Raw genomic sequence first — 57,243 nt, 5'->3', positions numbered from 1 at the left:
TCGCGCCGAACGGCGCGACCTTCCTGGTGTTCACCGATTACGCGCGGCCTGCAATGCGCCTTGCCGCCTTGATGGGCTCCGGCGTCGTTTACGTCATGACCCATGACTCGATCGGCCTCGGCGAAGACGGCCCGACCCATCAGCCGGTCGAGCATCTCGCTGCGCTCAGAGCCATTCCCAACATGCGCGTGTTCCGTCCCTGCGATGCGATGGAAGTCGCCGAGTGCTGGGAGCTCGCGCTCAACCGCGTCGACGGCCCGACCGTGCTGGCGCTCACGCGGCAGAACCTGCCGCAGCTGCGGACCACCGCACCGAACGATAACCCTTGCGCGGCCGGTGCCTATGAACTGGTCGCCGCTCAGGGCGAAGCCAAGGCGACGCTGTTCGCCTCCGGCTCCGAGGTCGAGATCGCGGTCGCGGCCCAGAAGCAGCTGGCGGAACGCGGCGTCGCCTCGCGCGTTGTCTCCGTTCCCTCGCTCGAGCTGTTGTTAGCGCAACCAGAGGCGAAACGCGCCACCATCATCGGCAACGCGCCGGTGAAGATTGCGATCGAGGCTGCGGTGCGCTGGGGCTGGGATGCCGTGATCGGCCAGGATGGCGAATTCATCGGCATGCATTCGTTCGGCGAAAGCGGCCCCGCAAAGGAGCTTTACAAGCATTTCGGCATTACCGCCGAGGCCGCGGTTAACGCTGTGCTGAAGCGCGTTTCCTGAGAGTTGAGCTTGCCGCAAAAAAGGACTACCTAATCTCCCATATGATCAAGCACCGCCCGGCCGAACCGGGCGTCCGCCCCTAAAAAACCCTCGCAGGCGCGGATAGCGCGTTGTGCGGGATGACAACGGTCATTGAAGGAGACGAAACATGGTAGTCCGCGTCGGAATTAACGGTTTTGGCCGCATCGGCCGCAACGTCCTGCGGGCTATCGCCGAGTCAGGCCGCAAGGATATCGAGGTCGTCGGCATCAACGACCTCGGCCCGGTCGAGACCAACGCCCATCTCCTCCGCTTCGACAGCGTCCATGGCCGCTTCCCCGGCACCGTCACCGTCGATGGCGATTCCATCAGCCTCGGCAACGGCAAGATCAAGGTGACCGCCGAGCGCGATCCCTCGAAGCTGCCCTGGAAGGATCTCGGCGTCGACATCGCGCTGGAATGCACCGGCATCTTCACCTCGAAGGACAAGGCTAGCGCGCATCTGACCGCCGGCGCCAAGCGCGTGCTGGTTTCCGCGCCCGCCGACGGCGCCGACGCCACCATCGTCTACGGCGTCAACCACGACACGCTGACCAAGGATCATCTGGTCGTCTCCAACGGAAGCTGCACCACCAACTGCCTCGCGCCGGTCGCCAAGGTGCTGAATGATCTCGTCGGCATCGAGACCGGCTTCATGACCACGATCCACGCCTATACCGGCGACCAGCCGACGCTGGACACGCTGCACAAGGATCTCTACCGCGGCCGCGCCGCTGCGATGTCGATGATCCCGACCTCGACCGGTGCGGCGAAAGCGATCGGCCTCGTGCTGCCCGAGCTGAAGGGCAAGCTCGACGGCGTCGCGATCCGCGTGCCGACCCCGAACGTCTCGGTCGTCGACCTCAAGATCGTCGCCAAGCGCGCTACCGACGCCAAGGAAGTCAACGCGGCGATGAAGCGCGCCAGCGAGCAGCAGCTCAAGGGCATCCTCGGCTACACCAGCGCGCCCAACGTCTCGATCGACTTCAACCACGACCCGCACTCCTCGACCTTCCACGAGGACCAGACCAAGGTGCAGAACGGCACGCTGGTGCGCGTGATGTCCTGGTACGACAACGAGTGGGGCTTCTCGAACCGCATGGCGGACACCGCCGTCGCGCTGGCGAAGGTGATCTGATCGGGGTCTCGTGTCCCGGCTGCGGTGCAGCGCGCAAGCGCTGCTCCGCAAAGCCGGGACCCATTCAACCGCGGGACTCGCTGTCATGTGGGTCCCGGTTCTGCAGCGCATCGCTCCGCTGCTATCGCAGCGCCCGGGACAAGAGAGATGACCAACAAATTCCGTACCCTCGACGACGTCGACGTGAAGGGCAAGCGCGTGCTGCTGCGCGTCGACCTCAACGTGCCCATGGAGAACGGGCGCGTCACCGACGCCACCCGGCTGGAGCGCGTTGCGCCGACCATCACCGAGATCGCGGACAAGGGCGGCAAGGTCATCCTGCTCGCGCATTTCGGCCGGCCGAAGGGGCGCGATGCCAAGGACTCGCTGAGGCCCGTCGCCGAGGCGCTGGCGAAGGAGGTGAAGAAGCCCGTTGCGTTTGCCGAGGATTGCATCGGCGAGCCCGCGGCCAAGGCGGTTGCCGACCTGAAGGACGGCGACATCCTGTGTCTGGAAAACACCCGCTTCCACAAAGAGGAAGAAAAGAACGATCCCGGCTTCGTCGCGGAGCTCGCTAAGCTCGGCGACATCTGGGTCAATGACGCGTTCTCGGCCGCGCACCGCGCCCACGCCTCGACCGAAGGCCTCGGCCACAAGCTGCCGGCCTATGCCGGCCGCACCATGCAGGCCGAGCTGGACGCGCTGGAGAAGGCGCTGGGCTCGCCGACCAAGCCTGTCATCGCCATCATCGGCGGCGCCAAGGTCTCGACCAAGATCGACCTCTTGGAAAACCTCGTGACCAAGGTCGACGCGCTCGTGATCGGCGGCGGCATGGCCAACACCTTCCTGCACGCGCAGGGCGTTGCGGTCGGCAAGTCGCTGGCCGAGAAGGATCTCGCACCGACCGCGCTGCGCATCATGGAGAAGGCTGAAGCCGCCAATTGCGCCATCATCCTCCCTGTCGACGCCACCGTCGCCTACCACTTCGCCGCCAACGCGCCGTCGCATGCCTATGGGCTCGACGCGATCCCGACCGACGGCATGATCCTCGACGTCGGCCCGCAATCGATTGCGCGCGTCCACGCCGCGATCGACGATGCGGCGACGCTGGTCTGGAACGGACCGCTGGGCGCGTTCGAGATGCAGCCGTTCGACCGCGGCACGGTCGCGGCCGCCAAGCACGCCGCCGAGCGCACCAAGGCCAAGAAGCTGATCTCGATCGCGGGCGGCGGCGACACCGTCGCCGCGCTCAACCAGGCCCATGTGGCCGGTGACTTCACCTATGTGTCGACCGCCGGTGGCGCGTTCCTTGAATGGATGGAAGGCAAGCCCCTGCCCGGCGTTGAAGTTCTGCGTAGCAAGTAATCAAGCGGCCCTTGCAGGCCCCAACGGGAGACAAAGACAGATGGCTCGGATCACGTTACGTCAATTGCTCGACCACGCGGCGGAGAACGATTACGGCGTACCGGCCTTCAACATCAACAATATGGAGCAGGCGCTGGCGATCATGGACGCGGCCAACCAGGTCGATGCGCCCGTCATCATCCAGGCCTCGCGCGGTGCGCGCTCCTACGCCAACGACGTCATGCTCAAGCACATGATGGACGCGGTGACCGAAATCTATCCGCACATTCCGGTCTGCGTGCATCTCGACCACGGCAACGAGCCCGCGACCTGCATGACCGCGATCCAGGCCGGCTTCACCTCCGTCATGATGGACGGCTCGCTCAAGGCCGACGGCAAGACCCCCGGCGACTGGGGCTACAATGTCGGCGTCACCAAGACCGTGACCGACATGGCCCATCTCGGCGGCATCTCGGTCGAGGGTGAGCTCGGGGTGCTCGGCTCGCTCGAAACCGGAATGGGCGACAAGGAAGACGGTCACGGCGCCGAAGGCAAGCTCAGCCACGACCAGCTGCTGACCAATCCGGACGAGGCCGTGAAGTTCGTGCAGGAGACCAAGGTCGACGCGCTCGCGATCGCGATGGGCACCTCGCACGGTGCTTACAAATTCACCCGCAAGCCCGACGGCGACATTCTCGCCATGAACGTGATCGAGGAGATCCACCGCAAGCTGCCGAACACGCATCTCGTCATGCACGGCTCCTCTTCGGTGCCGCAGGACCTGCAGGACATCATCAACGCCTATGGCGGCAAGATGAAGCCGACCTGGGGCGTGCCGGTGGCCGAGATCCAGCGCGGCATCAAGAACGGCGTGCGCAAGATCAACATCGACACCGACAACCGCATGGCCATGACCGGCCAGATCCGCAAAGTGCTGAAGGACAACCCGGAAGAGTTCGATCCGCGCAAGTACCTGAAGCCGGCGATGGAGGCGATGACCAAGCTGTGCAAGCAGCGCCTGCAGGAGTTCAACACCGCAGGCCAGGCCTCCAAGATCAAGAAGGTGCTGACCACCGCCGAGATGGCCAAGCGCTACGCCAAGGGCGAGCTGGACCCCCGCGTCGCGTAAGCGATCGCGAGGTGGCGTAAACCAGTGCACCTCTCTCCGTCATTCCGGGGCGCCGCAGAGCGGCGAGCCCGGAATCCATAACCACAGCCTGGGGTTATGGATTCCGGGCCTGCGCCTTCCGGCGCATCCCGGAATGACAGTCTTTTTGTGGCACGACATTCCCTCCCCCCTTTACCCTGCGACGAACGATAACTCGGCAATTGCCCGAGAACGGTCTATTTTCACGGGCAAGGGCAGAATCGTTTTGGGAGGACCTCTCGATGAATCTGACTGAGCTCAACAGAATCGCGACCGCCATGGTCGCGCCGGGCAAGGGCATCCTTGCCGCCGACGAATCCTCCGGCACCATCAAGAAGCGCTTTGACGCCATCGGCGTGGAATCGACGGAAGAGAACCGCCGCGACTATCGCGAGATGCTGTTTCGCTCCAAGGACGCCATGAGCCAATACATCTCCGGCGTGATCCTCTATGACGAGACGATCTGGCAGAATGCCAAGGACGGCACGCCGCTGGTCAAGCTGATCGAGCAGGCTGGCGCCATCCCCGGCATCAAGGTCGACGAAGGCACGCAAGGCTTACCGATGTGCCCGGGAGAGCTTGTCACCGTAGGCCTCGACAAGCTCGCCGATCGCCTGAAGAAATATTACGAGCGCGGCGCGCGCTTCGCCAAATGGCGCGCGGTGATCGACATCGGCAGCGGCATCCCCTCGATGACCGCGATCAGCGTCAACGCCCACGCGCTGGGGCGCTATGCCGCGCTGTGCCAGGCGGCGCAGATCGTGCCGATCGTCGAGCCTGAGGTGCTGATGGACGGCGACCACGACATCGAGCGCTGCTATGAGGTGACGCAACGCGTGCTCAACAAGACGTTTCAGGAATTGCGCGTCCAGCGCGTCGCGCTCGAAGGCATGGTGCTGAAGCCGAACATGGCGATCTCTGGCAAGAAATGCGCAAAGCAGGCCTCCGTCGAGGAGGTCGCGGAGAAGACGATCCGGCTGCTGAAGGCCTGCGTGCCGGCGGCGGTGCCCGGCATCGCCTTCCTCTCCGGCGGCCAGTCGGACGAGGAGGCAACCGCGCATCTCAACGCCATGCACAAGCTCGGTCCGCTGCCCTGGGGCCTGACCTTCTCCTATGGCCGCGCGCTGCAGGCCGCGCCGCAGAAGGCCTGGGCCGGGAGGCCTGAGAACGTCGCGGCCGGCCAGCGCGCCTTCAGCCATCGCGCGCGCATGAACGGCCTCGCCTCCAAGGGCGAATGGCAAAGCAGCCTGGAACAGAAGGCAGCCTAGACCTTGTCGAACAAACCGCTTCCGCCGCGCCCGGCGCCGCGTCTCTATCTCGCGACGCCCGTCGTCGATGATCCCGCGGCGCTGATCGCCGCGCTGCCCGAGCTGATCGCGTCCGCCGACGTCGCCGCCGTGCTGCTGCGGCTGAAGGAGACAGATCAGCGCAGCATGACCTCGCGCGTCAAGGCATTGGCGCCGCCGGTGCAGAAGGCGGGCGCGGCACTCCTCGTCGACGGCCACCCTGATATCGTCGCGCGCGGCGGCGCCGACGGCGCACACCTGCCCGGCATCGCCGCGCTGAAGGAGGCGCTGCCGTCGCTCAAGCCAGATCGCATCGCCGGTGTCGGCGGGCTGACGACGCGACACCATTCCATGGATGCGGGCGAGATGGGCGCGGATTATTTGCTGTTCGGCGAGCCCGATGCGAAAGGCCAGCGTCCCTCGGCGCAGGCGATCGCCGAGCGGCTGGACTGGTGGGCCGAGCTGTTCGAGCCGCCCTGCGTCGGCTTCGCCATTTCGCTGGACGAGGCCCACGATTTCGCCCTTAGCGGCGCCGATTTCGTGCTGGTCGGCGACTTCATCTGGGCCGATCCGCGCGGGCCCAAGGCCGCGCTGATCGAGGTCGACGCCGCGATCAAGAAGGCCCATGCGACGGCGCTGGCCGGCCAAGATCCTGCGAGCCAAGATCCTGCGCGCCAGGAGCACGGCTAGCGCCCGACATGAAGCTCCCGTGCATCACCATGCTGGCCACGCTGCTGCTGACAGTGCCCGCGGCCGCGCAGCTGCAGATCACTCCGCCGGCGACGACGCCGAGCGCACCGGCAGAGAAGCAGAAGCCGAAGCCGCCCGCCCCTGCCAAGAAGAAGGAAGCGGCGCCAAAGCCCTCTTCATCTCCCAAGCCGTCCGCCTCGCCCAAGCCGGCAACCGTGATCCCCGCGCCGCCGTCCGACGATCCCAACGTCGATCTGGTGTTCGGCGCCTATCAGCGCGGCCAATACAAGACCGCGTTCGAGCTCGCCACCGCCCGGGCGCAAGCGGGCGACGCCAAGGCAATGACCATGCTCGGCGAGCTCTATTCCAACGCCATGGGCATCCGGCGCGACTACGCCAAGGCGGCCGAATGGTACAAGCGCGCCGCCGATTCCGGCGATCGCGAGGCGATGTTCGCACTCGCCATGCTGCGCATCTCCGGCCGCGGCGGCCCGGTCGACAAAAACGAGGCGGTCAAGCTGATGGCCTCCGCCGCCAAGCTCGGCGAGCCCAAGGCGGCCTATAACCTCGCTCTGCTCTATCTGGACGGCCAGACGCTGCCGCAGGACGTCAGGCGTTCGGCGGAGCTGCTGCGCCAGGCCGCCGATGCAGGCCTGCCCGAAGCGCAATACGCGCTCGCGACCTTCTACAAGGAAGGCACCGGTGTGCCGAAGGACCCCGAACGCGCGGTGCGGCTGCTCCAGGCCGCCTCGCTCGCGGACAATGTCGATGCCGAGGTCGAATATGCCATCGCGATGTTCAACGGCACCGGCACGCCGAAGAACCAGCCGGCGGCCGTCGCCCTGCTCCGCAAGGCCTCCCGCCAGGGCAGCGCGATCGCGCAGAACCGGTTGGCATGGGTGCTGATCAACGGCGTGGGCACGCCCATGGACAAGATCGAGGGCTTCAAATGGCACCTGGTGGCCAAGACATCAGGCAAGGGCGACCCCGAGCTCGACAAGCAGTTCTCCGATCTGCCGGCCGATGACCGCGCCAAGGCCGAGGCCGCCGCCAGGAAGTGGCTGGGGCCCAAATGACTTGACGCGGGGCCCCTCACGGGGCACCCAGTCCCTCAAACAGGCGCGTTTCCGCGCCCCTCTCCCCGATCAAGACCAGAAGCACATGCTGTATTCCGCCACTATCAACGTCATGGTCAAGGCGGCGCGCCGCGCCGGCCGCAGCCTCAAGCGCGATCTCGGCGAGATCGAGCATCTCCAGGTCTCGCTGAAGGGGCCGGCCAATTTCGTCTCGCTCGCCGACAAGCGCGCCGAGGAGATCCTCTACCAGGACCTCGCCAAGGCCCGGCCCGGCTACGGCTTCATCGGCGAGGAAGGGGGACAGCGCGAGGGCACCGACAAGAGCCACACCTGGATCGTCGATCCCTTGGACGGCACCACCAACTTCCTGCACGGCATCCCGCAATTCGCCATCTCGATCGGCCTCGCCCGCGAAGGCACCGTGATCGCCGGCGTGATCTACAACCCCGCCAATGACGAGCTCTACATCGCCGAGCGCGGCAAGGGCGCCTTCCTCAACGACCAGCGCCTGCGCGTCGCCGGCCGCCGCCAGCTGAGCGAATGCGTGGTCGCCTGCGGCCTGCCCCATATCGGCCGCGGCGATCACGAGGAATTCCGTCGCGAGATGACCGCGATCCAGGACCGCGTCGCCGGCCTGCGCCGCTTCGGCGCCGCCTCGCTCGACCTCGCCTTCGTCGCCGCCGGCCGCCTCGACGGCTATTGGGAGCGCGATTTGCAATCCTGGGATATCGCCGCCGGTATGCTGATGGTGCGTGAAGCGGGGGGAACGGTGAGCGATATCGCCACGCCGGGCGACCCGCTGGTCACGGGGCACGTCGTGTGCGGCAATGAGTACGTGCACGGGGAGCTGGTGAGGATCTTGCGGAGGTAATCTCCGCTCGTCATTCCGGGACGCGCCTCTCGGCGCGGGCCCGGAATCCATTCATCGACTGTGATTGCGGCTTGATGGATTCCGGGCTCGCGCTACGCGCGCCCCGGAATGACAGCTTCAGTGGCCCTGCGACGCTGGCGCCGGCCGGCCGTGCGCGTCAGCTTCCCGCGCCGGCGCTGGCTCGCGATCCCCCGCCAGCACGCGCTGCACGGAGACGAAGAACACCGGCACCATCAACAGCGCCAGGATCACCACCGCGATCATGCCGCCCATCACGACTGAGCCGAGCGCCTGCTGGCTGGCGCCGCCGGCACCGTGGGCGATGGCCATCGGCAGCACGCCGCAGATGAAGGCGAGGCCGGTCATCAGGATCGGGCGGAAGCGCAGGCGGCAGGCTTCGATGGTGGCTTCGACCAATGGCTTGCCTTCCTTCCGCAGGTCTTTCGCGAACTCGATGATCAGGATCGCGTCCTTGGCCGCAAGGCCGATGATGGTGATCAGGCCGACGGTGAAATAGACGTCGTTGGGCAGGCTCCGCAGCGTCGCAGCCGCGACCGCGCCGACGATGCCGAGCGGCACGGTGAGCAGCACCGCGAGCGGAATGGTCCAGCTCTCGTAGAGCGCTGCGAGGCACAGGAACACCACGAACACCGACAGTGCGAGCAGGAACGGCGCCTGCGAGCCCGACAGCTTTTCCTGCAGCGACTGTCCGGTCCATTCATAGCCGAAGCCGCGCGGCAAGCGGCCGGCAAGCCGCTCCATTTCCGAAATGGCGTCGCCCGAGGTGAAGCCGGGCCTGGCTTCACCGGAGATGCGCACCGCCGGATAATAGTTGAAGCCGGCGATCTGCGTCGGGCCGCGCGCCCATTCCACCGTCGCAAAGGACGAGAACGGCACCAGCTGGCCGCGGCTGTTCTTGACGTTGTAATTGAGGATGTCCTCGGTCCGCATGCGATCGCGCGCGTCAGCCTGCACCACGACGCGCTGCATGCGGCCGCGGTTCGGGAAGTCGTTGATGTAGTTCGAGCCGAGATTGGTCGAGATGGTATTGTTGATGTCCTCGAAGGTGACGCCGAACGCGCCGGCCTTCTCGCGGTCGATCATGAGATTGACCACGCCCGCCTCGGGCAGGCCCTCGATATAGACCTTCTGCAGCACCGGGCTGGCATTGGCCTCCGCGATCAGCTGGTCGGCGGCGCGCATCAATTGCTGATAGCCCTTCTGGCCGCGGTCCTGGAGGCGGAACGAGAAGCCGGAGGAATTGCCGAGATTGTCGATCGGCGGCGGCTGCAGCGCCGAGATTTTTGCATCACGGATCGACGAGCCCAGGTCGCGGTTGATGTCGTTGACGATCGCAGCAGCGGAATCTTTAGGCCCGCGCTCCGACCAGTCCTTCAGCGTGATGAAGGCCTGCGCGGTGTTCATGCCCTGGCCGGAGAAGCTGAAGCCGGTGAGGAAGGTGACGTTGTCGACGCCCGGCCGCGCGGCCAGATATTTCTCGACCTTCTCGATCACGGCCTCGGTGCGGGCATAGGACGAATCCGAGGGCGTCTGCACGTCGGTGGTGACGAAGCCCTGGTCGTCGACCGGCAGGAAGCCGCCGGGCAGGTTGACGAAGGCCCAGGACAGGCCGACCAGCAGCGCGGCATAGACCAGCATCAGGCGGCCGGTGCGGTTCAGCGAGAAGCCGACGGTGCGCGAATAGCGCTCCTTGCCGCCTTCGAGCATGCGGTTGAACCAGCCGAACACGCCTCTCTTCGCATGACCGTGGCCGGCCTCGACGGGCTTGAGCAGGGTCGCACACAGCGCCGGCGTCAACGACAGCGCCAGGAAGGCGGAGAAGCCGATCGCGGCGACCATGGTGACCGAGAACTGGCGGTAGATGATGCCGACCGAGCCCGGGAAGAACGCCATCGGCACGAACACCGCCATCAGCACCAGGGTGATGCCGATGATGGCGCCGGTGATCTGCGACATGGCTTTGCGCGTCGCTTCCTTCGGCGGCAGGCCCTCCTCGGCCATGATGCGCTCGACGTTCTCGACCACCACGATGGCGTCGTCGACGAGGATGCCGACCGCGAGCACCATGCCGAACATCGAGAGCATGTTGATGGAGTAGCCGGCGAGCAGCAGCGTGGAGCACGCGCCGAGCAACGCCACCGGCACCACGATGGTCGGAATGATGGTGTAACGGATGTTCTGCAGGAACAGGAACATCACCACGAACACCAGCACCACGGCTTCGACCAGCGTCGACAGCACCTTCTTGATCGAGGCCTCGACCACGGGCGTGATGTTGTAGGGGATCTCGTAGCTGATGTTGGCCGGGAAGAAGCGCGACAGCTCCTTCATCTTCTCTTCAACGGCGCTCGCGGTCGCCAGCGCGTTGCCGGTCGGCGACATCAGCACCGAAAGACCGGCGGTCGGCTTGCCGTCGAGGCGGGTGTTGAACTGGTAGCTGAGGCCGCCGACCTCGACGCGCGCGACGTCGCGCAGGCGCACGGTCGAGCCGTCGGCATTGGCGCGCAGGATGATGGCGCCGAACTCGTCCGGCGACGACAGCTGGCCCTTGACCAGCACCAGCGCCGAGGTGCGCTGGTTCGACGTCGACGGTTCGGCGCCGATGCTGCCGGAGGCGACCTGCGCGTTCTGCGCGGTGATGGCCTTGTTGACATCGTCGGCGGTCAGCCCGTAGCCGACGAGTTTTGCGGGATCGACCCAGACACGAAGACTGCGCTCGGTCGAATAGAGCGTGGCGCGGCCGACGCCGGGAATGCGGCGGATCTCGCCGAGCACGTTGCGGATCATGAAGTCGCCGAGGCCGACTTCATCCAGGCTGCCGTCGGTCGAGTTCAGCGTGATGATCTGCAGCACCGCGCTGGAGGCTTCCTCGATCAGGATGCCCTGCTGCATCACCGCGCGCGGCAGGCGCGCCTCGACGCGCTTGATTCGGTTCTGCACCTCGACCGAGGCGGCGCTGGTATCGGTGCCCGGCTGGAAGTTGGCGATGATCTCGACCTGGCCGAGCGAGTCGCTGGTCGATTCGAAATTGAGGATGTTGGCGGCGCCGTTGAGCTCCTCCTCGATCAGCCGCGTGACGCTGTTGTAGAGGTTTTCCGGCGAGGCGCCGGGATAGCTGGTCGAGACCGAGATCGACGGCGGCGCGATGATCGGATATTGCGCGATCGGCAGCAGCGGCACCGCGATCGCACCGATCAAGCAGATGAACAGCGCGACCACCCAGGCGAAGATCGGCCTGTCGATGAAGAAACTCGGCATTGGCCGTTTATCCTCGTTGTTTCGTTAGATCCTCATGGTGAGGAGCGCGGAACGCGCGTCTCGAACCCCGGCTCTCTCCCGGCCATCCTTCGAGACGCCCGCTTCCAGCGGGCTCCTCAGGATGAGGACGACACTTGCAAAGCCGTCCGGTTACCGCGTGAGCTTAAGGGCGTGCCGGTTGTCCGCGGTCGCGTCCGCCTCGGACCAGGATTGCGGCTGGACCTTGTCGCCAGCCGCGAATTTCTGGAAGCCTTCGACCACGACCTTGTCGCCGGCCTTCAGGCCTTCGGTGACGAACCAGAGGCCGTCCTGCACCGATCCGGTGCGCACAGGCTGCACCGCGATGTGGTTGTCGTCCTTGACCACGAACACCTCGCTGCCGCCGCCGCCGTTGCGCTGGATCGCCTGCTGCGGCACCGCGATCGCGTCGGAATCGAGACCCTGGTCGATCCGGACCCGCACATACATGCCCGGCAGCAGCTCGCGCTTGGGATTGCGGAACTCGCCGCGCAACGTCACCTGGCCGGTGTGGGCGTCGACCTTGGCGTCGGAGAACAGCAGCTTGCCGTCGAGCGAATAGATGGTGTTGTCGTCGAGCACGAGGCGCACCTTGGCGGCATCGGCGGCGATGCGCTCGAGGTCGCCGGTCTCGAAGGCACGGCGGAGCTGGTTGAGCTCGGTCACCGACTGGGTGAAGTCGGCATAGATCGGATCGAGCTGCTGGATGGTGGCGAGATTGGTCTCGTTCTGCACGGCGAGCGCGCCCTCGCTGACGAGGGCCGCACCGACCACGCCGTCGATCGGCGCGCGAACGGTGGCATAGTCGAGATTGAGCTTGGCCCGCGCGAGCTCGGCCTTGCGGCCTTCGACCTCGGCATGGGCCTGGCGTTCGGCCGCGATCGCCTTCTCGTTCTCGGCTTCGGGGGCGGCGCGATCCCTGGTCAGGGTGGCGATACGATGCGCCTGTTGCCTGGCCTGCATCAAAGCCGCTTCGGACTTGGCCAGCGCGGCCTCATTCGCCATCACCTCGACCTCGAACGGGCGCGGATCGATGCGGTAGAGCGGATCGCCGGCCTTCACCTCGCTGCCCTGGCGGAACAGGCGCTCGACCACGATGCCGGACACGCGCGGCCGCACGTCGGAGACCCGCGTCGGCGCGATCCGGCCCGGCAGCTCGCGCACCACGGCGCGGGACTGCGGCTTGACGACGACGATGCTGACGTCAGGAGCGGGCGGCTGGGCGGCGGACACCGCGGAGCTGGATTCGTCGCAGCCTGCCAGAAGCGGCGCAAGGGCCGCGAGCATCATTGCAACGCATGCCGATCGCGCGCGAAGTCCGGACATGAAGTGGGGTGCCCCGATATTGTTGAAACTGATCGTGCTCGCGCGCGGCCCGTTCTGGACCTTTTACACGCGACTGATGCCGCCAAAATAGAATGCATCTGCTGCGATGCAACGCATGGCGCGGGCGGCTCATTGTCACACAGCTTATGCTGCTGAGATCAGAAGGCTTTTACGGTGTCACTTGATTGTGAGTCGGGGTCCACCGGCGCGTGCTGCGACGGAACATCGCAATTACTCGGCGGCCTTCATCCGGTAGTGGCTGACGCCCCATTCGGTTCCATCGGCGTAGCCGAACAGGCCCGAGGTCGCGAGCAGGAACCAGCGCCAGCGACGGATCCAGAGAGCGGCCTCCTCGCCATAGACCCTGCGCAAGGCGGCCTCGATGGCCTCGCGATGGGCATCGAAATTGGCGAGCCAGTCGTTGGCGGTGCGCTGGTAATGCGTCCCGCTCCAGCACCATTCCTTCTCGACCGCGAAGATATCGTCGAACTGCCTGACCAGGTGATGGCTCGGCATCAACCCGCTTGTATAGAGATGCTGCGCGATCCAGTCGTCGCGATCGGCGGGGTCAAGCAGATGCGAGCCGGAACGGTGGGTGACGACGTGCATGAAGAAGCGCCCCTCCGGCGTGAGCCATGACCGCGCGCGCGTCATCAGCTTGCGCCAGTTGCGCATCTGCTCGAACATCTCGACCGAGACGATGCGGTCGAACTGCCCCTCGGGCGCGAACACGTTCATGTCGGCCGTGACCACGCGCAGATTGAGCAATCCGCGCAGCCGCGCCTCCTCCTCGACATAGGCGCGTTGCGCCTGTGAGGTCGCGACCGCCGTCACCCTGGCGTGCGGAAACTGCCGCGCCATCCACAGGGACAGCGAGCCCCAGCCGCAGCCGAGCTCGAGGATGGCCTGGCCGTCGGCCAGGCCGGCATGCTCGACGGTCTGGCGCAGCGCCTCCTCCTCCGCCTCCCGCAAGGTGGTCGCGTCGGTCTTGTAGAAGCAGGAGGAGAATTTACGGTTGGGACCGAGCAAATCGACGAAGAAGGCGGCAGGCACCTGGTCATGCCCGGCACCTGTACCCTCGGCGATCGGCCGCAGCATCATCCGGCCGGCAAAGGCGGCATCGTCGCCGGCGCCCAGGGCGGACAGGCGCGTCGCCATGCGGGAGCACAGGCGCTGGATCGCGGCGCGGATCACCACGTCCGGCAGCGGCACACGCTCGGCAGTCCCGATGATCGCGGAAACGACGCTCATGCGCCCCCCGAATGGCGAAATTCTGCAGAGACCTGCTTATCAAAGCGCCGCTTCCGGTCCGGGTTCCCCGAGCTGTCCCCGAAATCGGCGCATCCGGCGCTTTTTTTGGGCCGGCGCTGTGCCATAGTGCGCGCCGCAAGCAAGCTTACGTAACGGATGATACTGGCATGCGGTCTGGCACTTCCCGATCCACGATGGACATCGAGTACACGAAACTGTCCTCGCCCAGCGTCTTCCTGGTGCGGATGCTGGTCTTTCTGGTGCTGTGCACGCTGGTGGGCGTGGTGCTCTACAAGCAGATCATCCAGGCCTTCTTCGCCAATCCCGGCCTCAATGCCCTGATCGGCGGCGTGCTGTTCATCGGCATCATCCTGGCCTTCCGCCAGGTCATCCGGCTCTATCCCGAGGTCTCCTGGGTCAACAATTTCCGCGTCGCCGATCCCGGCCTGGCGCCGTCCCGTCACCCCAAGCTGCTGGCGCCGATGGCGGCGATCCTGGGCGGGGAGCGCTCGGGGCGGATGACCATCACCCAGACCACCATGCGGCACCTGCTCGATTCGATCGCAACCCGCCTGGACGAGGCCCGCGACATCTCCCGCTACATGACCGGCCTGCTGGTGTTCCTCGGCCTGCTCGGCACCTTCTGGGGCCTGATCGAGACGGTCGGCTCGGTCGGCAAGGTGATCGACGGGCTCAAGGTGGGGGGCGATTCCGGGGCGCTGTTCGACACGCTGAAGGAGGGCCTCGCCGCCCCGCTCGGCGGCATGGGCATCTCGTTCTCCAGCTCGCTGTTCGGCCTCGCCGGCTCGCTGATCCTCGGCTTCCTCGATCTGCAATCGAGCCAGGCGCAGAACCGCTTCTACACCGACCTCGAAGACTGGCTCGCCACCACCGTGCGCGAATACGGCAATGGCGAGGTGCCCGCCGCCGCCTCCGGCGGCGGTGTCGCCAGCGGGGAGCTTCAGGCCGCGGTCGAACGCCTGCGTTCCGTGTTCGAGGAAGGCAGCGCCGGCCGCGGCACCACGGCGGCGATGGCGAGCCTTGCCGAAGCGATCCAGGCGCTGGTCTCGCACATGCGCACCGAGCAGCAGATGATCCGCGAATGGGCCGACGGCCAGGGCGAGCAGAACCGCGAGATCCGCCGCCTGTTGGAGCGGATCGCGCGCCAGCCCGAGAAGAGTTGAGACGGTATCGTGCCCCGGACGCGACGCAGCATGAAATGATGCGTCGCTGAGCCGGGGCCCAGCGTCAGGGACAATATGGGTCCCGGCTCTGCGAAGCAGCGTTGCACGCTGCATCGCGTCCGGGACACGAAAGAAACGGAGACGTTAATGGCTCTAGCGCGCGGCCGCCGCAGCGAAGGCGCCTTCAATTACTGGCCCGGCTTCGTCGATGCGCTGTCGACGCTGGTGCTGTCCATCGTCTTCCTGCTGTCGGTGTTCCTCGTCGTGCAGTTCTTCCTGTCGCAGGAGGTCACCGGCAAGGACAAGGCGCTGGAGCAGCTCAACGCCAAGATCGCCCAGCTCAACGAGCTGTTGTCGCTGGAGAAGCTCGGCAAGCTCACGCTCGACGACCAGGTCTCGCAATTGAAGGCCGGGCTCGCCTCGGCCGAGACCGAGCGCGACCGCATCAAGGGGCTCTATGACGGCCTCGCCGCCGCCGGCAACGACGCGCAAGGCAAGACCGCCGAGCTCGGCAAGGCGCTGGATTCCGAGAAGGCGGTCTCGGCGCGGGCGCTAGCGCAGATCGAGGTGTTGAACCAGCAGATCAGCGCGCTGCGCCGGCAATTGGCGGCGCTGGAAGAGGCGCTCGATGCCTCCGAGAAGCGCGACAAGGAATCGCAGAACCGCATCGCCGACCTTGGCTCTCGCCTGAACGTCGCCCTGGCGCAGCGCGTGCAGGAATTGTCGCGCTACCGCTCGGAATTCTTCGGCCGGCTGCGCGCAATCCTCGGCAACCGCCCCGACATCCGCATCGTCGGCGACCGCTTCGTATTCCAGTCCGAAGTGTTCTTCGACACCGGCCAGGCGGTGCTGCTGCCCGAGGGCCGCGCCGAGCTCGACACCTTGGCAGCGGCGCTGATCGAACTCGACAAGAAGATCCCGAGCGACATCCCCTGGGTGCTGCGCGTCGACGGCCATACCGACGTGCGCCCCGTCAACGGTCCGAACTTCAAGTCGAACTGGGACCTGTCCGCGGCGCGCTCGATCTCGGTGGTGCAATATCTGGTCTCGCTCGGCGTGCCCGCCCAGCGCCTCGTCGCCGCCGGCTTCGGCGAATTCCAGCCGCTCGATACCGGCAACACGGAAGAGGCCTACAAGCGCAACCGCCGCATCGAGCTGAAACTGACGGAGCGGTAGTGAGCACGCTCCACCTCCGCCCCTATGCGGCCTCCGACGAGGCCGCCGCGATCGACCTTTGGCATCGCACCTGGCAGCAGGCCTATCCGCAGATCGACTTCGCCGCACGGCTGGACTGGTGGCGCGAGCGCTGGCTGAGGGATCTGGTGCCGAAGGCCCAAATCGTGGTGGCGGAACAGGACGGCGCGCTGACCGGTTTCGTCACCATCGATGGCGAGGGCTATCTCGACCAGCTGGTGGTCGATCCCGCGCATTGGGGCTCGGATGCGGCACGGCTGCTGGTGGACGAGGCCAAGCGCCTGTCACCGTCGGGCGTCACGCTGCTCGTCAACAAGGACAATGCCCGCGCCATCCGCTTCTACGAGCGCAACGGCTTTGCCCATGCCGGTGACGAAGTGAACCCGACCTCGGGCCGGCCGGTGTTGAAGATGGTATGGCGGGCGTGAGGCCTGTCACATCGGGGATCCCAAGGCGCCGGTTATTCGTTGTCTCAAGGCATGGCCATGGAGACGATCGATGAAGCTGAGCGAGCTGGCCAAGGGGTCCTCGGTGATGCTGGGCGTCATCGTCGCCGGCTATGTGTCGACGACCTATGTAGACCAGCGCTTTGCGACATCGAGCGCCCCTGCGCAGACGAACAGCCCTGAGGCATCAGCCTGCGTCGAAGCGGACGGCAGCTGGAAGAACTGGCCCTGGCCGAACGTGCCGGCGCTGTCACCGAAGTGCCGGTAGGCCCGCAGTTGTGGCGCGAAGCTCCCTCCACACGTCATTGCGAGGAGCTCTTGCGACGAAGCAATCCAGAGTCTTTCCGCGGAAACAGTCTGGATTGCTTCGCTGCGCTCGCAATGACGAGAGTGAGGCGGCGCCTCACGCCCCCTCGAACTGCAGCCGCGCCAGCCTGGCGTAGAGCCCGTTCGCCGCCACGAGCTCGGCATGCGTGCCCTGCTCGACGATCTTGCCCTGGTCCATCACCAGGATGCGGTCGCAGGAGAGCACCGTGGCGAGGCGATGGGCGATCACCAGCGTGGTGCGGTGGCGCATCAGCTCTTCCAGCGCGGTCTGCACCAGCGTCTCGCTTTCGGCGTCGAGCGCGGAGGTGGCTTCGTCCAGCAGCAACAGCGGCGCGTCGCGCAGGATGGCGCGCGCGATCGCGATGCGCTGGCGCTGGCCACCGGACAGCGTCACGCCGCGCTCGCCGAGCGCGGTCTCGAAACCTTCGGGCAGGCGGCGGATGAATTCGGCGGCATGGGCGAGCTCGGCGGCGCGCTCGACCTCGGCATCGCTCGCACCGGGCCGGCCGAAGCGGATGTTCTCGCGGGCGCTCGCGGCGAACACCACGGAGTCCTGCGGCACCAGTGCGATGCGCGCGCGGAAATCCCCGGGGTCGGCGGACTTGACCGGCACGCCGTCGAGCGAGATCGTCCCGCTGCGCGGATCGTAGAAGCGCAGCAGCAGATGAAAGATGGTGCTCTTGCCGGCGCCGGAGGGACCGACGATCGCGACCTTCTCGCCGGGGCGCACGGTGAACGACACCGCGTCGAGCACCTTGACGTCGGACCGTGCCGGATAGGCGAAGCTGACCCGGTCGAAGCCGACCTCGCCGCGCGCCGGCACCGGCAGCGCAAGCGGCGCCGCAGGCGCGGCGATCTCGGGCCGGACGTGGAGGATCTCGAACAGGCGCTCGGCTGCGCCCGATGCGGCCGAGACCTCGCCCCAGACCTCGCTGAGCTGGCCGAGCCCGGCTGCGGCAAACACCGCATACAGCACGAACTGGCCGAGCCGGCCCGGCGTGATCGCGCCGGTGAGCACGTCATGCGAGCCGATCCAGAGGATGGCGACCACGCTTGCGAACACGATGAAGATGATGATCGCCGTCAGCACGGCGCGGGCCTGGGTCGAGGTGCGCGCGGCTTCATAGGCCTGCTCGACCTCGCCGCCGAAACGCTTCTCGGCGAAGCCCTCGCTGGTATAGGCCTGCACGGTGCGGATCGCGCCGACCAATTCGCCCGCATAGGCGGAGGCATCGGCGAGCGTGTCCTGCGCGTTGCGCGACAGGCGCCGCACCCAGCGCCCGAACGCCACAAGCGGCAGCACGATCAGGGGAATGGCGAGCAGCACGAAGCCGGAGAGCTTCGGGCTCGTGATCACCATCATCGCCGTCGCGCCCAGGAACATCATAAGGTTGCGCAGCGCGATCGAGACGGAGGCACCGACGGCCGATTTCAGCTGGGTGGTGTCGGCGGTGAGGCGCGAGATCAGTTCGCCGCTGCGCGCGGAATCGAAGAAGGCGGGGGACAGCGACAGCAGATGGGCGAAGACGTCGCGCCGGAGATCGGCGACGATGCGTTCGCCGATCGTCATCACGAGGTAGTAGCGCGCGGCACTGGCGATCGCGAGCACGGCAACGACCGCGAGCATGACCGAGAAGTAGCTGTTGATCAGCTCGATGCCCTCGGGCGTCAGGCCGAAATCGATCATCCTGCGCACCGCGACCGGCACCAGCAGCGTGGTCAGCGCGGCGATCGTGAGCGCGACGAACGCCAGCGCCGCGCGGCCGCGATAGCGGATCACATAGGGCGCGAGCGCCAGCAGCGGCCGCAGCTTGGCGCGGCCCTTGGCCGGCGCTTCGATCAGCTCGGCCTCGATCGAAGGGGTGTCCGCGGCGTTCATTGCGGGCCGATCGACATATTGGTCATCAAGCCGTTCCACTGCGCTCATGAGATCCGACCCATTGCATTCGTTTGCTCCCAATAGGCCGGTGCATCAGTAGTGGCAAATCCGGGAAGTCCCTTAGGGCAAACCCCCGGTTCACCGCGGCAGCATGGCTTGTTTTGCCGGGTTTCGTGAGGTATAGAGCCGCCCAAATCCGTCATTCGCGAGCCACCCAAGAAGGCGCCGGAGCGCCGAGGAATTGCCATGAAAGCCGAAATTCATCCGAATTATCATACGATTAAGATCGTCATGACCGACGGAACCGAGTACCTGACCCGCTCCACCTGGGGCAAGGAAGGCGACACGCTGAACCTCGACATCGACCCGAAGTCGCACCCGGCCTGGACCGGCGGCTCCGCCCAGATCATGGACCGCGGCGGCCGCGTCTCGCGCTTCCAGAAGAAGTTTTCGGGCTTCCTCAAGAAGGATTGAGCCGGCCGCAAGGCTGGACATGGAAACGCCCCCGGGAGACCGGGGGCGTTTTTGTTTTGGGGCCGGTCGTCGGCCAAGGCTGAGGACTCGTAAGGGTGGGCAAAGCGAAGCGTGCCCACGACCTCTATTGTGATCCCAAGAGAGAGAGAGATGGTGGGCACGGCGCTTTGCGCCTTTGCCCACCCTACGGCACCGGTGAGACCTACCGCTCGAACGCGGCCTTCAGCGCGTTGAGATGCGGCACCAACGGATTGCCGATCGCGGCCTGCTCGGCCGGCGGGGTGTGGATCGTGCTGTCGAGCCGGCGGACGCGGGTCTGCAGGCTCATCGAGCGATGGATCAGGTCCTGAAGCTGCGCCGGCAGCTTCTCGATGGTGTCGGCCGGGCCGGGATCGGCGGCGGTGAGCTTGACCTTGGTCTTCTCACGGTTGGCCTGGCTCAGCGTCATCTCGCCTTCCTTCACCGCGCGGTGCAGCAGCAGCCAGGAGGCGAGCTGCATCAGGCGCGTGGTGAGGCGCATGCTCTCGGTCGCGTAGGTGAGGCTGACGGCGCGGTCGAGCGCCTTGGCCTCGACGCGGCCAGCGCCGTCGAGATAGGCGGCGGTTTCCTCGACGAGGTCCATGCCCTCCCGGAACAGGCTGCCGAACGCCGCAGAATTGGTGAATCGCTCGCTGAGCTGAACGAGAGCGCCTTCGGCCTGCAAACGTTCCATGGTTAACGCCTCTTACGCAACTGTTTGACTGCCCGGCTTTGGCGCCGGCTTATGATGAACAAATCATTGCGCGGGCGAGAGGCGGAGTCCAGTGACAAGCGCGGATATGGTTTCCGCGGGTCAATCCTTCGGAATGCAACCGGACGGGGATGCTAGACAGCGGGAGCGGAAGCAAAAAAAGAGCCGCCGGAGACCGGCGGCTTTGAAAGTTGATAACAGGGAGGCGTCAAACAGAGTGGACAGGAGCCACTCGGTGTCCAAACGAGGACAGTTCCAGTCATAAACCCGAAAGCTTAATCCGAAGTAAACGAGCTAATTTTTTGGGATTTCGTTAGCCATGTCGGCCAGTGGCCGAATGAAGTGCGGAACAATCTTCAGCCGTCATTCCGGGGCGCGACGACGTCGCGAGGTACGATGCGCAATTGCGCACCTGAGAATCCATAACCACAGGCGGATGGAGTAGCCGGCCACGATCAGCGTGCCCGTATCAACGGCCTGTGGCTATGGATTCCGGGCTCGGCGCTGACGCGCCGCCCCGGAATGACGAGGCGGAGAAAGTTCGGCCCACGCGTCCGGGACGACAGTCGTTGTGGGGCGACTGCTACGACTTGAAAATGCTGTTCGCCGCATCGCGCGAGGCGCGCTTCTTGGTGGCGGCTTCTTCCAGTCTTGCGATCTCGGTCTTGAGCAGCGCGACACGCTCGGTCAGTTCCTCCACTGACAAGAGTGAGAGGTCCTGTCCAATCTCATGGCTGATCTTCTTGCGCGGGCGGTCGTCGTCTTCCATCGGCATCGTCGTTCCTCCTCTCGTCCGCGGACCGGACCACATGGCCTAAGGCGGTTGCCAGCCTGCACCGCGCTGGCTAAGCAAGGGCCTCGTTTCCTCCCGCACCTTTGCTCAAGGACACATCATGGACAAGCTGCCCGCGCAAATGACCGTGGTCGCCATCTCCAAGCCCGGTGGGCCGGAAGTGCTGGTGCCGGAGCAACGCAGCGTTCCGCAGCCCGGTCCCGACGAGATCCTGGTCAAGGTGATGGCTGCCGGCGTCAACCGGCCCGACGTGGCGCAGCGCTCGGGCGCCTATCCGCCGCCGCCCGGCGCCAGCGACCTGCCCGGCCTCGAGATCGCGGGCGAAGTCGTCGCGGTCGGCAGCAATGCCAAGCGGCACCAGGTCGGCGACAAGGTGATGTCACTCGTCGCCGGCGGCGGATATGCGCAGTACTGCATCGCGCAGGATGCCCAGGCGATGAGCGTGCCGCCGGCGCTGTCGATCAAGGAAGCCGGCGCGCTGCCGGAAACCCTGATGACGGTCTGGCACAACGTGTTCGAGCGCGGCGGCCTCAAGGCCGGCGAGACGCTGCTGATCCATGGCGGCTCCTCCGGCATCGGCACCATGGCCATTCAGCTCGCCAAAGCCTTCGGTGCGAAGGTGTTCGTCACCGTGGGATCGCAGGACAAGATCGATGCCTGCCTCAAGCTGGGGGCCGACCGCGCCATCAACTACAAGAGCGAAGACTTCGTCGCCGTGATCAAGGCTGAGACCAACAACGTCGGCGTCAACCTGATCCTCGACATGGTCGCCGGTGACTATGTCGACCGCAACTATGATGCCGCCGCGGTCGACGGGCGCATCGTCCAGATCGCGACCCTCAACGGCCCCAAGGTCAGCGTCAACATCGCCAAGGTCATGGTCAAGCGCCTGACCCATTCCGGCTCGACCTTGCGCCCCCGTAGTAATGCGGACAAGGCCGCGATGGTGGCCGCGATCGAGCAGAAAGTGATGCCGCTTTTGCGCGAAGGCCGCATCAAGCCGGTGATGGACAGCACTTTCCCGCTGGAAAAGGCCGCAGACGCCCACCGGCGCATGGAAACGAGCGCACATATTGGCAAAATTGTGTTGGAGGCCTAGGTCACCGGCCCACAGGGCAAGCCGGAAACCCTTTGATTTTCCTCGCTTTCGTGGCATCTATCGCGACGCACCGAACCACATCGGTTCGGTCTGAAATCGCCTTTTAGATTCGCCTTGCACTGACGAGTTTGCGTCGAACGCGGAGAACTGACCTTGCGTCTGATCAGGTGCCTCGCGCCCATCGCGCTGGGCCTCATGATTCTCGTCGCCGCGTATCCCGCGCGCGCGCTCGACGCCGTCAGCGTCCGTGGCGACGCGCCCGCGATCGACCTCACCAGCGTGCTCGAGCATCAGCGCAGCGATGCCGATCGCATCCAGGTCTCGACTGCGCCGGGCACCGACGGCATCGTCCGCCGCATCGAGGTGCGCGCCCGCGAGGGCGGCCAGAACTGGGTGGTGTTCGCGCTTGCCAACAACACCGACGACCAGCTCGACCGCCTGATCGTCGCCCCGCATTACCGCATCGTCTCCTCGGGATTGCTGTGGCCCGACCTCGGCCTGTCGCGCATCGCGACCATCACGCCCTCGATCGGCGACCGGCCGGAACGGCAGGAAAGCGCCACCGCGGACGTGTTCCGCATCACGCTCGACCCCGGCGCCGTCGTTACCTTCGTCGCGGAGCTGCGCACCGACAAGCTGCCGCAGCTCTATCTGTGGGAGCCGGAAGCCTACAAGGACAAGGTCAACTCGTTCACGCTGTACCAGGGCATCGTGATCGGCATCTCCGGCTTGCTTGCCCTGGTGCTGACCATCCTGTTCGTGGTGAAGGGCAGCATCATGTTCCCGGCCGCGGCAGCGCTGGCCTGGGCGGTGCTGGTCTATATCGGCGTCGATTTCGGCTTCTGGGGCAAGGTGCTCGACATGTCGAACAACGCCGAGCGCATCTGGCGCGCGGCGGGTGAGGCGATCCTGGCGGCGACGCTCTTGGTGTTCCTGTTCGCCTATCTCAATCTCAGCCGCTGGCACGTGCGCTATTCGCACATCACGGTCGGCTGGCTTGCGTTCCTCGGCTCGCTGGTGGCGCTCGCCCTGTTCGATCCGGCAGTGGCCTCCGGCATCGCGCGCATCTCGCTGGTGCTGATCGCCTTCGCCGGCTTCGCGCTGATCGTCTATCTCTCCACCCACGGCTTCGACCGCGCCGTGCTCTTGATCCCGACCTGGTTCCTCCTGGTGGTCTGGGTGGTGGCGGCCGGTATGACGGTCGCGGGCTCCGTCACCAACGACATCGTCGGCCCTGCCCTGCTCGGCGGCCTCGTGCTGATCGTGATGCTGATCGGCTTCACGGTGATGCAGCACGCCTTTGCCGGCGGCGGCGCCAGCACCGGCGTCGTCTCCGACATCGAGCGGCGCGCCCTGGCGCTGGCCGGCTCCGGCGACCTGATCTGGGACTGGGACGTCTCGGCCGACAAGGTGTTCACCAGCCCCGAGACCGAAGCCCTGCTGGGACTGAAGCGGGGCACGCTGGAAGGGCCCGCCGCCTCCTGGCTCGAGGTGCTGCACCCGCTCGACCAGGACCGTTTCCGCGCCGCGCTCGACAGCGTGCTCGACCAGCGCCGCGGCCGCCTGGTGCAGGATTTCCGCCTGCGCACCCCGGACGGCCACTTCATGTGGTTCGCGCTGAAAGCGCGCCCGGTGGTCGGCTCGGACGGCGAGGTCTCGCGCGTGGTCGGCACGCTCACCGACGTCACCGAGCTGCGCAATGCCGAGGAGCGCCTGCTGCACGATTCCGTGCATGACAATCTCACCGGCCTGCCCAACCGCAAGCTGTTCATGGACCGGCTGAATGCGGTCGCGCATTTCGCCAAGACCATGCCGACGCTGCGGCCGACGCTGATGGTGATCGACCTCGACCGCTTCAAGCAGGTCAACGATTCCGTCGGGATTGCGGTCGGCGATTCCATCCTGCTCACTTTGGCGCGCCGCCTCACCCGCATCCTGAAGCCGCAGGACACGCTGGCCCGGATGGCCGGCGATCAGTTCGGCCTGATCTTGCTCTCGGAGCAGGACCCGGCGCGCATCACCGCTTTTGCCGAGACGATCCGCAAGACCATCCGCGCGCCGATCGCCTTCAACGATCGCGAGATCTTCCTCACGGCGTCGATCGGCCTCGCGCTGTCCGATCCGCAAACCCAGCTCACGGACGAGATCATCAAGGATGCCGAGCTGGCGATGTATCATTCCAAGCGCATCGGCGGCGACCGCATCGACGTCTACAAGCCGGCGATGCGCGCGCGGAAGACCGACCGCCTGACGCTGGAGAGCGAATTGCGCCGCGCCATCGAGCGCCAGGAGATCACGATCCTGTACCAGCCGATCGTGCGACTGGAGGATCGATCCGTCGCCGGCTTCGAGGCGCTGGCGCGCTGGGATCATCCGAAGCTCGGACGCATGGCGCCCTCGGAGTTCATATCGATTGCGGAAGAGACCGGCCTGATCGTCGACCTCGGCATGTTCGTGCTCGACCAGACCGCCAAGCAGCTTTCGGTGTGGCAACGCGCGATGCGCTCGCGCGAGCCGATCTTCGCCTCCGTCAACGTCTCGTCACGGCAGCTGCTGCGCCACGATTTGATCCACGACATCCGCACCGTGCTGTCGCGCTCCTCGGTGGCGCGCGGCACGCTCAAGCTCGAGCTGACGGAATCGCTGGTGATGGAGAATCCGGAGCACGCAGCCCAGATGCTGACCCGGATCCGCGAGCTCGGCACCGGGCTGTCGCTCGACGATTTCGGCACCGGCCATTCCTCGCTGGCCTATCTGCAGCGCTTCCCGTTCGACACCATCAAGATCGACCAGTCCTTCGTGCGCACCACCAGCCGCGGCACCCGCCCCGTGATCCTGAAGTCGATCATCGCGCTCGCGCACGATCTCGGCATGGACGTCGTCGCCGAAGGCGCCGAGACGGATTCGGACGCCGTGGAGCTCTACCAGATGGGCTGCGAATACGCGCAAGGCTTTGCCTTCGGCGAGCCGATGGACGCGGACGCGGCGATGCGGCTGCTTACGGAAGTGCGGCTGGAAGCGGCGAGCTGATTGCTCTCTTACCCTCCCCTGGAGGGGGAGGTCGATCGCGCGCAGCGCGAGCGGGGTGGGGTGATCTCTCCACTCGGGCACCGCATCAGTCGAGAGACTGTCACCCCACCCCGGCTCGCAATCTCGCTTCGCTCGATCGCGAGCCGACCCTCCCCCTCCAGGGGAGGGTGGACGGCGTGCCCTACGATACTATCGCCGCCGCTCGTTCTTCTGCTTCCTGAACCTTACGCTCTGGCCATCCGGCATGCGCGTTGCCACGAAGCCGGCGGCGAGACAGGCTTCGCGTTGCGGCATCTGGATGTCGGGGCTGCGCAGGCTGTCCCACCATGAGGCACGCTGGGCCGCGCGCGGCAGCGCCGCGCCGATGATCTCCTCGATCTGCTCGAAGCTCAGCACGAGCTCCTCCTGCTTCTGCCGCAGCAGATAATCGCGCAACGCATCGTAGTCGTTCACACTCGTCCTCTCGTCCGGGGCCGAAGATCAGGTCTGCTCAAAACCGTCAGCCGCATAAACCGATTCTTAACTCATTGCAGCAGCGCCGTCGCGGCTTAAACACTACGCAAGCTTTCGGGCGCATCCACTATGGACAGGAGCGAACAATGTTCTCTGGATGGCGCGACGTTGCGGCCCGCCGGCCGTGGCGGATTTCGGCGAAGCTGCTGATCATCTCGTCCGTGGTGACGGTGATCGGCTTTTCCGCCATTTGCGTCAACGTCATGCTCGACATGCGCCGCGGCGAGGAGGCGCTCGCCCGCCAGACGCTGGAAAACCTTGCGACCACGATCGAGTCCGACGTCAGCCGCAACGTCGAGATCTACGATTTGTCGCTGAAGGCGGTCGCCAGCAACATGCTGCTGCCCGAGCTGGCGACGGTCTCGAAGCCGATTCGTCACCTGATCCTGTTCGACCACGCAACCACCGCCAGGCATTTCGGCGCCATCCAGGTGTTCGACGCCGAGGGCCGGCTGACCATCGACGCCTCCACGCTCGATCCGCTGCCGGAGGACCGCAGCGAGGAAGACTATTTCAGGGTTCACCGGGACAATCCCGGCGCGGAGCTGTTCATCAGCCGTCCCATGCTGTTTCGCGGCGCCTACTCGATCGTGCTGAGCCGGCGCATCAGCGACGCGGACGGCGGCTTCATGGGCGTCGTCGCCGGCTCGATCCGATTCAGCTATTTCCACGAATTGTTCGATCGGCTCAACCTCGACCCCGACGACACCATCACCGTGCTCAAGCGCGACCGCACCATCATCATGCGGCGGCCATTCGATCTCGACGTCATCGGCACGAACCTGAACGACCGCCAGAACTGGAAGGCCGACAATCTCAGGGTCGGCGCCTCCTATTCGGGACAGGGCCCGGTCGATCCGACGCCGCGACTCTATGTCCGCAGCAAGAACAATGGTCCGCTGTTCGTGGTCGCCGGCAAGCCTTTGGCCGCGGTGTTCGCGCTCTGGCAGAAGGAGGCGATCCGCATCGGCGCCGTGGTGCTGGCGCTCGCGCTGTTCGTGCTGGGATCGACGCTCGTGCTGGCGCGCGAGATCGGCCGGCGCGCCGAGGCCGAGCGCAAGCTCGAGGAGTTGGCGACGACGGACGCCCTCACCGGCCTGAAGAACCGCCGCAAGTTCGATTCCGTCATCGACGTCGAATGGCGGCGCGCCATGCGCCAGAAGGCGCCGATCGCGCTGCTCATGATCGATGCCGATCATTTCAAGGCCTACAACGACACGTTCGGCCATCAGGCCGGCGACCAGGTGCTGGTCGGCATCGCCATCTGCATTTCCGATTCGGTGAGCCGCGCCGGCGACTGCGCGGCGCGCTATGGCGGCGAGGAATTCGCCGTGCTGCTGCCGAGCACCTCGGCCGCCGATGCCTTCAAGGTGGCGGAGACGATCCGCCTCAAGGTGCAGGGCTGGTCCGACGATCAGGCGATGTCGACGGTGTCCTGCGGCATCGCCAGCCTCGTCCCCGCCGCCGGCATGGACTGGGCGCTGCTGGTTGCCGCCGCCGACAAGGCGCTCTACGCCGCCAAGGCCGGCGGGCGCAACCAGTCGGTGGTGGCGAGCCTGCCGCAGCTGTCGCTGGTGGCGTGAGGCGCTGTTCTCTCGCAGTCATTGCGAGCGAAGCGAAGCAATCCAGATCGTCTCCGCGGATACATCACTGGATTGCTTCGTCGCTTCGCTCCTCGCAATGACGAGTTGAGAGATAGCGCATGCTACTGCCCCAGATATTTCTTCATCTCCGCGATCAGGCCGTCGCGCAATTCCGGGCGCTTCAAGCCGTAGGCGATGTTGGCGCGCAGGAAGCCGGGCTTGGAGCCGCAATCATGGCGCTCGCCCTCGAACTCGACGCCGTAGAATTTCTGCGTCTTGGCAAGCCCGATCATGGCGTCGGTGAGCTGGATCTCGCCGCCGGCGCCGCGCTCCTGGGTCTCCAGGATCTTGAAGATCTCCGGCTGCAGGATGTAGCGACCGGTGATCGAGAGGTTGGAGGGCGCCGTGCCCTTGGCCGGCTTCTCGACCATGCCGTCGACCTCGAACATCTTGCCGTTGCGCTTGCCGACGCCGCAGATGCCGTATTGGTGGGTCAGATGATCGGGCACCGCCTCGACCGCGACCAGATTGGATTTTTCGCCGAGCGAGGACGCCATCTCGATCATCTGCTTCAGGCAGCCCGGCGTGTTGAGCACGAGCTCGTCCGGCAGCACCACGGCGAACGGCTCGTTGCCGACGATGTCGCGCGCGCACCAGACCGCGTGGCCGAGGCCGAGCGGCGCCTGCTGCCGGGTGAAGCTGACCGCGCCGGCTTCCGGCTGGTTCTGCGCCAGGATGTCCTGCTCGGCTTTCTTGCCGCGTGCGGCCAGCGTCGCGTCGAGCTCGAACATCCGGTCGAAATGATCCTCGATGACAGCCTTGTTGCGGCCGGTGACGAAGACGAAGTGCTCGATGCCGGCTTCCTTCGCCTCGTCATAGACGTACTGGATCAGGGGCTTGTCGACGATGGTCAGCATTTCCTTCGGCATTGCCTTGGTGGCAGGCAGAACGCGGGTGCCGAGGCCGGCGACGGGGAATACAGCTTTGCGAATCTTCATGGGATCGATCGAATACCTTGGGGCACATGGGACGGGAGCAATGGCATTCTTGCTAGCCTGTTTGCAGCCGCCAACAAAGGCGGATGTGGGGCCTCGCCCCGACAGAGTTAAGAAAAAGGCCGTCACCAAAATTTCACCTTTGTTAAGCTATTGGCAACGCTAACCAGGCCTCCTGTGGCGGGTTTTCAGGCCGACGCGTGGGATATGATGCAATCAATGGCAGGACTGACGAGACGGGCTGGCGGCGCAGTCGTTGCGGCCGCTTTGCTGCTGCCGGCCGGCGCGCAAGCGCAGGCACAGAACGGCCTGTCGAACCTGTTCGGCGGCATCTTCTCGGGATCGAACCCGGCACCGGCGCAACCCACACCTGGCCCGAGCGGCGCGCCGACGGGAGCATTGCCCTGGAGCGGCGAGGACGGCGCCTCCGGCCATCCCTTGATGACGGCCGCCGCGATCCGCGAGGCCGCCGGCAACTTCAACAATTGCGTCGCTGCGATGTGGCCCGATGCTGCACGGCGCGGCGTCACGCAGGAGAATTTTCAGCGCTTCACCGCCGGACTCTCGCCCGACCTGCGCATCATGGACCTCATGGACTCGCAGCCGGAATTCACCAAGTCGATCTGGGACTATCTCGACATCCTGGTGAACGACAACCGCCTCGCCAAGGGCCGCGAGGTCCTCGCCAAATACAAGGCGCAGTTCGACGCGACTGAGAAGGCCACCGGTGTCGACCGCACCATCATCGCCTCGATCTGGGGCATCGAGTCCAATTACTCGACGCAGATGGGCGACCGCAGCGTGCTGCAATCGACCGCGACGCTCGCCTGCATCGGCCGCCGCCAGGCCTATTTCAAGGACGAATTCCTCTCCGCGCTGGAGATCCTCAACCGCGGCGATCTGCGTCCGGAGCAGCTGCGCGGCTCCTGGGCCGGCGCCTTCGGCCCGACCCAGTTCATGCCGACCGCGTTCAAGCGCTTCGCGGTGGACGGAGACGGCGACGGCCGGCGCGACGTCGTCGACAACCCGACCGACCTGATTGCCTCGACCGCCAACAATCTGAAGAAGGACGGCTGGCAGCCCGGCCAGACCTGGGGCTACGAGGTCGTGGTGCCGCAAGGCTTCAACTACATGCTGGCCGACCGCGCCAAGGCGATGCCGATCGCGCAATGGGAGAAGCTCGGGCTCAAGCGTCCGAACAACCAACCCTTCCCGCAGCCGGCGGAGAAAGCTTACCTGCTGGCGCCGGCCGGCGCGCAGGGACCGGGCTTTCTGATGCTGCAGAATTACCGCGTCATCATGAAGTACAATCCGGCCGAGGCCTATGCGCTGGCGATCGGCCATTTCGCCGACCGGCTGCGCGGGGGACAGCCTTTCGTGCAGCCCTGGCCGCGCCAGGAGCGCGAGCTCTCGCGGACCGAGCGGCTGGAGCTGCAGCAACTGCTGGCCCAGCGCGGCTTCTACAAGGGCACCCCGGACGGCCAGTTCGGCGGCATGACCAGGGAGGCCTTGCGCAACTTCCAGGCCTCGATCGGGGCCCCCGCCGACGGTTTTGCCTCGTCCGACGTGCTGGACCGGCTGCGCGGGCGGTAAAATCGCGCCTGAAGTAACCTTGAAGGCGGATTTTGCCTGAAAACCTTGACCGGGACTGGTGTTCCCCGGTCTATGGACAAGAATCTGCGATGGAATTTGCCCGTTTGGCGCCTGATTCCGTTATTATATGAAGCTAACTCCGATCCTCCATTGCGCGCGCCCGAGATCGCATGTCGAAGAAGTCCCTGTTCAAGGCGCTGACCGAGACCGGCCCGTTGATCGCGCTGGGGACGGCGCTTGCGATCCTGGTGTCGGTGGCGGCACCGGCTTCGGCACAGTTCTTCAACTTCCCCGGCTTCGGCGGGCCGCCGCAGCGTTCGGCCCCACCACCGCCACCCCGGGGCGGCGGAGGTGGCGGCTGGTTCGGCGGCGACTTCTTCGCACCATTCCAGCAGCAGCCGCAGCAAGCGCCGCGCCAGGATTTTTCGCGCGCGCCGGCACCGGCCAAGCGCGACACCATTCCTGAGAAGAACGTGCTGGTGATCGGTGATGCCATGGCCGACTGGCTCGCCTATGGCCTCGAAGACGCCTACGCCGAGCAGCCCGACATGGGCGTGATCCGCAAGCACAGGACCACGTCCGGCCTGATCAAGTACCAGCCCAAGGGCGAGCCCGCGGACTGGGCCGCGGCGGCCAAGGGCATTCTCGAGACCGAGAAGCCCGACGTGATCGTCGTCATGCTCGGCCTCAACGACCGCGTCGCGATCCGCGAGCCGGCCGCCGACAAATCCGACAAGGCAGCCGCGGAAAAAGACAAGGACAAGAAGAACGACAAGGGTGCGCGCGCCAAGCCACAAGCAAAGCCCGGCGACGCCAAGCCCGACACCGCCGCCAAGCCGGACGACAAGCCTGCCGATGCCGACCTGCCGCAGGACGACGCCGACAACGCCGACACGCCGGCGGCCGCGCCGGAAAAGACTGCGCGCAACCCGAACGGCCTCTATGAATTCCGCGACGAGCGCTGGGTCGAGCTCTACGGCAAGAAGATCGAGGAGCTCGCGGGTGTGCTCAAGGCCAAGGGCGTGCCCGTGCTCTGGGTCGGCCTGCCCGCAGTTCGCGGACCGAAGGGCACCGCGGACACGCTGTTCCTGGATTCGCTGTATCGTGAGGGCGCGGCCAAGGCCGGCATCACCTATGTCGACGTCTGGGACGGCTTCGTCGACGAAGCCGGCCGCTTCCTGCAGAAGGGCCCGGACTTCGAAGGCCAGATCCGCCAGCTCCGCAGCTCCGACGGCGTCTACTTCACAAAGCCGGGCGCGCGAAAACTCGCGCATTATGTCGAGCGCGAGATCACGCGCCTGCTTGCCGGACGCTCCGGCCCGATCGCGCTGCCGAGCGAGCCTGCGACCCCCGACACCAGCGCCGAGCCGGGCAAGCCCGCGCCGCGGCCGCTGGCCGGGCCGATCGTGCCGCTGGTTGCAGCCTCGATCTCGACCGATCAATTGCTGGGCGGACCAGGCACGCGTCCCGCCGCCGTCGATGCGCTCGCGGCAAAGACCATGGTGAAGGGTGAGCCGCTGGCAGCTCCCGCCGGCCGTGCCGACGATTATGCCTGGCCGCGCCGGGAAGTCGGCCGCGAGCAGGCCAAGGGCGATACGCCGATGGCGGCAACGACGCCGGACGGCGGGGCGGCTCAGGGCGCACCGGGCGCAGCCGCCGCGATCGCGCCGCCAAAGCTCGCGCCGAAGAAGCCGCCGCTCCCGCCACAACAGCCGGCCCAGGCAACGCCCTCGTTCAGGGATTTCTTCGGCTTCGGCTCGCCGCAGCCCCCGCCGGCCCCGCGCCAGCTGGCGCCGGCACCCGGACCGCGCAATCCGAATCCCAATCCTGGGGTCCCGCGGCCGCCGGGCAACGTTGGCCGCTCGGCCGAGATGTTCCGGTAATCGTCTCTGACGATTTCAGATGTCATTCCGGGGCGCGCATAGCGCGAACCCGGAATCCATCGTGCCACCGGCAATGTTGATGAATGGATTCCGGGCTCGCGCCAAGAGGCGCGCCCCGGAATGACGCACGACAATCAGCCGTAATAGCGCCAGCGTGACGGCGGGCGACGGGCGGGACGCGACATCAGAAGCGCCAGCGCGAAGCCGATGCCGCCGGCCACCAGCAGCGCGCCGAGCGGGTTGTCCTGCACCTTCTGCGCGATGGCCTTCGAGCCGTCGCGGAAAGTCTCGCCACTGTTCTCATAGGCATCCTTGGCATAACCCGCGGCAGTGTCCGTGGCCTCGCGAACGGCATCCTTGGCCTGGCCGTAGAGATTCTGCACCGTGCCCGCGGCTTCCCGCGCCTTGCCCGACGCCTGCGTCTTGGCATCGCCTGCCATGTCGCCGATCGCGCCTTCCGCGCGTCCGGCATATTCCTTCGCCGATCCAACAATCCGATCCGTGTCCATGATGATCCTCCTCGGTGGTCAGCCGAAGTAACCGATCAGACGCAGCGCGGTTCCTTGGCTTGGCCTACAGAATCTTGGCCTACAGAATCAGGCCGCCATCGACGACCAGCGTCTGGCCGATGATGTAGGACGACAGTGGCGAGGCCAGGAACAGCGCCGCGCCCGCCATGTCGGCCGGCGTGCCCAATCGCCGCAGCGGGATGCGCGCGAGCGCGCCTTCCAGCCGCTTCGGATTGTCGGTCGTCACCTTCGTCATCTTGGTGTCGACGAGCCCTGGCGCAATGCCGTTGACGCGGATGCCGTCCTCGGCCCAGGCCTCGCCCAGCGTCCGCGTCAATCCGACCGCACCGGTCTTCGAGGCGTTGTAGGCGGGATTGCCCATGGTGGAATGATAGGCCGCAGTCGAGGACACGATGATCAGCGCGCCCTTCGCGTCCCGCAACATGGAATGAAAGCGCGTCGCGCAGGCCATCAGACTCATCAGATTGACCTCGACGACCTTGCGGAAACCCGTCATCTCGAATTCGCCGCGGCGGTAGATCACCGCGCCCTGCGCGAGCACCAGGATGTCGAGACGTTCGAACGATGGCTTGAATGCTTCGATGGCATTGGGATTGCTGACGTCGAGCTGCGCGTAAGCAAGACCTTCGAGATCGGAGCCTTCCTCGGCTGAATATTCCGTTGCGTGAGCACGCGTGCCGCAGACCGCAATTGTTGCGCCCTTGGCGCGAAAGGCCTGCGCGATGCCGTTGCCGATGCCGCTGGAACCGCCGACCACCAGCACCTGCTTGCCTGAGAAATCGAGCTCGTTTGCCATTCGCGGCCTCCCCTGGTGTTTTCTGCTTGTTTGACCTGTCTGCGGATCGATGCCAGCCTTGTCAATCATAACAAGAACCAGCTCGGCGCGAGGAAACAGCATGTCCAACTTCAGGGAGCTCAGCCGGTCCGTGAAGGGCCTCACCGTGCTCGTCACCGGCGCAGCCAGCGGCATGGGGCGCGCCACCGCGTGCGTGTTCGCTAGCGAAGGTGCGAACGTCGCCGTCACGGATTTCGACGAGCAAGGCGCGCAGGACGTCGCCAAGGAGATTGCGGCGAGCGGTGGCGCGGCAAGGGCGTGGAAGCTCGACGTCGCCGATGGCGGCGAAATCAAGCGCGTGGTCGGCGATGTCGCCGCGCATTTCGGCGGTCTCGACATCGTCGTCAACAATGCCGGCATCTCGGTGCGTGTCGCGATCGACGATGAGGCCTACGAGGACGCCTGGGCGAAGGGCATCGCCGTGATGCTGACGGCGCATCCGCGCATCATCCGCGCGGCGCTGCCCCACTTGCGCCAATCGAAGAGCCCGCGCATCGTCAACATCGCCTCGACCGAGGCGCTCGGCGCTACCGCCTTGCACAGCCCGTATTCGGCCGCGAAGGGTGGCGTTGTGAGCCTCACCCGCTCGCTCGCGGTGGAGCTTGGCCGCGAGGGCATCACCGTCAACTGCATCTGTCCCGGACCGATCCGCACGGGAATCACGGACCGCATCCCGGAGGAGCACAAGACCATCTACGCCAAGCGCCGCACCGCACTCGGCCGTTACGGCGACCCTGAAGAGGTCGCGCATATGACGCTGAGCCTGTGCCTGCCCGCGGCGTCCTTCCTCACCGGCGCGGTGATCCCGGTCGACGGCGGGCTGATGGCGCGGAACGCGTGAGAGCCATGCGCGCGGCGCGTTGACATCGCCGGATGCGGGAGTCATTTTTTCCACAAACAGAGCGGGGAAACCGCTCGTCAATGCGGGAGGAACGCCATGACCATCGCCATCCGGCAGCTTCAGAAACATTTCGTCGGCGAGGTATCCGGCCTCGATCTGCGCAAGCCGCTCACGCCGGATCAGGCGCGCGAGATCGAGGCCGCCATGGACAAGTACGCCGTGCTCGTCTTCCACGATCAGGACATCACCGACGAGCAGCAGATGGCGTTCGCGCTGAACTTCGGCCAGCGCGAGGAAGCGCGCGGCGGCAACATCACCAAGGCGGATGAACACCGCCTCACCTCGGGCCTGAACGACGTCTCCAACCTCGGCAAGGACGGCAAGCCGCTGCCGAAGGACAGCCGCGCCAATCTGTTCAACCTCGGCAATTGCCTGTGGCACTCCGACAGCTCCTTCCGCCCCATCCCCGCAAAGTTCTCGCTGCTGTCGGCGCGCGTGGTGAACCCGAAGGGCGGCAACACCGAATTCGCCGACATGCGCGCGGCCTATGACGCGCTCGACGACGAGACCAAGGCGGAGATCGAGGACCTCGTCTGCGAGCATTCGCTGATGTATTCGCGGGGATCGCTCGGCTTCACCGAATACACCGACGAAGAGAAGGAGATGTTCAAGCCGGTGCTGCAGCGGCTGGTGCGCACGCATCCCGTGCATCGCCGCAAGTCGCTGTATCTGTCATCGCATGCCGGCAAGATCGTCGGCATGAGCGTGCCCGAGGGGCGGCTGTTGCTGCGCGATCTGAACGAGCACGCCACGCAGCCTGAGTTCGTCTACGTGCACAAATGGAAGCTGCATGACCTCGTGATGTGGGACAACCGCCAGACCATGCACCGGGTCCGCCGCTACGACCAGTCCCAGCCCCGCGACATGCGCCGCGCGACGGTGGCGGGGACGGAGCCGACGGTGCAGCAGCAGGCGGCGGAGTAAGGCGCTGTCGTCGTGGTGAAGGCAGCAACGACAGAGTTGCAGACGAAAGGGCGCGGGCGTTTCAACACACTCCGTCATTGCGAGCGAAGCGAAGCAATCCAGAATCCCTCCGCGTCGGGTTTCTGGATTGCTTCGTCGCTTCGCTCCTCGCAATGACGTCGTGGGAGGCCAGCTACACTCAGCGCCAGCTACGCGTGCCCGGCCTCGTTCGAGAGCATGCCGGGATCGATGCCGATCTTCTGCAAGGCGCGGTTGTACTTGTCGTCCACGTCGTCGCCGAAGATCAGATCCGCATCCGCGTCGCAATGCAGCCAGCCGTTGCTCTGGATCTCCGTCTCGAGCTGGCCCGGCGCCCAGCCGGCATAGCCGAGCGCGAGGATGGCGTGCTTGGGGCCGGCGCCGTTGGCGATCGCGCGCAGAATGTCGACCGTCGCAGTCAGGCAGACGCCGTCATCGATCCGCAGCGTCGCGTTCTCGATGTAGAAGTCGCTGGAATGCAGCACGAAGCCGCGCCCGGTGTCGACCGGGCCGCCGCGCAGCACCTTCATGCTTTCGGCGTTCTCCGGCAGCTTGATGTGCTCGCCCTTCTTGATGATGCCGAGCTGCTGCAAGAGCTCGGGGAAATCGATGCTGCCGGCGGGATGGTTCACGATGATGCCCATCGCACCTTCCGCCGAATGGGCGCAGAGATAGATCACCGAGCGCTCGAAGCGGGAATCGCCCATCACGGGCATTGCGATCAGGAGCCGGCCGTCGAGATAGCCGGAACTGGGCAACGCGGCGCCCGAGCTGCGGGTGCTTTCGCCCGTCCTCTTGCCTGTGGGAGCCATCGCTCAAGCACTCCGGTTTCAATTCCTATCCTGATGTCGGGCCGGGCGGCTGTCAAATCAAGGCTTGCGGCGACTTGATTCAAGTGCATCCATCACACGCAATTCAATGGTTTGGCCCGGGGCCACCCTGTAAAGACGTGCTATGCTTACGAGAGTTCCCCTGCGTGCGGCGATTGGCGTCGCAACAACCCTGCTCGCGTCGGCGTTGGCCATCGCCGCCCGTGCCGATGACGCCTCGCCTTGGCAGCGCGACGGACATTCCGCGGTGCGGCTGCTGGCGGGATCGCGCAGCGGCGCGGTTTTGCTCGGCGGTATTGCCTTCCAGCTGCAGCCCGGCTGGAAGACCTACTGGCGGTCGCCCGGCGATTCCGGCGTTCCACCCCGGTTCGACTTCTCGAAGTCCGATAATGTCGAAGCGGTGACGGTGATGTGGCCGGCACCGCTGAAATTCGACGACGGCGCGGGCGGTCATTCGATCGGCTATCGCGACCAGGTCGTGCTGCCCCTGCGCATCGTCGCCAAGGCCGCGGACAAGCCGGTGACCTTGCGCGCCGAGATCAACTACGCGGTGTGCGAGAAGCTCTGCATTCCCGTGGAGGCCAGCGCCGAGCTCGGCTTCAACAGCGTCGCCTCGACCGAGGATGCGAACTTGCGCGCTGCGCTCGACACCGTGCCGAAGCCCGCCAATATCGGCGACCCCAACCCGCTCACCATTCGCGACGTCAAGCGTGACGGGCCCAAGAACGTGGTGGTCGACGTGGTGACGCCCGACAGCCGCAAGGTCAATCTGTTCGTGGAAGGCCCGACACCCGATTGGGCGCTGCCGATTCCGGCGCCGGTGCAGCACGGCCCGCCGGGGGTGATGCGCTTCTCGTTCGAGCTCGACGGACTGCCGCCGGGCGCCAAGCCCGAGGGCGCCGCGCTGAAGTTCACGCTGGTCGGGCCGGAGAAGGCGTACGAGTTCAATACGAATTTGGAGTGAGGCCAGGTCAACGCGAGTGAGTTGCCGGGCTCCCGCTCCAGCCGAGAGTGGGCCACGGCACCCCGCCCAACCGAATCTTAACGAATCGTTGCTAGTCCCTCACCTGCCGCTGCAGGTCGCCCTGGGGATTCTTCGAATTGGCCGTGATGGATGCACCACCCGCAACGACCGGACCGGCCGGCCTGATTGCGCGGCTGCGCGCCAAGCTCGCGGGCGGATCGAGCGAGGCGTCGCTGACGCGGCGGCTCGCCGGCACCATCTTCGTCATCCGCGTCATCAGCGCCGGCCTCGCTTATGTCTCGCAGGTGCTGCTCGCGCGCTGGATGGGTACGTCCGATTACGGCATCTACGTCTATGTCTGGACCTGGGTGCTGCTGCTCGGCAGCATGATGGATTTCGGCATCTCGGCCTCGGCGCAAAAAATCATTCCGGAGTACCGCGCCAGCGGCGCGCAAGCGCTGCTGCGCGGCTTCCTCTCCGGCAGCCGCTGGCTGACCTTTGCCGTGTCCACGCTGGTCTCGCTCGGCCTTGCCGGCATCGTCAAATTGCTGTCGCCCTGGATCGATCCGGCCGAGGTGCTGCCGCTCTATATCGGCTGCATGACGCTGCCCGCCTTCGTCGTCGCCAACACCCAGGACGGCATCGCGCGCTCGCACGACTGGATGCAGCTCGGCCTGATGCCGCAATTCATCATCCGCCAGGCGCTGATCATCGGCATCACCGCGCTCGCCTTTCTGCTCGGCTATCACCTTGGCGCGGTCGCCGCGATGGTGGCGAGCCTGGGCGCGGTGTGGATCGCGATGGCCGGGCAGATGGTGGTGCTGAACCGCAAGCTCGCCGATCACATCACACCGGGACCGAAGGTCTATGACGTCAAGGGCTGGCTCACCGTCTCGCTGCCGATTCTGCTGGTCGAGAGCTTCTACCTGCTGTTGTCCTACACCGACGTGCTGGTGCTGCAGCAATTCCGTCCCTCGGACGAGGTCGGCGTCTATTTCGCCGTGGTGAAGACGCTGGCGCTGGTCTCGTTCATCCATTACGCGATGTCGGCGACGACGGCGCATCGCTTCGCCGAATACAATGCCAGCGGCGACAAGGCGCGCCTGTCGGCTTACGTCGCGCACGCCATCAACTGGACGTTCTGGCCGTCGCTGGCCGCGACGATCGTGCTGCTCGCGCTCGGCAAGCCGCTGCTGTGGCTGTTCGGACCGCAATTCATGATCGGCTACGACATCATGTTCGTGGCCGCGATCGGCCTCGTGGTCCGCGCCGCCATCGGCCCGGTGGAGCGGCTGCTCAACATGCTCGGCCAGCAGAAGATCTGCGCGCTGGCCTACGCGCTGGCCTTCGTGATGAATGTCGTGCTCTGCATCGCGCTGGTGCCGCGCTACGGCGGCCACGGCGCGGCGGCTGCGACCTCGATCTCGCTGAGCTTCGAGACCGTGCTGCTGTTCTGGATCGTCCGGCAGCGGCTGGGGCTGCACGTGCTGGCGTTCGGGAAATAGCGATAGCAATTCGTAGGGTGGGCAAAGCGAAGCGTGCCCACCGCTCTTTCTCAATCGCGGAAAAATGGTGGGCACGGTGCTTACGCGCCTTTGCCCACCCTACGGCCTCGCCTCTTACTCCGCGGTCCAGCCGCCGTCGATCGAGAGGTTGGTGCCGGTGATCTGGGCGGCGTCGTCGCTGCACAGGAACAGGGCGAGCGCGGCGACCTGCTCGGAGGTGACGAACTCCTTGGTCGGCTGCGCATCGAGCAGGACATCGTTGATGACCTGCTCGCGCGTCAGATTGCGCGCCTTCATGGTGTCGGGGATCTGCTTCTCGACCAGCGGGGTCCAGACATAGCCCGGGCTGATGCAGTTGCAGGTGATCTTGTGGGTCGCGACTTCCAGCGCCACGGTCTTGGTGAGGCCGGCGATGCCGTGCTTGGCCGAGACGTAAGCCGACTTGAACGGCGAGGCGACCAGCGAGTGCGCCGAGGCCGTGTTGATGATGCGGCCCCAACCCTTCTTCTTCATGCCCGGCACCGCGGCGCGGATGGCGTGGAAGGCCGAGGACAGATTGATCGCGATGATCTGGTCCCACTTCTCCGGCGGGAATTCCTCGATCGGCGAGACGAACTGGATGCCGGCATTGTTGACGAGGATGTCGACCGAGCCGAACGTCTTCTCGCCGAGCGCGATCATGCCGGCGATCTCGGCGGGCTTGGTCATGTCGGCGGGCGAGTAGACCGCCTTCACGCCGAAATCGGACTCGATCTTGGCGCGCTCCTTCTCGATGTCCTCCGGCGCGCCGAAACCATTGATGACGACATTGGCACCGGCGGCGGCGAAGGCGCGTGCGTAAGCGAGCCCGATGCCGCTGGTCGATCCGGTCACGACGGCGTTCTTGCCTGACAGAGTACCCATTCTATTCACTCCTTTTTTGCCGGGGGCGCGGTGACGTCCCCCGTGAGATCGTAGGTCACCATGGTCTCGCCGGACTGCGGCCGCTCCAGCCAATCCTTGTGGCGCATCGACAGGTGCACGTCGCGCACACCGGCTTCCCAATGCTCGACCATGGCGACGTGCGAGAAATCGTAATCCTTGGACGAGGATTCGTAGTTCTTGCTGCGGTAGATCAGATGCACCACGGTGACGGTGCTTTCGCGCGACACTTTCGCCAGGAATTCGACGGAAGGATCGTTCCTGAGATAGTCCGGCAATTTGCCGATCAGATCGCGCACCGCCCTCCGGGCGTTGTGCAGCTGCTTGTTCTTGTCGGTGTTCATCCGCGTGCGGCTGGAATAGCGGATGTCCTTCTCGCGCTCGGCGGCCTCCAGCAGCGAGTTCGGCAGGTCGCCGCGCGCGGAAAACAAATCGACCTGGAAGATCAGCATGTCGCGTGCGACCTCGGCATCGAGCACGTAGTCGAGCGGGGTGTTGGAGGCGATGCCGCCGTCCCAATAATGCTCGCCATCGATGACGACGGAAGGAAATCCCGGCGGCAGCGCGCCGGAGGCCATGATGTGCTCGGGGCCGATCTTCTTGCCGAGCTTCTTGAACTCGTAATTGTCGAAATATTTGAAATTGCCCGAGGTGACGCCGACCGCGCCGACCGACAGGCGCGTCTTCAGATCGTTGATGCGGTCGAAATCGACGAGACGCTCCAGCGTCTTCTTCAGCGGCGCGGTGTCGTAATAGCTTTCGGCTTCGGGATGCCCCGGCGGCCACAGCGGCGCCGGCGGAATGCGCGGCGTGAAGAAGCCGGGGACGCCGAAGGTCGCGATCAGCGCAGCACTGGTGGAATTGAACAGCTCGCGGCTGTGGTCGCTCTTGCCGACCGGCTTCCACGGCACCGGGGCCGACACCATTTCCCAGAATTCCTTGAGCCGCTCGACGCGGGTGCGACCCTCGTTGCCGGCGATGATGGCGGCATTGACCGCGCCGATCGAGATGCCGGCCACCCATTCCGGATCGAAGCCGTAGCCGCACAGCGCCTGAAAGGCGCCGGCCTGGTAGGAGCCGAGCGCGCCGCCGCCCTGGAGGACCAGAACGCGTTGCGCATTCGCGGGGACGCTGGCGGATTCCGGGCTATGATCGGTCATATGGGAACAATAGCAAAAGGCTGGCCACCGTGGCGACACTCCGCCGCGGCGTCAATGCATCCCGGGATCAAGTCTGGCTTATCGCGGCTCCGTCGAGGCCAGGATCATGGTCCAGAACACCTTGTATTTGGTGCCTGGAGCATAGCTCGCCGCGATGCCTAATTTTGTGACACCGCCCTTGAGCATGTTGGCGCGGTGCGGAGGCGAGTCGCGCCAGCCGGAAAACGCTTCCGCCAGCGTATGATAGCCGGCCGAAATGTTCTCGACCGCCACGGTGGCAGGATAGGCGCCAGAGGCCAGACGCTTGGCCAGCGGCGCGCGGACGTCGTGGTCCATCTTGTTGGCCGCCGCCATCGCGCCCGACTGGGATTCGGCGAGCCTGGTCAAATCCGGATCGACCACGACCGTGCCGAGCCCGTTGTTCTGGCGGTATTGCGAGATCATGATCGCAGCCGCCTGGACGTCGAGCTTCGAGCCCGGGACCGCCATGTCGGCATACATCGACGGCTGCTGGACCGGTGCTTCGTTGCCGGCGCAGCCGGCGAGCAGCAACATGATGAGAATTGCGGCCGCAGCGCGCATGAATCGGGGCCCCCAAATGAGGGGCCGTTGTTGCATACCAACAATGGCTGAAAGGTGAATTTTGAAGAGAATTTGGGCCGTCATTCCGAGGCGGAATGACGGCAGACTTAGCCCGCAAATATCCGGTAGCGACGCGGATTGAGACCGATCGTGTCGCCGGCGCGCAGTTCCTTGTCGCGGGGGGCGTCGATCTCGATCGTCTCGCCGCCGGACAGGGCCACCTCCGCCCGCTGCACCGGGCCGAAATTGCGGACATGCTGGACCGCGCCCTCGAAGGCCCCGCTGCCGGGCGGGCCGACCAGCATGTCATGTCGCCGTACGAACAGCTTTGACGCGCCAGGCGTCAGGCCCTCCGCGGCGAGCTGAAGCGGCCGGTCGCCGAGCCTGATCACGCCGCCTTCGACCTGGACTGGCAACTCGATGGACTCGCCGATAAAGCCGTGAACGAAGGCGCTCGCCGGCGTTTCGTAGACATCGTCAGGCGAGCCGACCTGCTCGATCCGGCCCTTGTCCATCACCACGACGCGATTGGCGACTTCCAGCGCCTCCTCCTGGTCGTGGGTGACGAAGATCGAGGTGACGTTGATCTCGTGATGCAGCGAGCGCAACCATTTGCGCAGCTCTTTCCGGACCTTGGCATCCAGCGCGCCAAAGGGCTCGTCGAGCAGGAGGATGCGCGGCTCGATCGCGAGCGCGCGGGCGAGCGCGATGCGCTGGCGCTGGCCGCCGGAGAGCTGGCTGGGATAGCGGTCGGCGAGCCAGTCGAGCTGCACCAGATCGAGCAGCTCCTTGACCCGCGAGCGGATCGCGGCCTCGTCCTTTCGGACCGCGCGCGGCTGCACGCGGAGGCCAAAGGCAACGTTCTCGAACACCGACATGTGGCGGAACAGCGCATAGTGCTGGAAGACGAAGCCGACGTGGCGCTCGCGGGCGCCTTGCGCCAGCGCGTCCTCACCGTTGAAGAAGACTTCGCCCGAGTCCGGCCAGTCGAGGCCGGCGATGATCCGCAGCAAGGTGGTCTTGCCGGATCCGGAGGGGCCGAGCAGCGCCAGCAGTTCGCCGTTGTCGACCTTGAGGTCGACGCCGTCGAGAGCGGCAAAGCTGCCGAATTTCTTGACGAGATTCCTGACTTCAATCGTCACTGGCGTCTTGTCCTTCGTCGAGATGACGTTCGAGAATTGTTTTTGCGATGAGCGTGATCAGCGCAAGCATTGCGAGCAGCGAGGCGATCGCGAAAGCGGCGACGAACTGGTATTCGTTGTAGAGGATCTCGACCAGAAGCGGCATGGTGTTGGTCTCGCCGCGGATGTGGCCGGAGACGACGGAGACCGCACCGAACTCGCCCATTGCGCGCGCGTTGCAGAGCAGGACGCCGTAGAGCACGCCCCATTTGATGTTGGGCAGGGTGACGCGGAAGAAGGTCTGCAGCCCGGAGGCGCCGAGCGAGATCGCGGCCTCCTCCTCCTGCGTGCCCTGCTCCTGCATCAGGGGAATCAGCGCGCGCGCCACGAACGGGAAGGTCACGAAGGTGGTGGCGAGCGCGATGCCGGGAACCGCGAACAGGATCTGGATGTCGTGCTCGCGCAGCCAGCTGCCGAAAAAGCCTTGCGCGCCGAACAGCAGCACGAAGACGAGGCCCGAGATCACCGGGCTGACCGAGAACGGCAGGTCGATCAGCGTGATCAGGAAGGTCTTGCCAGGGAACTCGAATTTCGCAATCGCCCAGGCGGCGACGAGACCGAACACCAGATTGAGTCCGACGGAAATCGCCGCGACGATCAACGTCAGCTTGATCGCCGCCATCGCCTCCGGCTCGGCGAGCGCGGCGAAATAGGCGAGGATGCCCCGGGAAAACGCCTGCGCGAACACGACGACGAGCGGCAGCACGACGAAAACGGTGAGAAACAGCACCGCCAGCGTGATGATGGCGATGCGGACGGCGCGCGGCTCGGTGCGCAAATTGTTCCGCGCTGCCGCCGCGTGAGCGCGTGCCTTCGAGTCGGAGGCCGAGAGCGACACGGAATCTGCGATCTGCATCGTCATGATCCGCCCTCAGCGCGCCGGAATCCGGCTCCGCGCCCAGCGCTGGAGCCGATTGACCGTAAAGATGATGACGAAGGAGACGACCAGCATGACCACCGCGATTGCGGTCGCATCGGCGTAGCGGAATTCGGACAGGCGTATCACGATCAAGAGCGGCGCGATCTCGGAGACGTTGGGCAGATTGCCGGCGATGAAGATCACCGAGCCGTATTCACCGACCGCGCGGGCGAACGCGAGCGCGAGGCCCGTGAGCAGCGCCGGTGCGAGCGAGGGCAGGATCACGCGGACGATGGTCTGCCAGCGGCTGGCCCCCAAGCTGCCGGCTGCCTCCTCGATTTCAGGGTCGAGATCCTGGAGCACCGGCTGCACGGTGCGGACAACAAAGGGAATGCCGATGAAGATCATGGCGACGAAGATGCCGACCGGCGTGAACGCCACCTTGATGCCAAGCGCGGCGAGCGGCGCTCCCAGCCAACCTTTCTCGGCGAACAGCGCCGTCAGCGCGACGCCGGCCACCGCCGTCGGCAGCGCAAACGGCACGTCGACGATGGCATCGAAGATGCGACGGCCGGGGAAGCGGTAGCGCACCAGCGCCCAGACGATGATGCTGCCCATCACCAGGTTGACGCAGGCCGCCGCAAAGGCGAGGCCGAACGAGACGCGGAGCGCGTTCAGGGTGCGGCGGCTGGAGAGGATATTCCAGAACTGCTCGGGGCTGAGCTCGAGCGATCTCAGGAACAGGCCGGCGAGCGGAATCAGGATGATCACGGACAGCCAGGAAAGCGTCAGTCCCATGGTGAGACCGAAGCCCGGCAATGTCCGGCGTCGTGCTGCGAGTGCGCTCACCAGGCCCCCTGCTAAAGCCTCTACGACAGCGCCCGATCAGTTCTTGTAAATCTGATCGAAAACGCCGCCGTCTGCAAAATGTTCCTTCTGTGCCTTGGTCCAGCCGCCGAAGACGTCGTCGATCGTGAACAGCTCGACCTTGGCGAAGGAATTTTCGTACTTTTTGGCGGTCTCGGCATCGCGCGGACGGTAGAAATTGCGCGCGGCGATCTCCTGCCCTTCCTTGGTGTACCAGTATTGAAGGTAGGCGTCGGCCGCGTTGCGGGTGCCCTTTTTGTCGGCAACCTTGTCCACGATCGCGACCGGCGGCTCGGCGAGGATCGACTGCGGCGGTGCAACGATCTGGAATTTTTCGGGACCAAACTCCTTGAGCGCAAGATAAGCCTCGTTCTCCCAGGCGAGCAGCACGTCGCCGACGCCGCGCTCGACAAAGGTCACAGTGGCGCCCCGCGCGCCGGTATCCAGGACCGGCACCTGCTGGTAGAGCTTTCCAATGAAGTCCTTGGCCTTGTCGGTCGAGCCGTACTTCTTCTGCGCAAAGCCCCAGGCGGCCAGATAATTCCAGCGCGCGCCGCCCGATGTCTTCGGGTTCGGCGTGATGACGGCAACGCCCGGCTTGAGCAGATCGTCCCAGTCCTTGATGCCCTTGGGATTGCCCTTGCGCACCAGGAAGACGATGGTCGAGGTATAGGGTGATGAATTCTGCGGCAGCCGCTTCTGCCAATCCGTCGCGGTGAGACCCTTGTTCGCGATCGCGTCGATGTCATAGGCGAGCGCAAGCGTCACCACATCGGCCTGCAAGCCGTCGATCACCGCGCGTGCCTGCGAGCCGCTGCCGCCGTGCGACTGCTTGATCTCGACGCTCTTGCCGGTTTCCTTCTGATAGGCGGTCGCGAACGCCTTGTTGAACTCGACATAGAGCTCACGCGTCGGATCGTACGACACGTTCAGCAAATTGATGTCAGCGGCCAGAGCCGAGCCTGCCCAGAACCCCGTCGCGAGCAATCCCGCGGCGAGCGGAACGATACGGCGCATCATGTCCATCTCCATTCACCTCGACGACATCGGCGTCATCGACGGCAGGCATAACTCGTGGCGAAACGCTCTTGTGTCAACGGAACCTGATTTTCTTGTTCGCAGCGTGGCAGCGTGACTGTGCTACGAAGTCTTCATCGTGTGGATGCCGCATTCTGTCTTGGCCCTGCCACGCCAGCGGCCGGCGCGTGCATCCTCGCCCTCGGCCGTTCGGCTGGTGCAAGGCATACACCCAACCGACAGGAATCCTGACGCAGCCAGAGGATGTCGCGGCAATTTGGCGCGGGAGAAGATCGCCTCGATCTCCTCGCGCGAGACGTTGGCGAAGGGATTGAACTTCAGCCGCGCGCCATCGTCCTCGACGACCGGAATGTCGGCGCGCGCATTGCCCTGGAAACGCTTGCGGCCGTTGAGCCAGGCGTCGAACGGTTTCAGCGCACGCGCCAGCGGCTCGACCTTGCGGATGCGGCAGCAGGCGTCGGGATCGGAGAACCAGAGGTCGCGGTCGGGATCTTCGCGCGACAGCGTCTCCTCGGCGGGCCTGATCGAGCGGACGTCCTTCAGGCCCAGCGTCGCAATGAGGGTATCGCGATAGGCCAGCGTCTCCTCGAACAGCCAGCCGGTGTCGAGAAAGATCACGGGGATCGCCGGATCGACGTCCGCCATCACCTTCAACAGCGTCGCCGATTCCGTGCCGAAGGAGGACACCAGCGCAAGCTTCTCGCGCCCGACCGTTTTCAGCGCCGCGGCAATGACCTCCGCGGGCGAGGCATCGCGCAGGGCGCGATCGAGCTCGTCCGCCGAAGGCAGCGCAGACACGGGCGAAACCTGTGGCGCGATCGCGTTCACGTGCCGACCCCTTCGGAGTGGCGCAGCTGCATGCGCCGGTGGAGCGCGGTGATGCGGCCATCGCCGGTCGGCTGGTAGAACACCGAATAGCGCTTGGCGGTCTGCATGAAGGCTTCGGCGTCGGCCTGCTTCTTGACCTCGAAGGCATCGAAGCCGGCACGCAACATGAACACGAACTGGTCGCGCAGCACCTGACCGGTCGCGCGCAATTCGCCGCGGTAATTGTAGCGTTCGCGCAGCAGCCGCGCCTGACTGTAGGCCCGTCCGTCACGGAAGGTCGGGAACACCAGCGCGACGGCGGCGATCTTGCCGAGATACGGCACGAGCTCGCTGATGTCGCGACTGTTGGGCCAGATCACGCCGACCTTGCCCGAACGCTTGAGCAAGCCCTCGGCCTCGCCGAGGAAGCGCTCGGCGGGCACCAGGATGTCGCCGCCCTCGGGCAGCGGCGTGTCGACGGCGAGCTTGACAAAGCTGTCATCGACGATCTTTCCGCCGTTAACGAGTGGCATAGACGCGCTCCTTGAAGGGTTCGACGCCGAGGCGCTTCACCGTGTCCATGAACAGCTCTTCCGGCCGCTCGCGCAGCGCGAGATAAGCTTCCACGATGTCCTCGACGACGTCGGCGACCTCGTCGAACTTCACGCCGGGACCGATCAGGGTGCCGAGCGCCGCATTCTCGTCCGCACGGCCGCCGATGGTGATCTGGTAAACCTCCTCGCCGTTCTTCTCGACGCCGAGAATGCCGATATGGCCGACATGGTGATGGCCGCAGGCATTGATGCAGCCGGAGATGTTGATGTGGAGACGGCCGATCAGGTTGGCCAGCTCGTGGTTGGCGAAGCGCCGCGTCAGCTCCTGCGCGATCGGAATCGAGCGCGCGTTCGCCAGCGAGCAATAATCGAGCCCCGGGCACGCGATGATGTCGGTGATCAGATTGACGTTGGGCGTCGCGAGCCCGAGCTTGTCGAGCGCCTTCCACAGCGCCGGCAAATCGCGCTTGGCGACGTGCGGCAGCGCCAGGTTCTGCTCATGGCCGACGCGGATCTCGCCGAAGGAATATTTGTCGGCGAGATCGGCCAGCGCATCCATCTGCTCGGCCGTGGCGTCGCCCGGAGGCCCGCCGGTCGGCTTCAGCGAGATCGTGACGATCGAATAGCCCTGCACCTTGTGCGGCGCCACCGAGTTCTTGCGCCACGCCTCGAAGTCCGGATCGGCCGCGGCCTGGCGCAGCTCGTCCGGCATGTGCGGCAGCTTCTCGTAAGGAGGATAGGTGAAGCGCGAGCGGATGTCCTCGATCACCTCGTCGTCGATCTGGAGCGAGGAGTTACGAATGTGCTGCCACTCGTCCTCGACCTCGCGCGAGAATTTCTCGATGCCGAGCTCGTGCACCAGGATCTTGATGCGCGCCTTGTAGATGTTGTCGCGGCGGCCGTACTGGTTGTAGACGCGCAAGATAGCCTCGATGTAGCTGAGGATGTCGCGTCCGTGCACGAAGTGCTTGATGGTCTTGGCGATGAACGGCGTGCGGCCGAGACCGCCGCCGACGAGAACCTCGAAGCCGGTCTCGTTCTTCTCGTTCTTGATCAGGCGGAGGCCGATGTCGTGGATCTTGATCGCGGCGCGGTCGTGGTCCGAGGCGGTGATCGCGATCTTGAACTTGCGCGGCAGGAACGAGAATTCCGGATGCAGCGTGGTGTGCTGACGGATCAGCTCAGACCAGATGCGCGGATCCTCGATCTCGCCCGGCGCGACGCCGGCCCACTGATCCGAGGTGACGTTGCGCATGTTGTTGCCGGAGGTCTGCATCGCATGGATGCCGACCTTGGCGAGGTCTTCGAGCGCGTCCGGCAGCTCGGCGAGCTTGATCCAGTTGAACTGGATGTTCTGCCGCGTGGTGAAGTGGCCATAGCCGCGGTCGTATTTGCGCGCGACATGGGCGAGCGCCCGCATCTGGTTCGTCGCCAGCGTGCCGTAGGGAATCGCGACGCGGAACATGTAAGCGTGCAGCTGCAGATAGACGCCATTCTGCAGACGCAGAATCTTGAACTCGTCCTCGGTGAGCTCTCCGGACAGGCGCCGCTTCACCTGGTCGCGGAACTCCGAGACGCGCTCGTTGACGAGCGTGCGGTCGATTTCGTCGTAAGCGTACATAAGTGCGTGCCTTAAACCTGGGCCGGCTGTCCGATTGTGACGCCGGTGCGGCGAATCTGTTCGCGCAGATTGCCGGGCAGGACCTTGCCATCGTCGCCGATCTCCACCGGCGCGATATAGGGGCCGATGGCGCCGACGTCATCGGCCACGGCTTCCGCAAGCAACGCCTTGGCCTCGTCGGAGTTGCGCACGATGGCGGCTTCCGACAGCTCGGCGGACCAGCTTTTGGCGGCGGTGCGGTAGACCACGATGCCGTCCCAGGTGCGATTGGCCGTCACAACCGAGGGGCCGGCGATCTTGATCTTCTTCTGTTCGAGCGGAGAGGTCATTCGGCTGCATCCAATAGGTCAGAGATGATTTGCTTGGGAGTCTGGCGGCGAAGCGAACCGGCATGCCGGACCACGTCGCCGATGATGAGAATGGCGGGACCGCCATGGATCCGCCGCACCAGTTCCGGCAGGTCGCGCAGCGTGCCGATCGCGCCTTGGGCATCGGGTCGCGTGACGCGGGCGAACACGCCGACCGGCGTCTCCGGCGAGCGACCGGCCGCGAACAAGCCGGCGCGCACGGCGGGCGCTGCGGTCACGCCCATGTAGACCACGACGGTCATCTTCGTGTCGGTCAGCGTCGACCAATCCACGTTCTCGGCATCGCGCGACTTGTGCGCGGTGAGAAAGGTGATGCGGGTCGCTTCGTGACGATAAGTGAGCGGCACCTCGAAATCGGCAGCGGCGCCTAGGCCTGCAGTGATGCCGGGAATGATCGAATAGGCGACGCCGGCGGCGCGCAGCGCTTCCACTTCTTCGCCGCCGCGGCCGAACACGAAGGGATCGCCGCCCTTCAGCCGCACGACGCGCTGGCCCGATTGCGCGGCCTCGATCATGCGCCTGTTGATGGCGTCCTGGCCGATGCCGGGCCTGCCGACGCGGCGGCCGACCGCAACGCGCGTTGTGTCGCGGCGAATGCGATCGAGAATCTCGGGCGAGACCAGCTCGTCATGGAAGACGATGTCCGCGTCCTGCAGCGCGCGCAGCGCCTTGATGGTGAGCAGATCGGGATCGCCGGGGCCGGCGCCGACCAGCGCGACCGAGCCTTCCGGCTTGTCGGCGCGGGCAAATACGGCGGGATCGGAGATCGCCTTGAGCGAAGCGTCCGCCTCAGCCTTGCGGCCGGCGAGCACGGCAGCGCCGATCGGACCGTCGATGACGCGCTCCCAGAAGCGGCGGCGCAGCGGAAACTCGGCGATGCGCTCGTTGATGGACTTGCGGAAGGTGCCGATGAACTCGGCGAGTTCGCCGATGCGCGCCGGCAGCAGCGCCTCGATCTTCTCGCGCACGCGCCGCGCCACCACCGGGGAGGTGCCGCCGGTGCCGACCGCGACCACGACATCGCCGCGATCGACGATGGCCGGAAAGATGAAGCTGGAATGCTCGAGGTCGTCCATGACGTTGACGGGAAGGCCGAGCGACTTGGCGCGAGCCGACATGGCCACACCGACATCGCCCGCGCCCGCGCAGACGACAGCAATGACACCTACGAGATCGGCCGTGAGCGGATCGCTCGCCGCGATCTCGATGCGGGCCGCATCTTCGGAGCCCAGGCCGAGGTCATGATTGCCGTCGATCGCATGCACGCGCAGCCGCGCGCCGGCAGCGGCGAGCACGCGCAGCTTGGCGCGCAAAAGCTCGCCCGCGCCGATGAGAATCACCGGGCCGGCCTTGAGATCGAGAAACACCGGCAAGAACCGCATGCGATACTCGCTTCCCCACAAACGGGGTTGACTGGAATTATTTTCTATATATGTCTCGTTTCGAGCGCGCAAAGAGAAATTTTTTTCTTCTCTTCTGCACCGCAACTATAGAATTTTCGCCTCCAAACGCAAAGTGGCAGAGATGCATCTTCTCAGGACGGATTCCGGTGCAGATGGGCAGAACTTTCGCGCGCCCATTTCCGAGCAAATTCCAGTCGGGCTGACCGCCCCGAGCATGGATCATCTCGACCAGCTCGAAGCGCAGAGCATCTACATCTTCCGTGAGGCCTTTGCCCGGCTGAAGAAGATTGCCCTGTTGTGGTCGCTCGGCAAGGACTCCAACGTCATGATCTGGCTGGCGCGGAAAGCCTTCTTCGGCAAGATGCCGTTTCCGGCCCTTCACGTCGACACCGGCAAGAAGTTTCCGGAGATGTATCGCTTCCGCGATCATTACGGGAAGGAATGGGATCTCGATCTGCGCGTCGAGCCCTGCCCGCCGATCGATGCGGTCGACCCGACGCTGCCGCCGGCCGCCCGTTCCGCCGCGCGCAAGACCGAGGGCCTCAAGATGGCGCTCGCAAAGTATGGCTTCGACGGCCTGATCGCCGGCATCCGCCGCGACGAGGAAGCGACCCGCGCCAAGGAGCGCGTGTTCTCGCCGCGCGGGCTCGAAGGCAATTGGGACGTGCGCGACCAGCCGCCGGAGTTCTGGGACCATTTCAACGCCTCGCCGCCGCAAGGCGCGCATTTGCGCATCCATCCGATCCTGCATTGGACCGAGGCCGATATCTGGGCCTACACCAAGCGCGAGAACATTCCGATCATCCCCCTGTACCTCGCCAAGGACGGCAAGCGCTATCGCTCGCTGGGCGATCAGGACATCACCAACCCCGTGAATTCGACGGCGTCCAGCATCGACGAGATCCTGATCGAGCTCGAGCAGACCAAGGTGCCGGAGCGCTCGGGGCGCGCGCTCGACCACGAGACCGAGGACGCCTTCGAGCGTCTGCGCGTCGCCGGCTATCTCTGATCAAGGACGCTTTGCGGCTATGAACATGATCGTCACTCCCGCTTCGCCTGCGACCCCGAACGGCACCACGCGTCCGCAAGTGCGCATCGTCATCGTCGGCCATGTCGACCACGGCAAGTCGACGCTGGTCGGCCGCCTCCTGCATGAAACCGGCAGCCTGCCCGACGGCAAGCTCGAAATGCTGAAAGCTGTGAGCGCGCGGCGCGGCATGCCATTCGAATGGTCGTTCCTGCTCGACGCGCTGCAAACCGAGCGCGACCAGGGCATCACCATCGACACCACGCAGATCCGCTTCCGCACCAATTCGCGCGACATCGTGCTGATCGACGCGCCCGGCCACGCCGAATTCCTGCGCAACATGATCACCGGCGCCTCGCAGGCCGACGGTGCGGTGCTGATCATCGATGCGCTGGAGGGCGTGCGCGACCAGACCAGGCGGCATGGCTATCTCCTGCATCTGCTCGGCGTGAAGCAGGTCGCCGTCGTCGTCAACAAGATGGACCGCGTCGATTTCTCCGCCGCACGCTTCAAGGACATCAGCGACGAGATTTCCGCGCATCTGAACGGCCTCGGCGTGACGCCCACGGCCGTGATCCCGATTTCCGCGCGCGACGGCGACGGCGTCGCCGAGCGTACGGACCGCATCGGCTGGTACAAGGGACCGACCGTGGTCGAGGCGCTCGATCGCCTCGAGCCGGCGCGTCCGCTGGAAGCGCTGGCGCTGCGGCTGCCGGTGCAGGCGATCTACAAGTTCGACGACCGCCGCATCGTTGCCGGCCGCATCGAATCCGGCAGCCTGATTGCCGGCGACGAGATCGTGATCATGCCCGCGGGCAAGATCGCGAAGATCAAGACGGTCGAGAGCTGGCCGGTGACGCCGGTCGCCAGCCGGCAAGGCGCGGGCCGCTCGGTCGGCATCACGCTCGACCGCGAATTGTTCATCGAGCGCGGCGACATCATCGCGCATGTGGGCAGCGCCCCGCGCGAGACGCGGCGGCTGCGCGCGCGGATCTTCTGGCTGCACGACAAGCCGCTCGCGAAGGGCGACCAATTGCTGGTGCGCTGCGGACCGAAGGAAAGCCGCGCCACCGTTGTCGCCATCGAGAAGGCGGTCGATCCCGGTGAGCTCTCGAGCAGCGAGAACAAGGCGATCGGCCGCAACCATGTCGGCGAGATCGACATCTCCCTGTCCAATCCGATCGCGACCGATCCCTACACCGAAAATCCGCGCACCGGCCGCCTCGTGATCGAGGTGTCCGGACGCATCGCGGGCGGCGGCCTGGTGCTGTCGGTCGATGCCGGCCAGCGTGCCGTGCCGGTCGACATCGTGCCGGTGGAATCGGCGCTGCGCAGCGACGAGCGCTCGGCGCGCTATCGCCATAACGGTGCCGTGGTCTGGCTCACCGGCCTGCCCGCCTCCGGCAAGTCGACGCTGGCGCGGGCGCTGGAGCGGCGTCTCTTCACCAATGGCGGCTCGCCGATCCTGCTCGACGGCGACACGCTGCGCGCCGGGCTCAACAGCGATCTCGGCTTCTCCGCCACCGATCGCAGCGAGAACATCCGCCGCCTCGCCGAGGTCGCGACACATCTCGCCCGCAACGGCCACATCGCCATCGTCGCGGCGGTCTCGCCCGCGCGCGAAGATCGCGCCGCCGCGCGCCGCATCGCCGATACCGCGTTCCGCGAGATCCATGTCGCGACGCCGGCCGAAGTGTGCGAGGAGCGCGATCCCAAGGGCCATTACAAGAAAGCCCGCGCCGGCGCGCTCGCCTCGTTCACCGGCATCGGCAACGATTACGAGAAGCCTGAGGCTGCCGAGCTCGTGATCGACACGTCGAAGCGGACCGTGGCTCAGGCGGCTGACGAGATCGAGCAGATGCTGAAGACATCAGGCGTGCTGTTCGACGAGCTCGTGGACCTCGCTGCGAACATTTGAGGTCGCCCCAGTCTCCGCTGTCGTCGCCCGGTGTGAACCGGGCGACCCAATATTCCAGAGACAGCGTTGGGATACGGAGAAGCCGCGGCGTACTGGATTCCCCGCTTTCGCGGGGAATGACACCGGTGCGTGGGGCTTCTCCCACCTTCTCTTGACATTTTGACAAGCCCCCGGGGGTCTTCTCACCGCCCTGATTTTGGGGCTAATAGGTCCGGAAAGCCGCCCCGCGTGGGCGCATTTTGCTGCTGTCGGGTCAAAAGCAGCCAAAAACAGCCATTTCCAACAAGAAAGCCCATCATGAAACGCGTCGACGCCCACGGATTGAAGATCGCCCCTGTTCTGTTTGACTTCATCGCCAAGGAAGCCGCCCCGACAACGGGGATCGCGCCGGATGCGTTCTGGGCCGGGCTTGCCGGCATCATCAAGGAGCTGGGACCGAAGAACCGCGAGCTGCTCGCGTTTCGCGACAATCTGCAGGCCAAGATCGACGACTGGCACCGCGCCAACAAGGGCAAGGCGCTCGACCTCGATGCCTATACCGCCTTCCTGAAGGAGATCGGCTATCTCGTGCCGGAGCCGGCGACGCAGAAGGTCGAGACCGCCAATGTCGACGAGGAGATCGGCAAGATCTGCGGCCCGCAGCTCGTCGTGCCCCTCACCAATGCGCGCTACGCGCTGAACGCGGCGAATGCGCGCTGGGGCTCGCTCTATGACGCCTTCTACGGCACCGACGCGATCCCGCACGACCCGTCCGAGAGCGGCAAGGGCTACAACAAGGCGCGCGGCGACAAGGTGATCGCCAAGGCCAAGGCGTTCCTCGACAACGCCGTGCCGCTCGCGACCGGCAGCCACACCGACGTCACCGCCTACAGCGTCGTCGCGGGCCAGCTCGCAGGGAAGCTGAAGAGCGGCAACGCCACCGCGCTGAAGCACGCCGCACAGTTCGCCGGCTTCCAGGGCGATGCCGCCGCGCCGAGCGCCGTGCTGCTCGTCAACAACGGCCTGCATATCGAGGTCAAGATCGACCGCAGCAGCGCGATCGGCAAGGACGATCCGGCCGGTGTCGCCGACATGATCGTGGAGGCCGCGGTCTCGACCATCCTCGACATGGAGGACTCGGTCGCCGCGGTCGATGCCGAGGACAAGGTGCTGGTCTACCGCAACACACTCGGCCTGATGAACGGCACGCTGTCGGCCGATTTCGAGAAGGGCGGCAAGACGCTGACGCGTTCGCTCAATTCCGACCGCCTCTACAAGACGCCTGACGGCAAGGGCGAGGTCAAGCTGCACGGCCGCAGCCTGCTGTTGATGCGCAATTGCGGTCACCACATGTTCACCGACGCGGTGCTGGACGAGAAGGGCGAAGAGGTTCCGGAAGGCCTGCTCGATGCCGCCGTCTCGGGCCTGCTCGCGATCCACGACCTCAAGGGCCACTCCAAGGTCAAGAACAGCCGCACGGGATCGGCCTATATCGTCAAGCCGAAGATGCACGGCCCGGACGAGGTGTCGCTGACCTGCGAGATCTTCGACCGCGTCGAGAAGATGCTGGGCCTGCCCGAGAACACGCTCAAGGTCGGCATCATGGACGAGGAGCGGCGCACCACCGTCAACCTCAAGGCCTGCATCCAGCGCGCCTCCAAGCGCATCATGTTCATCAACACCGGCTTCCTCGACCGCACCGGCGACGAGATCCACACCTCGATGGAAGCGGGCCCGATGATCCGCAAGAACGAGATGAAGGCGCAGGCCTGGATCAAGGCCTACGAGGACTGGAACGTCGAGATGGGCCTGACCTGTGGCCTGCCGGGCCACGCCCAGATCGGCAAGGGCATGTGGGCCGCCCCCGACAAGATGGCGGACATGCTGGCGCAGAAGCTCGCCCATCCGCAGGCCGGCGCTACCACCGCCTGGGTGCCCTCGCCCACAGCGGCGACGCTGCACGCGCTGCACTACCACCAGGTCAACGTGATCGCGCGCCAGGAAGAACTCGCCAAGGGCGGACCGCGGGCAAAACTGTCCGACATCCTGACCATTCCGGTGTCGAAGTCGAACTGGGCTCCCGATGACGTCAGGCAGGAGATCGACAACAATTGCCAGGGCATTCTGGGCTATGTCGTGCGCTGGATCGACCAGGGCGTCGGCTGTTCCAAGGTGCCCGACATCCACGATGTCGGCCTGATGGAAGACCGCGCCACCTTGCGCATCTCCAGCCAGCACCTCGCCAACTGGCTGCACCAGGGCGTCATCACCGAGGCGCAGGTGATGGAATCGCTCAAGCGCATGGCGGTCGTCGTCGACAAGCAGAACGCTGGCGATCCGATCTACAAGCCGATGGCGCCCGCCTTCGACGGCGTCGCCTTCAAGGCGGCCTGCGAACTCGTCTTCAAGGGGCGCAAGCAGCCGAACGGCTACACCGAATACATCCTCACCGCGCGCCGCCGCGAGGCCAAGGCTCTTGGATAAGAGGCTCTTGGATAAAGAGGCGCTGGGCTGAACGAAGTCACGGAACCGTCAAAAGCCCCGGCCCGCGCCGGGGCTTTTTTCTTGCGCGAAACGTCGCGGCTTGGCGCGGAACAGGCTGCGTGCGCCTCGCGTTGTCGGGCCATCAACCCATGGGAGATGGTCATGGACTGGAATCGGATCGAAGGAAACTGGAAGCAGTTCAAGGGATCGGCCAAGGAGAAATGGGGCAAGCTCACCGATGACGACCTCCAACTGATCGAGGGCCGCCGCGAGCAGCTCGAGGGCCGGCTGCAGGAACGCTACGGCAAGGCCAAGGACCAGGTTCGTCAGGACGTCGACGACTGGCTGAAGTCGCTGCACTAGCGCAGCATGAACGAAGCCCCGGCTCAGGCCGGGGCTTTTTGTTTGGGAGCAGTAGCCCCCGCTAGAATACTGTCAGATATTTCAGCAGCGACACGACGCCGATGATGATGACGATCACGCGCGCGATCTGCTTGGCGCGGCCGTCCATCGGCAGCATGTTGATCAGATAAAGCACGAGAATGACGACGAGAAAGGTGACGAGGACGCCGATCAGCATTGCAGGGACCCCCCTTCTGGCAAATTGCTAACGATGTCCTAACGCTGGCCTCGCGCGCTGGTTCCATCAACGCAACCCATTGCAACTTCTAGTAAATGCGTATTTTTACCGGTAGCTTGGCTGCCTAAAACTTTACCCTTTTCCTCTCACATGCAGAAACCGTCTGGCCATGAGGCGCCAACGGCATGTGATTGCCGATGCCACAGGGCTCCTCCTTTTCGATTGTTGCCGGGCGCCCTCCGCGAACTCGACATGGAAATTGGGGGACCTCGATGCTGAATCGTCTGACCGTATCCGCGCTGCTCAAGGCCGTGATCGCGATCACGTCGGTCTGCGTGGTCGTTGCGCTCTCGCTCACCGCCTACGCATCCTGGGATCGGCTGAGGACCGCCAGCCGGATCTCGCAGATCGCGGACGCGTCCGCCGACCTGTTCAAGGCGATGCACAATCTGCGGACCGATCGCTCCACCAGCAACAGGCTGCTGAACGCGACCACGCCAATGGACGCCGACATCGAGAAATATCTGCGCGCGATCCGCGACGCCGAGATGCCGGCGATGGCGCATGCGCTCGAGCTGTTGCCGGCCATCGACTTTCCGCAATCCGGCACGCTGGTGCCGGAGCTCGCGCGCCTCTACAAATCCGCGAGCGAGCAGCAGAAGCAGTTCTGGGAGGACGTCGCCAAGCCCAAGGATCAGCGCCGCGCCGGCCTGCCGAAGGACTACATGGAGACGACGCAAGGCCTGCTCGACACGCTCGACAAGCTCTCGAGCGTCCTGGCCGGGACCGTCAATCACCAGGACGCGGCGATCGATCAGCTGCTGTCGATCAAGCAGAACGCATGGCTCTTGCGCAACACTGCCGGCGAAGCCTCGCTCATCGTCTCGACTGGCCTTAACGCCGGCAAGATCACGCCCGAGGCTCACCAGTCCTACACCCAATATGTCGGCGGCACGGCCGCGATGTGGAAGGCGCTGGAATTGTCGGCATCGGGCATGCAGCTGCCGTCCGCACTGTCATCCGCCATGACCGCGGTCAAGTCCGCCTATTTCGATCCGCAATATCTCGCCCTGCGCGACCGCCTCGCGGAGACGCTGGTGAAGGGCGACAAGGCCGAGATGACAGCCAATCAATGGACCCCGGTCACGGTCGGTCGCCTGTCCAATGCCGTCGCAGTGGCAGAAGCCGCCCTCGACGCCGCCAAGGTCCATACGCTGGAGCAACACGGCGCCGCGCAGCGCGCGCTGATCGTGCAGCTTGGGCTCCTGGCGCTCGCCATTGGGCTTGCCGTCGGCGCGACCATGCTGGTCAGCCGCCGCGTCATCACCCCGCTCAACACCATCCGCGACGCCATGCTCAAGGTCGCCGGCGGCGACCTCGCCGTCGACAGCGGCTATCTCGACCGTCATGACGAGATCGGCGCACTGGCCGGCGCACTGGAGACCTTCAAGCAGCAGGCGGCCGAGAAGCTCAAGATCGAAGAGCAGGAGCGTGAGCGCAATGCGGGCGCCGCCGCCCGCCAGCGCGT

General features: G+C 65.5%; 51 protein-coding genes (2 of these 51 cut by a window edge). 27 read left to right on the top strand and 24 right to left on the bottom strand.

From position 1 onward, the window contains the following. The 8 genes from tkt to ACNJYD_RS06555 form a co-directional block, all read left to right on the top strand. Positions 1-713, top strand: the 3' portion of a protein-coding gene (gene tkt, locus ACNJYD_RS06590) for a transketolase (RefSeq protein ID WP_439365708.1). The gene continues 1,273 nt to the left of window position 1, outside the view; only the last 713 of its 1,986 coding nucleotides appear in the window; its start codon lies beyond the left edge, outside the window; the stop codon is at positions 711-713. A 148-nt stretch (positions 714-861) separates the two neighbouring features. Beyond that, positions 862-1,869 (top strand): type I glyceraldehyde-3-phosphate dehydrogenase, encoded by a 1,008-nt coding sequence (gene gap / locus ACNJYD_RS06585; RefSeq protein WP_439365707.1) that lies wholly within the window; start codon positions 862-864, stop codon positions 1,867-1,869. A 147-nt stretch (positions 1,870-2,016) separates the two neighbouring features. Then, on the top strand, positions 2,017-3,213 hold the full coding sequence (locus ACNJYD_RS06580; RefSeq protein WP_439365706.1) for a phosphoglycerate kinase: 1,197 nt from the start codon (positions 2,017-2,019) through the stop codon (positions 3,211-3,213). A 40-nt stretch (positions 3,214-3,253) separates the two neighbouring features. After that, the gene (gene fba / locus ACNJYD_RS06575) at positions 3,254-4,321 is read left to right on the top strand and encodes a class II fructose-bisphosphate aldolase (protein ID WP_035998315.1); all 1,068 of its coding nucleotides are present in this window, start codon (positions 3,254-3,256) and stop codon (positions 4,319-4,321) included. Between the two features lie 260 nt (positions 4,322-4,581). After that, entirely contained in the window at positions 4,582-5,607 is a 1,026-nt protein-coding gene (locus ACNJYD_RS06570; RefSeq protein ID WP_439365705.1) for a class I fructose-bisphosphate aldolase, read from the top strand. A 3-nt stretch (positions 5,608-5,610) separates the two neighbouring features. After that, positions 5,611-6,315, top strand: coding sequence for a thiamine phosphate synthase (locus tag ACNJYD_RS06565; protein WP_260382072.1), 705 nt, complete (start codon positions 5,611-5,613; stop codon positions 6,313-6,315). A gap of 8 nt (positions 6,316-6,323) precedes the next feature. Continuing rightward, positions 6,324-7,391 (top strand): tetratricopeptide repeat protein, encoded by a 1,068-nt coding sequence (locus tag ACNJYD_RS06560; protein ID WP_439365704.1) that lies wholly within the window; start codon positions 6,324-6,326, stop codon positions 7,389-7,391. 85 nt (positions 7,392-7,476) lie between these two features. Then, entirely contained in the window at positions 7,477-8,262 is a 786-nt protein-coding gene (locus ACNJYD_RS06555) for an inositol monophosphatase family protein (RefSeq protein WP_260382070.1), read from the top strand. A 117-nt stretch (positions 8,263-8,379) separates the two neighbouring features. Here ACNJYD_RS06555 and ACNJYD_RS06550 read toward each other — a convergent pair whose 3' ends face one another. The 3 genes from ACNJYD_RS06550 to ACNJYD_RS06540 all read right to left on the bottom strand — a co-directional run bounded on the left by ACNJYD_RS06550 (position 8,380) and on the right by ACNJYD_RS06540 (position 14,136). After that, on the bottom strand, positions 8,380-11,541 hold the full coding sequence (locus tag ACNJYD_RS06550; RefSeq protein WP_439365703.1) for a multidrug efflux RND transporter permease subunit: 3,162 nt from the start codon (positions 11,539-11,541) through the stop codon (positions 8,380-8,382). Between the two features lie 150 nt (positions 11,542-11,691). Continuing rightward, the gene (locus ACNJYD_RS06545; RefSeq protein ID WP_172784849.1) at positions 11,692-12,885 is read right to left on the bottom strand and encodes an efflux RND transporter periplasmic adaptor subunit; all 1,194 of its coding nucleotides are present in this window, start codon (positions 12,883-12,885) and stop codon (positions 11,692-11,694) included. A 231-nt stretch (positions 12,886-13,116) separates the two neighbouring features. Further along, on the bottom strand, positions 13,117-14,136 hold the full coding sequence (locus ACNJYD_RS06540; RefSeq protein ID WP_439365702.1) for an SAM-dependent methyltransferase: 1,020 nt from the start codon (positions 14,134-14,136) through the stop codon (positions 13,117-13,119). Positions 14,137-14,303: 167 nt separating this feature from the next. On the opposite strand from ACNJYD_RS06540, the gene ACNJYD_RS06535 reads away from it, so the two are divergent. The 4 genes from ACNJYD_RS06535 to ACNJYD_RS06520 all read left to right on the top strand — a co-directional run bounded on the left by ACNJYD_RS06535 (position 14,304) and on the right by ACNJYD_RS06520 (position 17,228). Next, complete coding sequence (locus ACNJYD_RS06535; RefSeq protein ID WP_212254200.1) at positions 14,304-15,320, top strand: flagellar motor protein MotA; 1,017 nt, start codon at positions 14,304-14,306, stop codon at positions 15,318-15,320. A 147-nt stretch (positions 15,321-15,467) separates the two neighbouring features. Continuing rightward, entirely contained in the window at positions 15,468-16,496 is a 1,029-nt protein-coding gene (locus ACNJYD_RS06530) for a peptidoglycan -binding protein (protein WP_172784852.1), read from the top strand. Continuing rightward, positions 16,496-16,942, top strand: a complete 447-nt coding sequence (locus ACNJYD_RS06525; RefSeq protein ID WP_439365701.1) for a GNAT family N-acetyltransferase — start codon at positions 16,496-16,498, stop codon at positions 16,940-16,942. Before ACNJYD_RS06530 ends, ACNJYD_RS06525 begins: the two co-directional genes overlap by 1 nt. Positions 16,943-17,012: 70 nt before the next feature. After that, positions 17,013-17,228, top strand: coding sequence for a hypothetical protein (locus tag ACNJYD_RS06520; RefSeq protein ID WP_439365700.1), 216 nt, complete (start codon positions 17,013-17,015; stop codon positions 17,226-17,228). A 135-nt stretch (positions 17,229-17,363) separates the two neighbouring features. On the opposite strand, the gene ACNJYD_RS06515 is transcribed toward ACNJYD_RS06520, so the two are convergent. Then, positions 17,364-19,214 carry an ABC transporter ATP-binding protein/permease gene (locus ACNJYD_RS06515; protein ID WP_439365699.1) on the bottom strand — a complete coding sequence of 617 codons (1,851 nt, stop codon included), beginning with the start codon at positions 19,212-19,214 and terminating at the stop codon, positions 17,364-17,366. Between the two features lie 198 nt (positions 19,215-19,412). Between ACNJYD_RS06515 and rpmE the strand changes: the two genes are divergently transcribed. Continuing rightward, a complete protein-coding gene (gene rpmE / locus ACNJYD_RS06510) occupies positions 19,413-19,640 on the top strand; it encodes a 50S ribosomal protein L31 (protein ID WP_439365698.1) in 228 nt (75 codons plus the stop codon). A 202-nt stretch (positions 19,641-19,842) separates the two neighbouring features. On the opposite strand, the gene rcdA is transcribed toward rpmE, so the two are convergent. Both rcdA and ACNJYD_RS06500 read right to left on the bottom strand, forming a co-directional pair. Continuing rightward, positions 19,843-20,352, bottom strand: a complete 510-nt coding sequence (gene rcdA, locus ACNJYD_RS06505) for a protease adaptor protein RcdA (protein WP_172784856.1) — start codon at positions 20,350-20,352, stop codon at positions 19,843-19,845. A gap of 601 nt (positions 20,353-20,953) precedes the next feature. Then, positions 20,954-21,145 (bottom strand): DUF1192 domain-containing protein, encoded by a 192-nt coding sequence (locus ACNJYD_RS06500; protein WP_172784857.1) that lies wholly within the window; start codon positions 21,143-21,145, stop codon positions 20,954-20,956. 118 nt (positions 21,146-21,263) lie between these two features. Between ACNJYD_RS06500 and ACNJYD_RS06495 the strand changes: the two genes are divergently transcribed. Both ACNJYD_RS06495 and ACNJYD_RS06490 read left to right on the top strand, forming a co-directional pair. Continuing rightward, positions 21,264-22,262, top strand: coding sequence for an NAD(P)H-quinone oxidoreductase (locus ACNJYD_RS06495; protein WP_439365697.1), 999 nt, complete (start codon positions 21,264-21,266; stop codon positions 22,260-22,262). Positions 22,263-22,415: 153 nt separating this feature from the next. After that, a complete protein-coding gene (locus ACNJYD_RS06490; protein WP_172784859.1) occupies positions 22,416-25,292 on the top strand; it encodes an EAL domain-containing protein in 2,877 nt (958 codons plus the stop codon). 189 nt (positions 25,293-25,481) lie between these two features. On the opposite strand, the gene ACNJYD_RS06485 is transcribed toward ACNJYD_RS06490, so the two are convergent. After that, positions 25,482-25,745, bottom strand: a complete 264-nt coding sequence (locus ACNJYD_RS06485) for a DUF7662 domain-containing protein (protein ID WP_212254195.1) — start codon at positions 25,743-25,745, stop codon at positions 25,482-25,484. A gap of 146 nt (positions 25,746-25,891) precedes the next feature. Between ACNJYD_RS06485 and ACNJYD_RS06480 the strand changes: the two genes are divergently transcribed. Then, entirely contained in the window at positions 25,892-27,388 is a 1,497-nt protein-coding gene (locus ACNJYD_RS06480; protein ID WP_439365696.1) for a sensor domain-containing diguanylate cyclase, read from the top strand. 122 nt (positions 27,389-27,510) lie between these two features. Here ACNJYD_RS06480 and ACNJYD_RS06475 read toward each other — a convergent pair whose 3' ends face one another. After that, positions 27,511-28,386: a UTP--glucose-1-phosphate uridylyltransferase gene (locus ACNJYD_RS06475; RefSeq protein WP_172784861.1), complete on the bottom strand. Its 876-nt coding sequence runs from the start codon at positions 28,384-28,386 to the stop codon at positions 27,511-27,513. Between the two features lie 207 nt (positions 28,387-28,593). Between ACNJYD_RS06475 and ACNJYD_RS06470 the strand changes: the two genes are divergently transcribed. Beyond that, positions 28,594-29,976: a lytic murein transglycosylase gene (locus ACNJYD_RS06470; RefSeq protein WP_439367418.1), complete on the top strand. Its 1,383-nt coding sequence runs from the start codon at positions 28,594-28,596 to the stop codon at positions 29,974-29,976. 170 nt (positions 29,977-30,146) lie between these two features. After that, positions 30,147-31,859 (top strand): SGNH/GDSL hydrolase family protein, encoded by a 1,713-nt coding sequence (locus ACNJYD_RS06465; RefSeq protein ID WP_439365695.1) that lies wholly within the window; start codon positions 30,147-30,149, stop codon positions 31,857-31,859. A 134-nt stretch (positions 31,860-31,993) separates the two neighbouring features. Here ACNJYD_RS06465 and ACNJYD_RS06460 read toward each other — a convergent pair whose 3' ends face one another. Beyond that, positions 31,994-32,368 (bottom strand): CsbD family protein, encoded by a 375-nt coding sequence (locus ACNJYD_RS06460; protein ID WP_172784864.1) that lies wholly within the window; start codon positions 32,366-32,368, stop codon positions 31,994-31,996. A gap of 79 nt (positions 32,369-32,447) precedes the next feature. After that, a complete protein-coding gene (locus tag ACNJYD_RS06455; protein ID WP_439365694.1) occupies positions 32,448-33,185 on the bottom strand; it encodes an SDR family NAD(P)-dependent oxidoreductase in 738 nt (245 codons plus the stop codon). 100 nt (positions 33,186-33,285) lie between these two features. Between ACNJYD_RS06455 and ACNJYD_RS06450 the strand changes: the two genes are divergently transcribed. After that, the gene (locus ACNJYD_RS06450) at positions 33,286-34,065 is read left to right on the top strand and encodes an SDR family NAD(P)-dependent oxidoreductase (RefSeq protein WP_439365693.1); all 780 of its coding nucleotides are present in this window, start codon (positions 33,286-33,288) and stop codon (positions 34,063-34,065) included. Positions 34,066-34,161: 96 nt separating this feature from the next. Further along, a complete protein-coding gene (locus ACNJYD_RS06445; RefSeq protein ID WP_172784867.1) occupies positions 34,162-35,049 on the top strand; it encodes a TauD/TfdA dioxygenase family protein in 888 nt (295 codons plus the stop codon). A 188-nt stretch (positions 35,050-35,237) separates the two neighbouring features. Here the strand turns inward: ACNJYD_RS06445 and ACNJYD_RS06440 are convergent, their stop codons facing one another. Further along, entirely contained in the window at positions 35,238-35,879 is a 642-nt protein-coding gene (locus tag ACNJYD_RS06440; protein WP_439365692.1) for a YqgE/AlgH family protein, read from the bottom strand. Positions 35,880-36,021: 142 nt separating this feature from the next. Here ACNJYD_RS06440 and ACNJYD_RS06435 point away from each other — a divergent pair, with 142 nt between their 5' ends. Then, complete coding sequence (locus tag ACNJYD_RS06435) at positions 36,022-36,861, top strand: protein-disulfide reductase DsbD domain-containing protein (RefSeq protein WP_212254190.1); 840 nt, start codon at positions 36,022-36,024, stop codon at positions 36,859-36,861. A gap of 146 nt (positions 36,862-37,007) precedes the next feature. After that, positions 37,008-38,366: a flippase gene (locus ACNJYD_RS06430; RefSeq protein ID WP_439365691.1), complete on the top strand. Its 1,359-nt coding sequence runs from the start codon at positions 37,008-37,010 to the stop codon at positions 38,364-38,366. Between the two features lie 114 nt (positions 38,367-38,480). On the opposite strand, the gene ACNJYD_RS06425 is transcribed toward ACNJYD_RS06430, so the two are convergent. From ACNJYD_RS06425 to cysG, 12 genes are all read right to left on the bottom strand, one after another. Beyond that, entirely contained in the window at positions 38,481-39,269 is a 789-nt protein-coding gene (locus ACNJYD_RS06425; protein ID WP_212254188.1) for a 3-hydroxybutyrate dehydrogenase, read from the bottom strand. A 5-nt stretch (positions 39,270-39,274) separates the two neighbouring features. Further along, positions 39,275-40,447 (bottom strand): DUF3734 domain-containing protein, encoded by a 1,173-nt coding sequence (locus tag ACNJYD_RS06420; RefSeq protein WP_439365690.1) that lies wholly within the window; start codon positions 40,445-40,447, stop codon positions 39,275-39,277. Positions 40,448-40,525: 78 nt separating this feature from the next. Beyond that, positions 40,526-41,029, bottom strand: a complete 504-nt coding sequence (locus tag ACNJYD_RS06415) for a CAP domain-containing protein (protein WP_212254186.1) — start codon at positions 41,027-41,029, stop codon at positions 40,526-40,528. 107 nt (positions 41,030-41,136) lie between these two features. Next, complete coding sequence (locus ACNJYD_RS06410) at positions 41,137-42,171, bottom strand: sulfate/molybdate ABC transporter ATP-binding protein (protein ID WP_260382055.1); 1,035 nt, start codon at positions 42,169-42,171, stop codon at positions 41,137-41,139. Continuing rightward, on the bottom strand, positions 42,161-43,072 hold the full coding sequence (cysW, locus tag ACNJYD_RS06405; RefSeq protein WP_172784875.1) for a sulfate ABC transporter permease subunit CysW: 912 nt from the start codon (positions 43,070-43,072) through the stop codon (positions 42,161-42,163). The genes ACNJYD_RS06410 and cysW overlap by 11 nt, the downstream gene beginning before the upstream one ends. 9 nt (positions 43,073-43,081) lie before the next feature. Further along, complete coding sequence (gene cysT / locus ACNJYD_RS06400; protein ID WP_246570639.1) at positions 43,082-43,867, bottom strand: sulfate ABC transporter permease subunit CysT; 786 nt, start codon at positions 43,865-43,867, stop codon at positions 43,082-43,084. A gap of 87 nt (positions 43,868-43,954) precedes the next feature. Continuing rightward, the gene (locus ACNJYD_RS06395) at positions 43,955-44,962 is read right to left on the bottom strand and encodes a sulfate ABC transporter substrate-binding protein (RefSeq protein ID WP_433996045.1); all 1,008 of its coding nucleotides are present in this window, start codon (positions 44,960-44,962) and stop codon (positions 43,955-43,957) included. Positions 44,963-45,076: 114 nt separating this feature from the next. Continuing rightward, positions 45,077-45,802 (bottom strand): phosphoadenylyl-sulfate reductase, encoded by a 726-nt coding sequence (locus tag ACNJYD_RS06390; protein ID WP_439365689.1) that lies wholly within the window; start codon positions 45,800-45,802, stop codon positions 45,077-45,079. Beyond that, positions 45,799-46,314, bottom strand: coding sequence for a DUF934 domain-containing protein (locus tag ACNJYD_RS06385; protein ID WP_172784879.1), 516 nt, complete (start codon positions 46,312-46,314; stop codon positions 45,799-45,801). The genes ACNJYD_RS06390 and ACNJYD_RS06385 overlap by 4 nt, the downstream gene beginning before the upstream one ends. Further along, positions 46,301-47,956, bottom strand: a complete 1,656-nt coding sequence (locus ACNJYD_RS06380) for a nitrite/sulfite reductase (RefSeq protein WP_172784880.1) — start codon at positions 47,954-47,956, stop codon at positions 46,301-46,303. The genes ACNJYD_RS06385 and ACNJYD_RS06380 overlap by 14 nt, the downstream gene beginning before the upstream one ends. Positions 47,957-47,967: 11 nt before the next feature. Further along, positions 47,968-48,285 (bottom strand): DUF2849 domain-containing protein, encoded by a 318-nt coding sequence (locus tag ACNJYD_RS06375; protein WP_172784881.1) that lies wholly within the window; start codon positions 48,283-48,285, stop codon positions 47,968-47,970. Beyond that, positions 48,282-49,706 carry a siroheme synthase CysG gene (gene cysG, locus ACNJYD_RS06370; protein ID WP_212254182.1) on the bottom strand — a complete coding sequence of 475 codons (1,425 nt, stop codon included), beginning with the start codon at positions 49,704-49,706 and terminating at the stop codon, positions 48,282-48,284. Before cysG ends, ACNJYD_RS06375 begins: the two co-directional genes overlap by 4 nt. 235 nt (positions 49,707-49,941) lie before the next feature. Here cysG and cysD point away from each other — a divergent pair, with 235 nt between their 5' ends. The 4 genes from cysD to ACNJYD_RS06350 all read left to right on the top strand — a co-directional run bounded on the left by cysD (position 49,942) and on the right by ACNJYD_RS06350 (position 55,498). Further along, positions 49,942-50,736, top strand: coding sequence for a sulfate adenylyltransferase subunit CysD (gene cysD / locus ACNJYD_RS06365; protein ID WP_172784883.1), 795 nt, complete (start codon positions 49,942-49,944; stop codon positions 50,734-50,736). Positions 50,737-50,755: 19 nt separating this feature from the next. After that, complete coding sequence (gene cysC, locus ACNJYD_RS06360; RefSeq protein ID WP_439365688.1) at positions 50,756-52,672, top strand: adenylyl-sulfate kinase; 1,917 nt, start codon at positions 50,756-50,758, stop codon at positions 52,670-52,672. A 297-nt stretch (positions 52,673-52,969) separates the two neighbouring features. Beyond that, positions 52,970-55,135 carry a malate synthase G gene (locus tag ACNJYD_RS06355; RefSeq protein ID WP_439365687.1) on the top strand — a complete coding sequence of 722 codons (2,166 nt, stop codon included), beginning with the start codon at positions 52,970-52,972 and terminating at the stop codon, positions 55,133-55,135. A gap of 162 nt (positions 55,136-55,297) precedes the next feature. After that, complete coding sequence (locus tag ACNJYD_RS06350) at positions 55,298-55,498, top strand: CsbD family protein (RefSeq protein WP_008546815.1); 201 nt, start codon at positions 55,298-55,300, stop codon at positions 55,496-55,498. A 61-nt stretch (positions 55,499-55,559) separates the two neighbouring features. On the opposite strand, the gene ACNJYD_RS06345 is transcribed toward ACNJYD_RS06350, so the two are convergent. Further along, complete coding sequence (locus tag ACNJYD_RS06345; protein ID WP_130363252.1) at positions 55,560-55,715, bottom strand: Thivi_2564 family membrane protein; 156 nt, start codon at positions 55,713-55,715, stop codon at positions 55,560-55,562. 272 nt (positions 55,716-55,987) lie between these two features. On the opposite strand from ACNJYD_RS06345, the gene ACNJYD_RS06340 reads away from it, so the two are divergent. Next, positions 55,988-57,243: the 5' portion of a methyl-accepting chemotaxis protein gene (locus tag ACNJYD_RS06340; protein WP_439365686.1), read on the top strand. Its footprint extends 838 nt past the window's final position; 1,256 of the gene's 2,094 nt are visible here — the first part of the coding sequence; it begins with the start codon at positions 55,988-55,990; the stop codon falls past the right edge of the window.

The organism is Bradyrhizobium sp. SPXBL-02, from assembly GCF_051853065.1.
GTDB lineage: Bacteria > Pseudomonadota > Alphaproteobacteria > Rhizobiales > Xanthobacteraceae > Bradyrhizobium.
Note: the sequence above shows the minus strand (reverse complement) of the source record. Positions and strands in the feature narration are given on the sequence as shown.

Bases quoted from the DNA above. Each gene is read 5' to 3' on its own strand.
- rcdA (WP_172784856.1), bottom strand. From the start codon at position 20,352: ATGGAACGTTTGCAGGCCGAAGGCGCTCTCGTTCAGCTCAGCGAGCGA.
- ACNJYD_RS06560 (WP_439365704.1), top strand. From the start codon at position 6,324: ATGAAGCTCCCGTGCATCACCATGCTGGCCACGCTGCTGCTGACAGTG.
- ACNJYD_RS06550 (WP_439365703.1), bottom strand. From the start codon at position 11,541: ATGCCGAGTTTCTTCATCGACAGGCCGATCTTCGCCTGGGTGGTCGCG.
- ACNJYD_RS06520 (WP_439365700.1), top strand. From the start codon at position 17,013: ATGAAGCTGAGCGAGCTGGCCAAGGGGTCCTCGGTGATGCTGGGCGTC.
- ACNJYD_RS06555 (WP_260382070.1), top strand. From the start codon at position 7,477: ATGCTGTATTCCGCCACTATCAACGTCATGGTCAAGGCGGCGCGCCGC.
- ACNJYD_RS06535 (WP_212254200.1), top strand. From the start codon at position 14,304: ATGCGGTCTGGCACTTCCCGATCCACGATGGACATCGAGTACACGAAA.
- ACNJYD_RS06540 (WP_439365702.1), bottom strand. From the start codon at position 14,136: ATGAGCGTCGTTTCCGCGATCATCGGGACTGCCGAGCGTGTGCCGCTG.
- ACNJYD_RS06500 (WP_172784857.1), bottom strand. From the start codon at position 21,145: ATGCCGATGGAAGACGACGACCGCCCGCGCAAGAAGATCAGCCATGAG.
- ACNJYD_RS06430 (WP_439365691.1), top strand. From the start codon at position 37,008: ATGGATGCACCACCCGCAACGACCGGACCGGCCGGCCTGATTGCGCGG.
- ACNJYD_RS06380 (WP_172784880.1), bottom strand. From the start codon at position 47,956: ATGTACGCTTACGACGAAATCGACCGCACGCTCGTCAACGAGCGCGTC.
- ACNJYD_RS06355 (WP_439365687.1), top strand. From the start codon at position 52,970: ATGAAACGCGTCGACGCCCACGGATTGAAGATCGCCCCTGTTCTGTTT.
- ACNJYD_RS06495 (WP_439365697.1), top strand. From the start codon at position 21,264: ATGGACAAGCTGCCCGCGCAAATGACCGTGGTCGCCATCTCCAAGCCC.
- ACNJYD_RS06530 (WP_172784852.1), top strand. From the start codon at position 15,468: ATGGCTCTAGCGCGCGGCCGCCGCAGCGAAGGCGCCTTCAATTACTGG.
- ACNJYD_RS06470 (WP_439367418.1), top strand. From the start codon at position 28,594: ATGCAATCAATGGCAGGACTGACGAGACGGGCTGGCGGCGCAGTCGTT.
- cysC (WP_439365688.1), top strand. From the start codon at position 50,756: ATGAACATGATCGTCACTCCCGCTTCGCCTGCGACCCCGAACGGCACC.
- ACNJYD_RS06420 (WP_439365690.1), bottom strand. From the start codon at position 40,447: ATGACCGATCATAGCCCGGAATCCGCCAGCGTCCCCGCGAATGCGCAA.
- ACNJYD_RS06465 (WP_439365695.1), top strand. From the start codon at position 30,147: ATGTCGAAGAAGTCCCTGTTCAAGGCGCTGACCGAGACCGGCCCGTTG.
- ACNJYD_RS06435 (WP_212254190.1), top strand. From the start codon at position 36,022: ATGCTTACGAGAGTTCCCCTGCGTGCGGCGATTGGCGTCGCAACAACC.
- ACNJYD_RS06475 (WP_172784861.1), bottom strand. From the start codon at position 28,386: ATGAAGATTCGCAAAGCTGTATTCCCCGTCGCCGGCCTCGGCACCCGC.
- ACNJYD_RS06395 (WP_433996045.1), bottom strand. From the start codon at position 44,962: ATGGACATGATGCGCCGTATCGTTCCGCTCGCCGCGGGATTGCTCGCG.
- ACNJYD_RS06455 (WP_439365694.1), bottom strand. From the start codon at position 33,185: ATGGCAAACGAGCTCGATTTCTCAGGCAAGCAGGTGCTGGTGGTCGGC.
- rpmE (WP_439365698.1), top strand. From the start codon at position 19,413: ATGAAAGCCGAAATTCATCCGAATTATCATACGATTAAGATCGTCATG.
- cysD (WP_172784883.1), top strand. From the start codon at position 49,942: ATGGATCATCTCGACCAGCTCGAAGCGCAGAGCATCTACATCTTCCGT.
- ACNJYD_RS06445 (WP_172784867.1), top strand. From the start codon at position 34,162: ATGACCATCGCCATCCGGCAGCTTCAGAAACATTTCGTCGGCGAGGTA.
- ACNJYD_RS06460 (WP_172784864.1), bottom strand. From the start codon at position 32,368: ATGGACACGGATCGGATTGTTGGATCGGCGAAGGAATATGCCGGACGC.
- ACNJYD_RS06375 (WP_172784881.1), bottom strand. From the start codon at position 48,285: ATGACCTCTCCGCTCGAACAGAAGAAGATCAAGATCGCCGGCCCCTCG.
- ACNJYD_RS06425 (WP_212254188.1), bottom strand. From the start codon at position 39,269: ATGGGTACTCTGTCAGGCAAGAACGCCGTCGTGACCGGATCGACCAGC.
- ACNJYD_RS06345 (WP_130363252.1), bottom strand. From the start codon at position 55,715: ATGCTGATCGGCGTCCTCGTCACCTTTCTCGTCGTCATTCTCGTGCTT.
- ACNJYD_RS06480 (WP_439365696.1), top strand. From the start codon at position 25,892: ATGTTCTCTGGATGGCGCGACGTTGCGGCCCGCCGGCCGTGGCGGATT.
- ACNJYD_RS06385 (WP_172784879.1), bottom strand. From the start codon at position 46,314: ATGCCACTCGTTAACGGCGGAAAGATCGTCGATGACAGCTTTGTCAAG.
- cysT (WP_246570639.1), bottom strand. From the start codon at position 43,867: ATGGGACTGACGCTTTCCTGGCTGTCCGTGATCATCCTGATTCCGCTC.
- ACNJYD_RS06440 (WP_439365692.1), bottom strand. From the start codon at position 35,879: ATGGCTCCCACAGGCAAGAGGACGGGCGAAAGCACCCGCAGCTCGGGC.
- cysW (WP_172784875.1), bottom strand. From the start codon at position 43,072: ATGACGATGCAGATCGCAGATTCCGTGTCGCTCTCGGCCTCCGACTCG.
- ACNJYD_RS06415 (WP_212254186.1), bottom strand. From the start codon at position 41,029: ATGCGCGCTGCGGCCGCAATTCTCATCATGTTGCTGCTCGCCGGCTGC.
- gap (WP_439365707.1), top strand. From the start codon at position 862: ATGGTAGTCCGCGTCGGAATTAACGGTTTTGGCCGCATCGGCCGCAAC.
- ACNJYD_RS06515 (WP_439365699.1), bottom strand. From the start codon at position 19,214: ATGAGCGCAGTGGAACGGCTTGATGACCAATATGTCGATCGGCCCGCA.
- ACNJYD_RS06545 (WP_172784849.1), bottom strand. From the start codon at position 12,885: ATGTCCGGACTTCGCGCGCGATCGGCATGCGTTGCAATGATGCTCGCG.
- ACNJYD_RS06450 (WP_439365693.1), top strand. From the start codon at position 33,286: ATGTCCAACTTCAGGGAGCTCAGCCGGTCCGTGAAGGGCCTCACCGTG.
- ACNJYD_RS06350 (WP_008546815.1), top strand. From the start codon at position 55,298: ATGGACTGGAATCGGATCGAAGGAAACTGGAAGCAGTTCAAGGGATCG.
- cysG (WP_212254182.1), bottom strand. From the start codon at position 49,706: ATGCGGTTCTTGCCGGTGTTTCTCGATCTCAAGGCCGGCCCGGTGATT.
- fba (WP_035998315.1), top strand. From the start codon at position 3,254: ATGGCTCGGATCACGTTACGTCAATTGCTCGACCACGCGGCGGAGAAC.
- ACNJYD_RS06580 (WP_439365706.1), top strand. From the start codon at position 2,017: ATGACCAACAAATTCCGTACCCTCGACGACGTCGACGTGAAGGGCAAG.
- ACNJYD_RS06570 (WP_439365705.1), top strand. From the start codon at position 4,582: ATGAATCTGACTGAGCTCAACAGAATCGCGACCGCCATGGTCGCGCCG.